The 57,671-nt window shown below is 37.5% G+C and carries 46 protein-coding genes and 4 pseudogenes (1 of these 50 cut by a window edge); 32 read left to right on the forward strand and 18 right to left on the reverse strand.

Annotated features, from left to right (window positions below):
• From F3G69_RS09450 to F3G69_RS03260, 6 genes and pseudogenes are all read left to right on the forward strand, one after another.
• Positions 1 to 530: pseudogene (locus F3G69_RS09450) on the forward strand (LPS-assembly protein LptD); the annotation flags it as partial.
• Complete coding sequence (locus F3G69_RS03235) at positions 531 to 1,229, forward strand: hypothetical protein (protein ID WP_021091548.1); 699 nt, start codon at positions 531 to 533, stop codon at positions 1,227 to 1,229. It abuts the pseudogene before it with no gap.
• Positions 1,219 to 3,417 carry a polyribonucleotide nucleotidyltransferase gene (locus F3G69_RS03240; protein WP_149714398.1) on the forward strand — a complete coding sequence of 733 codons (2,199 nt, stop codon included), beginning with the start codon at positions 1,219 to 1,221 and terminating at the stop codon, positions 3,415 to 3,417. The genes F3G69_RS03235 and F3G69_RS03240 overlap by 11 nt, the downstream gene beginning before the upstream one ends.
• A 17-nt stretch (positions 3,418 to 3,434) precedes the next feature.
• Positions 3,435 to 4,286, forward strand: coding sequence for a universal stress protein (locus F3G69_RS03245; RefSeq protein ID WP_021091781.1), 852 nt, complete (start codon positions 3,435 to 3,437; stop codon positions 4,284 to 4,286).
• Between the two features lie 312 nt (positions 4,287 to 4,598).
• The gene (gene dnaE / locus F3G69_RS03255; RefSeq protein WP_149714399.1) at positions 4,599 to 8,216 is read left to right on the forward strand and encodes a DNA polymerase III subunit alpha; all 3,618 of its coding nucleotides are present in this window, start codon (positions 4,599 to 4,601) and stop codon (positions 8,214 to 8,216) included.
• A gap of 14 nt (positions 8,217 to 8,230) precedes the next feature.
• Entirely contained in the window at positions 8,231 to 8,905 is a 675-nt protein-coding gene (locus F3G69_RS03260) for a DUF6882 domain-containing protein (protein WP_188115329.1), read from the forward strand.
• On the opposite strand, the gene F3G69_RS03265 is transcribed toward F3G69_RS03260, so the two are convergent.
• The 3 genes from F3G69_RS03265 to F3G69_RS03275 are packed head-to-tail and all read right to left on the reverse strand — an operon-like array spanning position 8,902 to position 11,383.
• On the reverse strand, positions 8,902 to 9,564 hold the full coding sequence (locus F3G69_RS03265) for a cysteine hydrolase family protein (protein ID WP_149714401.1): 663 nt from the start codon (positions 9,562 to 9,564) through the stop codon (positions 8,902 to 8,904). The genes F3G69_RS03260 and F3G69_RS03265 overlap by 4 nt on opposite strands.
• Positions 9,561 to 10,550 (reverse strand): sensor histidine kinase, encoded by a 990-nt coding sequence (locus F3G69_RS03270; RefSeq protein ID WP_149714402.1) that lies wholly within the window; start codon positions 10,548 to 10,550, stop codon positions 9,561 to 9,563. The genes F3G69_RS03265 and F3G69_RS03270 overlap by 4 nt, the downstream gene beginning before the upstream one ends.
• The gene (locus F3G69_RS03275) at positions 10,547 to 11,383 is read right to left on the reverse strand and encodes a DUF234 domain-containing protein (protein ID WP_149714403.1); all 837 of its coding nucleotides are present in this window, start codon (positions 11,381 to 11,383) and stop codon (positions 10,547 to 10,549) included. The genes F3G69_RS03270 and F3G69_RS03275 overlap by 4 nt, the downstream gene beginning before the upstream one ends.
• Before the next feature lie 110 nt (positions 11,384 to 11,493).
• Between F3G69_RS03275 and F3G69_RS03280 the strand changes: the two genes are divergently transcribed.
• From F3G69_RS03280 to F3G69_RS03295, 4 genes are all read left to right on the forward strand, one after another.
• Positions 11,494 to 12,825, forward strand: a complete 1,332-nt coding sequence (locus F3G69_RS03280) for an aminotransferase class V-fold PLP-dependent enzyme (protein WP_149714404.1) — start codon at positions 11,494 to 11,496, stop codon at positions 12,823 to 12,825.
• A complete protein-coding gene (locus F3G69_RS03285; protein ID WP_149714405.1) occupies positions 12,822 to 13,568 on the forward strand; it encodes a hydroxymethylpyrimidine/phosphomethylpyrimidine kinase in 747 nt (248 codons plus the stop codon). Before F3G69_RS03280 ends, F3G69_RS03285 begins: the two co-directional genes overlap by 4 nt.
• Entirely contained in the window at positions 13,561 to 14,166 is a 606-nt protein-coding gene (thiE, locus tag F3G69_RS03290; RefSeq protein WP_149714406.1) for a thiamine phosphate synthase, read from the forward strand. Before F3G69_RS03285 ends, thiE begins: the two co-directional genes overlap by 8 nt.
• 68 nt (positions 14,167 to 14,234) lie before the next feature.
• Positions 14,235 to 15,512 (forward strand): aminotransferase class V-fold PLP-dependent enzyme, encoded by a 1,278-nt coding sequence (locus F3G69_RS03295; protein WP_149714407.1) that lies wholly within the window; start codon positions 14,235 to 14,237, stop codon positions 15,510 to 15,512.
• Between the two features lie 36 nt (positions 15,513 to 15,548).
• On the opposite strand, the gene F3G69_RS03300 is transcribed toward F3G69_RS03295, so the two are convergent.
• On the reverse strand, positions 15,549 to 16,655 hold the full coding sequence (locus tag F3G69_RS03300) for an FtsW/RodA/SpoVE family cell cycle protein (RefSeq protein ID WP_103629467.1): 1,107 nt from the start codon (positions 16,653 to 16,655) through the stop codon (positions 15,549 to 15,551).
• Between the two features lie 52 nt (positions 16,656 to 16,707).
• Here F3G69_RS03300 and F3G69_RS03305 point away from each other — a divergent pair, with 52 nt between their 5' ends.
• From F3G69_RS03305 to mnmC, 14 genes are all read left to right on the forward strand, one after another.
• The gene (locus F3G69_RS03305) at positions 16,708 to 17,679 is read left to right on the forward strand and encodes an RluA family pseudouridine synthase (RefSeq protein WP_149714408.1); all 972 of its coding nucleotides are present in this window, start codon (positions 16,708 to 16,710) and stop codon (positions 17,677 to 17,679) included.
• A complete protein-coding gene (locus tag F3G69_RS03310; RefSeq protein ID WP_188115330.1) occupies positions 17,612 to 18,286 on the forward strand; it encodes a fibronectin type III domain-containing protein in 675 nt (224 codons plus the stop codon). Before F3G69_RS03305 ends, F3G69_RS03310 begins: the two co-directional genes overlap by 68 nt.
• A 106-nt stretch (positions 18,287 to 18,392) precedes the next feature.
• Positions 18,393 to 18,818 (forward strand): fibronectin type III domain-containing protein, encoded by a 426-nt coding sequence (locus tag F3G69_RS03315; protein WP_223155868.1) that lies wholly within the window; start codon positions 18,393 to 18,395, stop codon positions 18,816 to 18,818.
• Entirely contained in the window at positions 18,818 to 20,005 is a 1,188-nt protein-coding gene (gene trmB / locus F3G69_RS03320; RefSeq protein WP_149714409.1) for a tRNA (guanosine(46)-N7)-methyltransferase TrmB, read from the forward strand. Before F3G69_RS03315 ends, trmB begins: the two co-directional genes overlap by 1 nt.
• Entirely contained in the window at positions 19,989 to 20,660 is a 672-nt protein-coding gene (locus tag F3G69_RS03325; protein ID WP_021091805.1) for a cell division ATP-binding protein FtsE, read from the forward strand. Before trmB ends, F3G69_RS03325 begins: the two co-directional genes overlap by 17 nt.
• On the forward strand, positions 20,647 to 21,462 hold the full coding sequence (locus F3G69_RS03330) for an FtsX-like permease family protein (protein ID WP_149714410.1): 816 nt from the start codon (positions 20,647 to 20,649) through the stop codon (positions 21,460 to 21,462). The genes F3G69_RS03325 and F3G69_RS03330 overlap by 14 nt, the downstream gene beginning before the upstream one ends.
• Positions 21,459 to 22,676, forward strand: a complete 1,218-nt coding sequence (locus tag F3G69_RS03335; protein ID WP_149714411.1) for a murein hydrolase activator EnvC family protein — start codon at positions 21,459 to 21,461, stop codon at positions 22,674 to 22,676. The genes F3G69_RS03330 and F3G69_RS03335 overlap by 4 nt, the downstream gene beginning before the upstream one ends.
• A 73-nt stretch (positions 22,677 to 22,749) precedes the next feature.
• On the forward strand, positions 22,750 to 23,466 hold the full coding sequence (gene pyrH / locus F3G69_RS03340) for a UMP kinase (protein ID WP_054196984.1): 717 nt from the start codon (positions 22,750 to 22,752) through the stop codon (positions 23,464 to 23,466).
• Positions 23,467 to 23,484: 18 nt separating this feature from the next.
• Positions 23,485 to 23,700 carry a DNA-directed RNA polymerase subunit omega gene (locus tag F3G69_RS03345; protein WP_021091717.1) on the forward strand — a complete coding sequence of 72 codons (216 nt, stop codon included), beginning with the start codon at positions 23,485 to 23,487 and terminating at the stop codon, positions 23,698 to 23,700.
• On the forward strand, positions 23,687 to 25,876 hold the full coding sequence (locus F3G69_RS03350; RefSeq protein WP_149714412.1) for a RelA/SpoT family protein: 2,190 nt from the start codon (positions 23,687 to 23,689) through the stop codon (positions 25,874 to 25,876). Before F3G69_RS03345 ends, F3G69_RS03350 begins: the two co-directional genes overlap by 14 nt.
• Before the next feature lie 10 nt (positions 25,877 to 25,886).
• Complete coding sequence (gene tyrS, locus F3G69_RS03355; protein ID WP_149714413.1) at positions 25,887 to 27,092, forward strand: tyrosine--tRNA ligase; 1,206 nt, start codon at positions 25,887 to 25,889, stop codon at positions 27,090 to 27,092.
• A complete protein-coding gene (locus F3G69_RS03360; protein ID WP_021091713.1) occupies positions 27,093 to 28,184 on the forward strand; it encodes a nitronate monooxygenase in 1,092 nt (363 codons plus the stop codon).
• On the forward strand, positions 28,181 to 29,623 hold the full coding sequence (locus F3G69_RS03365) for an N-acetylmuramoyl-L-alanine amidase family protein (RefSeq protein WP_149714414.1): 1,443 nt from the start codon (positions 28,181 to 28,183) through the stop codon (positions 29,621 to 29,623). Before F3G69_RS03360 ends, F3G69_RS03365 begins: the two co-directional genes overlap by 4 nt.
• The gene (gene mnmC / locus F3G69_RS03370; protein WP_149714415.1) at positions 29,620 to 31,488 is read left to right on the forward strand and encodes a bifunctional tRNA (5-methylaminomethyl-2-thiouridine)(34)-methyltransferase MnmC2/FAD-dependent 5-carboxymethylaminomethyl-2-thiouridine(34) oxidoreductase MnmC1; all 1,869 of its coding nucleotides are present in this window, start codon (positions 29,620 to 29,622) and stop codon (positions 31,486 to 31,488) included. The genes F3G69_RS03365 and mnmC overlap by 4 nt, the downstream gene beginning before the upstream one ends.
• Positions 31,489 to 31,546: 58 nt before the next feature.
• Here mnmC and putP read toward each other — a convergent pair whose 3' ends face one another.
• Positions 31,547 to 33,034 (reverse strand): sodium/proline symporter PutP, encoded by a 1,488-nt coding sequence (gene putP, locus F3G69_RS03375; protein WP_149714416.1) that lies wholly within the window; start codon positions 33,032 to 33,034, stop codon positions 31,547 to 31,549.
• Between the two features lie 150 nt (positions 33,035 to 33,184).
• Between putP and F3G69_RS03380 the strand changes: the two genes are divergently transcribed.
• The 7 genes and pseudogenes from F3G69_RS03380 (at position 33,185) to F3G69_RS03405 (ending at position 41,458) form a co-directional block, all read left to right on the forward strand.
• Positions 33,185 to 33,895, forward strand: coding sequence for an amino acid ABC transporter permease (locus F3G69_RS03380; RefSeq protein ID WP_021091602.1), 711 nt, complete (start codon positions 33,185 to 33,187; stop codon positions 33,893 to 33,895).
• Positions 33,888 to 34,616 (forward strand): amino acid ABC transporter ATP-binding protein, encoded by a 729-nt coding sequence (locus F3G69_RS03385; RefSeq protein WP_072595138.1) that lies wholly within the window; start codon positions 33,888 to 33,890, stop codon positions 34,614 to 34,616. The genes F3G69_RS03380 and F3G69_RS03385 overlap by 8 nt, the downstream gene beginning before the upstream one ends.
• 11 nt (positions 34,617 to 34,627) lie before the next feature.
• A complete protein-coding gene (locus tag F3G69_RS03390; RefSeq protein WP_149714417.1) occupies positions 34,628 to 35,401 on the forward strand; it encodes a transporter substrate-binding domain-containing protein in 774 nt (257 codons plus the stop codon).
• A gap of 554 nt (positions 35,402 to 35,955) precedes the next feature.
• Positions 35,956 to 36,567: pseudogene (locus F3G69_RS09690) on the forward strand (nitrate- and nitrite sensing domain-containing protein); the annotation flags it as partial.
• A 555-nt stretch (positions 36,568 to 37,122) separates the two neighbouring features.
• Positions 37,123 to 37,734, forward strand: a pseudogene (locus F3G69_RS09695) (methyl-accepting chemotaxis protein); the annotation flags it as partial.
• A 194-nt stretch (positions 37,735 to 37,928) separates the two neighbouring features.
• Positions 37,929 to 38,645 carry a transporter substrate-binding domain-containing protein gene (locus F3G69_RS03400; protein WP_149714419.1) on the forward strand — a complete coding sequence of 239 codons (717 nt, stop codon included), beginning with the start codon at positions 37,929 to 37,931 and terminating at the stop codon, positions 38,643 to 38,645.
• Between the two features lie 74 nt (positions 38,646 to 38,719).
• Positions 38,720 to 41,458, forward strand: a complete 2,739-nt coding sequence (locus F3G69_RS03405) for a M16 family metallopeptidase (RefSeq protein ID WP_149714420.1) — start codon at positions 38,720 to 38,722, stop codon at positions 41,456 to 41,458.
• Between the two features lie 188 nt (positions 41,459 to 41,646).
• Here F3G69_RS03405 and F3G69_RS03410 read toward each other — a convergent pair whose 3' ends face one another.
• Genes F3G69_RS03410 through F3G69_RS03420 form a run of 3 tightly spaced genes read right to left on the reverse strand, consistent with a single transcriptional unit; the run spans position 41,647 to position 43,134 of the window.
• Positions 41,647 to 42,534: a Cj0814-related protein gene (locus F3G69_RS03410; RefSeq protein WP_149714421.1), complete on the reverse strand. Its 888-nt coding sequence runs from the start codon at positions 42,532 to 42,534 to the stop codon at positions 41,647 to 41,649.
• Positions 42,535 to 42,585: 51 nt separating this feature from the next.
• On the reverse strand, positions 42,586 to 42,807 hold the full coding sequence (locus F3G69_RS03415; protein ID WP_021091847.1) for a hypothetical protein: 222 nt from the start codon (positions 42,805 to 42,807) through the stop codon (positions 42,586 to 42,588).
• A gap of 33 nt (positions 42,808 to 42,840) precedes the next feature.
• Positions 42,841 to 43,134: a putative quinol monooxygenase gene (locus tag F3G69_RS03420; RefSeq protein WP_149714422.1), complete on the reverse strand. Its 294-nt coding sequence runs from the start codon at positions 43,132 to 43,134 to the stop codon at positions 42,841 to 42,843.
• Positions 43,135 to 43,295: 161 nt separating this feature from the next.
• Here F3G69_RS03420 and F3G69_RS03425 point away from each other — a divergent pair.
• Positions 43,296 to 45,748 (forward strand): annotated as a pseudogene (locus F3G69_RS03425) (molybdopterin-dependent oxidoreductase).
• 48 nt (positions 45,749 to 45,796) lie between these two features.
• Here the strand turns inward: F3G69_RS03425 and F3G69_RS03430 are convergent.
• The 10 genes from F3G69_RS03430 to F3G69_RS03475 all read right to left on the reverse strand — a co-directional run.
• Positions 45,797 to 47,629 carry a dynamin family protein gene (locus F3G69_RS03430; RefSeq protein WP_149714423.1) on the reverse strand — a complete coding sequence of 611 codons (1,833 nt, stop codon included), beginning with the start codon at positions 47,627 to 47,629 and terminating at the stop codon, positions 45,797 to 45,799.
• Positions 47,622 to 49,709 carry a dynamin family protein gene (locus F3G69_RS03435; RefSeq protein ID WP_149714424.1) on the reverse strand — a complete coding sequence of 696 codons (2,088 nt, stop codon included), beginning with the start codon at positions 49,707 to 49,709 and terminating at the stop codon, positions 47,622 to 47,624. Before F3G69_RS03435 ends, F3G69_RS03430 begins: the two co-directional genes overlap by 8 nt.
• Positions 49,710 to 49,804: 95 nt before the next feature.
• A complete protein-coding gene (gene tsaD, locus F3G69_RS03440; protein ID WP_149714425.1) occupies positions 49,805 to 50,812 on the reverse strand; it encodes a tRNA (adenosine(37)-N6)-threonylcarbamoyltransferase complex transferase subunit TsaD in 1,008 nt (335 codons plus the stop codon).
• Positions 50,809 to 52,101: a M99 family carboxypeptidase catalytic domain-containing protein gene (locus tag F3G69_RS03445; protein WP_149714426.1), complete on the reverse strand. Its 1,293-nt coding sequence runs from the start codon at positions 52,099 to 52,101 to the stop codon at positions 50,809 to 50,811. Before F3G69_RS03445 ends, tsaD begins: the two co-directional genes overlap by 4 nt.
• The gene (locus F3G69_RS03450) at positions 52,101 to 53,336 is read right to left on the reverse strand and encodes a uracil-xanthine permease family protein (RefSeq protein ID WP_149714427.1); all 1,236 of its coding nucleotides are present in this window, start codon (positions 53,334 to 53,336) and stop codon (positions 52,101 to 52,103) included. Before F3G69_RS03450 ends, F3G69_RS03445 begins: the two co-directional genes overlap by 1 nt.
• A complete protein-coding gene (gene dxr, locus F3G69_RS03455) occupies positions 53,323 to 54,432 on the reverse strand; it encodes a 1-deoxy-D-xylulose-5-phosphate reductoisomerase (protein WP_149714428.1) in 1,110 nt (369 codons plus the stop codon). Before dxr ends, F3G69_RS03450 begins: the two co-directional genes overlap by 14 nt.
• Positions 54,414 to 55,145, reverse strand: coding sequence for a phosphatidate cytidylyltransferase (locus tag F3G69_RS03460; RefSeq protein WP_084041191.1), 732 nt, complete (start codon positions 55,143 to 55,145; stop codon positions 54,414 to 54,416). The genes dxr and F3G69_RS03460 overlap by 19 nt, the downstream gene beginning before the upstream one ends.
• A gap of 231 nt (positions 55,146 to 55,376) precedes the next feature.
• The gene (locus F3G69_RS03465) at positions 55,377 to 56,276 is read right to left on the reverse strand and encodes a restriction endonuclease (RefSeq protein ID WP_149714429.1); all 900 of its coding nucleotides are present in this window, start codon (positions 56,274 to 56,276) and stop codon (positions 55,377 to 55,379) included.
• Between the two features lie 361 nt (positions 56,277 to 56,637).
• Positions 56,638 to 57,357: a fumarate reductase iron-sulfur subunit gene (locus F3G69_RS03470; protein WP_021091811.1), complete on the reverse strand. Its 720-nt coding sequence runs from the start codon at positions 57,355 to 57,357 to the stop codon at positions 56,638 to 56,640.
• Positions 57,350 to 57,671, reverse strand: partial view of a fumarate reductase flavoprotein subunit gene (locus F3G69_RS03475; RefSeq protein ID WP_072595155.1) — the final stretch only. 1,697 nt of this gene lie beyond the right edge of the window; 322 of the gene's 2,019 nt are visible here — the last part of the coding sequence; its start codon lies beyond the right edge, outside the window — the gene reads right to left on this strand; the stop codon is at positions 57,350 to 57,352. The genes F3G69_RS03470 and F3G69_RS03475 overlap by 8 nt, the downstream gene beginning before the upstream one ends.

Consider the following 57,671-nt stretch of genomic DNA (forward strand, 5'->3'; position numbering starts at 1 on the left):
GTATTTCTCAAGGATATTACACAAAAGAAGATGAATATTCGAATTTAAAAAATGCTATCTATCTATATCCATTTGAAAATTTAAGCCTTTATAATAAGCTTGAGTATTCGCACAAGAGCAAAGAGCTTAAAAAGATACAAAGTGGATTTTCATACACAAATGATCTATTTTGGCTAAATATGCTTCACACCATGAAGAAAAATGATAGCAAAATAAAAAATAGTGCGACAAAAGATAGCTATTTTACAAGTGGTCTTGGAGTAAAATTACCTCATCAGTATAGTCTTATTGGCGGCTGGCAATATGATATCGAGCGAAGCTACACAAAAAGCTGGAGAGTTGGCGTACTTCACCAAAGAAAATGCTGGAATTACGGGATAATTTATCAACAAGATGTCGAGCCAACAACAACAATAAATGGCTCAGCATCAACCAGAAAAAATGGTATTTATTTCACGATAAATTTCTATCCAATGGGCGGTTTGCACTATGACTTTTCGCAAAGCAGCACAAAATCGAGCGCCAACTAAATGATAACGGCTAAATTTAAGGATCAATTAGAAGCAGCTAGCAAGCTAATTGAAATTTTGCCAAAAAAAGAGCTCGTAGATAAAAAGACAATAGTTGTTTGTATGTCGCTTGAGTCAGTTATACTCACAGATGCAGTTTGTAGAAGCTTAAATTTAAGCTACGAGATGCTCTTTAGTGAGCCAATACCTGCGCCAAATAATAGCGAATGCGACGTTGCAATAGTTAGTGAGACAGAAGATATAGTATTAAACGATAAGCTTATAAAAGCTTTTAATATAAGCTATGACTATATTTATGGCGAAGCGCATAGAAAATATGAAGAAAAAATTTTAAAAAACGTTTATAAATACCGAAAAGGAAATTTGATAGGAGAGCTAAAAGATAAAAATATTTTACTAATCGATGAGGGGTGCGAGACTGGTATGACGGCACTTATTTGCATAAAGACGTTGCTTGATGTGAAGGTAAAATCCATCTCATACGCAACACCAGTGATTGCTACTGATGTCTTTACAAATTTAAATGATATGGTTGATGAAATTTACACGATAAATAAGATCGTTGATTTTATCGATGTGGATTCGTATTACGAGAAAAAGATCGAAGCTACGAGTGAGCGTATCATGTCAATATTAGAAGAGAGCCCTTATTATTTGCCGTTACAAAAACAACAAGGAGATAAAAATAATGCAATATAGTATAGAAGTCAATAATCAGGTTGAAATTTTTGACCTTAATAAAGTAGCAAAACAAGCTAGCGGAGCAGTGCTTTTGAGGGTAAAAAATACCGTAGTTTTAGCAACTGTTGCAAGAGAGGACACACAAGTTGAGGAGGATTTTTTACCTCTAACGGTGCAGTACATCGAAAAAGCTTACGCCGCTGGTAAAATTCCAGGTGGATATGTTAAGCGCGAGACAAAGCCAGGCGACTTTGAAACGCTAACAGCTCGCATCATCGATAGATCTCTTAGACCACTTTTTCCAAAAGGTTACGCATATCCAACTCAAATCGTTGTAATGGTGCTTTCAGCTGATCCTGAGGTTGATTTGCAAGTTGTAAGCCTAAATGCAGCCTCAGTTGCACTATATCTTAGCGACATCCCAGTAAATCGCCCAGTTTGTGGAGTGAGAGTTGGTTATATAGATGAAAAATTTGTGATCAACCCAAGCAACTCTGAACTAAAACAAAGTGCGATCGATCTTTATGTAGCTGGCACAAAAGATGAGCTTTTGATGATAGAGATGAGAAGCTTGCCTCAGCAAACTACGCAGCTTATCCCAATGGTTGCGATTGAGCCGATGATAGATCCGAGCTTAAGTGATAGCATGGCTCAAAAACAGCTGATGAATGAATTTAGCGAAGATATGATGGTTGAGGCGATTGATTTTGCTGGTAAGGCGATACTAAGAGCTAGCAGTGCTTACGAAGAAGCTTTCAAAGAGCATAAAAAAGAGGACGCTGCGCTTGAGCTAAAACCTGAGATAGAAAATGAAAATATCGCTATTTACATCGATAAATTTTATAAAGCTGAAGTCAAAAATGCGATCAATCAAATGGCAAAAAGCGAGCGCGCTAGCGAACTTAGCAAGATCGCGAAACAAATTTCAAGTGATGAGGTCGCTCAAAAAGAGGGCTGGGACGAGGCTGTCATCACAAATGTCCTTGGCAAATATAAAAAGAAAATCGTAAGAGAGCAGATCATAAACGAGGGTGTAAGGGCTGATGGACGTGGTCTTGAAGAGGTTAGGCCTATTAGTATCGAAACAAATGTGCTTCCAAATGCACATGGCTCATGCCTCTTTACAAGAGGACAGACACAAGCCCTAGTTGTCACTACTCTTGGCACTGACAGTGACGCTCAAATGTATGACATCCTCACTGAAAAAGTACCTTTTGTAGAGAAATTTATGTTTAACTACAACTTCCCAGGCTTTAGCGTAGGTGAGGCAAGTCCACTAAAAGCTCCTGGTAGACGTGAGCTTGGACATGGAAATTTAGCCAAACGTGCCCTTGCGCCAAGTATCGATCTAGCTTCTCCATACACAATAAGAGTCGTTTCAGAAATTTTAGAGAGCAACGGCTCAAGCTCGATGGCTAGCGTTTGCGGTGGCTCGCTCGCACTTAGAGCAGCTGGCGTAAATACTTTAAAACTTGTCGCAGGTGTCGCTATGGGACTAATATTTGAAGGCGATAAGCATGCAGTGCTAACAGATATCATGGGACTTGAAGATCATGACGGCGATATGGACTTTAAAGTAGCAGGCACAAGTGATGGCATCACAGCGCTTCAGATGGATATTAAGCTTGGTGGCATTAGCTTAGAAGTGCTAAAAGAGGCACTTTATCAAGCAAAACGTGGTAGAGAGCATATCTTATCCTTGATGGCAGAAGCGGATAAAAATATAGAAATAAATGAAGATGTGCTTCCAAAACTTGAATTATTTAGTGTCGATCCAAGCAAGATCGTAGACATCATCGGACAAGCTGGCAAGACTATAAAAGAGATCATTGAGAAATTTGAAGTCTCAATCGATCTTGATAGAGAAAAAGGCGAGGTAAAAATCGCAGGTGGTGCAAAGAAAAATGTTGATGCAGCAAAAGACTACATCATTTCCATCACTTCAAAAGACAATGGACGTTCATTTGGTAAAAAGCCATTTAAGCACGACAAAGAGCGTTCAAAACCAAATTTTAATATCGGTGATGAGTTTTTGGGAACCGTAAAGAGTGTGGTTGATTTTGGTGTGTTTATCGAGCTAAAAGATGGCATTGATGGCTTGCTTCATATCTCGAAGATAAAAGCTCCATTAAATGTAGGTGATCAGGTCAAAGTATGTGTGAGCGAGCAAAAAGGAAATAAAATTTCGCTCTCTTTAGTCGAATAAATTTTAAAGGACAGATGATGAAATACAAAAAGTTGCTTTTTCCAATAGGAGCTGGAGACGATATCGAGCCAAGAATTTATGGTGCCCTAAAGGTTGCTCAGTGGTTTAACACACATATGGAAATTATGACTTGCCAGCTCGACCCAAGCGTAGTTTATAATATGAAAATGACGCTTCGTGGAGGAGTGCTTTTTGAAGAATTTCTAAAATCAGCTAAATCTGAACTAGCTGTCGAGCATGAAGAGAATGAGAAAATTTTCAATAAAATTTGTGCTGAGCTTGGCATAAAAGTAACTAGTGAAATCATTGAAGATGTTTGCACTGCAAATTTTACGATCCATAGCGGCAAAAGAAGCGCGATAGTGGAGCAAGAGAGTAAATTTTGCGACCTAGTTGTGGCTGCTGTGCCACTTGATGGAAAGATCACTGGTACATTTGAGTCAGCTGTTTTAAAAAGTGGTAAAAATGCGATTGTAATCCCTAGAAAAATGCGTGAGTTTAAAGCTGATAATATCCTTGTTAGCTGGACAGGCACTACTCAAAGCTCAAGGGCTTTAACAGGCTCGATAGATCTTTTAAAAAAGGCGAAAAAGGTTCAGTGCATTACCTCAAAAGCAAGCCTTGGCGATAATGCTGAACTAAATCTTAAAAAGCTTGAAGAGTACTTCAAAATTCATGGCATATCAGCCACTTTTGAAGTGATCGCTACCACGATGATACCTGGTGAAGCACTTTTGAAAGCAGCTATTGATAGAAATGCTGATCTAATCGTTGCTAGCAGATATGGTGAAAATGGTCTTATGGAAATGGTGCTTGGTGGCACTTCAAGATTTTTCTTAGAACACACAAATATCCCAGTTTATCTATAATGGATTGCGGCTTAGTCCGCGATCTAATTCTTTTTCACTTTATAGATTTTCAAATTCCATTTACTTATAAGAATTGACTACTAAATTTTGGCTTCACTGACCGCTTAACTCAAATTTTAGAGCCGAAATTATTCGCTCATAAATTTTAAAATTTACAAGACCTTAATAGCATAGTGCGTCAGATGGCAGCGCGCTTCGTTCTTAGCTGCAAACTACAAATTCTATAAATTTTTTAAAGCTCACATTAAGTTTTCATCAAGCACCTTATTAGCCAAAATTTTGTAAAATCCACTCATTAAAAAAGGATAAAAAATGAGTGAAAATTCTAGCTTTACACACCTGCATTTACACACCGAATACTCCCTTCTTGACGGAGCGAACAAGATAAAAGAGCTAGCTCATGTGCTTCATGATAGAGGCGACACAGCAGCAGCGATTACTGATCACGGCAATATGTTTGGAGCGATAGATTTTTACAAGGCGATGAAAAAAGAGGGGATAAAACCGCTAATTGGCATCGAAGCTTACGTTCATAATGGCGAGCAGCTTGATGACAAGAGTACTAAACAGCGCTTTCACCTTATACTAATCGCCAAAAACGAGACTGGCTATAAAAATTTAATGTATCTTAGCTCCATGAGCTACATCGAGGGCTTTTACTACTATCCTCGTATCAATAAAAAAATTTTAAAAGAGCACAGCGAGGGCTTGGTTTGTAGCTCTGCTTGCTTGCAGGGCGAGGTGAGTTGGCATCTAAATTTAAGTGATCGCAATGTGAAATTTGGCGCAAAGGGCTATGAGAGAGCAAAAGAGGTCGCGCTTGAGTATAAAGAAATTTTTGGAGATGACTTTTATCTTGAGATTATGCGTCACGGCATCGGCGATCAAAAACGCATTGATGATGACATTTTACGCATCGCCAAAGAGACTGGCATAAAGGTTATCGCTACAAACGATACTCACTACACTTTTAAAGAGCGAGCCGACGCACATGAGGTTTTTATGTGCATCGCGATGAACAAAACTTTAGATGATCCAAACCGACTTCGCCACAGCGTCCATGAATTTTTTGTAAAAAGCAAAGAGCAGATGAGTGAGCTATTTTTAGATATCCCTGAAGTGATAGAAAATACCCAAGAGATCGTAGATAAGTGCAATCTTGAGATCAAGCTTGGCAACCCAACTCCGCCAAATTTTAAATTTACGCTTGAGTATGCTAAAGAGAGAAATTTAACACTTCCAGAGCCAGAAAATAGATATAGCTTTAAAAATGATGCTTTATTTTTTGAATATGAATGCAGAAAGGGGCTTGAAGAGAGGCTAAAATTTGTCCCTGAAAATTTACATGACGAATACAAAAAGCGCCTTGAGATAGAGATTGGCATCATAAATAAAATGAATTTCCCAGGCTACATGATGATCGTTTGGGACTTCATAAATGAGGCTAAAAGTAGAGGCGTGCCTGTTGGTCCAGGACGTGGTTCTGCGGCTGGTAGCTTGGTCGCTTACTCGCTAAAGATCACTGACCTTGATCCAATCCCATACAACCTACTTTTTGAGAGGTTTCTAAACCCAGAGCGTGTTAGTATGCCAGATATCGACGTGGATTTTTGTCAAAGTAGGCGTGGCGAGATAATTGACTATGTTACGCAAAAATATGGAAAATTTAACGTTGCTGGCGTTATTACATTTGGTAAATTGCTCGCAAAAGGTGTCATTAGGGATGTTGCTAGGGTTTGTGATATGCCTTACGCCGAAGCCGATGCGATGGCAAAGTTAATACCTGATGAACTTGGTATTACGCTAAAAGATGCTTATGAAAAAGAGCCAAAGATAGCTGAGCTAATAAACCAAAATCCAAAGGCAGCTAAAATTTGGAAATTTGCACTTGATCTTGAGGGGCTAAATAGAAACGCTGGTCAGCACGCAGCAGGTGTCGTTATTTCAAATGAGGAGCTTTGGAATAAAACTCCGCTATTTCGTCAGCCAAACAGCCCAGAAGATCGATATGTTACGCAGTATAGCCTTAAATATCTTGAGGATGTTGATTTAATTAAATTTGACTTTCTTGGACTAAAAACACTAACGGTTATCGATAATGCCATAAAACTGGTAAAACAACGAACTGGTAAGGATATCATTTGGGAACAGATCGATAAAAACGATTCTAATGTTTATAAAATGATACAAAGCGGCCAAGCGATAGGAATTTTCCAAATCGAGGGCGAGGGCATGAGAAAGCTAGGAACTAGCTTGCGTCCAGACTGCTTTGAGGATATCGTCGCGATGCTAGCGCTCTACCGCCCAGGACCGATGGAAAGTGGCATGCTTGATGACTTTGTCAAAAGAAAACATGGCGAGGCCGAGATAACCTACTCATTTAAAGAGCTTGAGCCAATCCTTGCGCCAACATACGGTGTCATCGTCTATCAAGAGCAAGTTATGCAAATCGTTCAAGCCATAGGTGGCTTTAGCCTTGGTGGAGCGGATCTTGTGCGCCGTGCGATGGGTAAAAAGATCAAAGAAGAGATGGACAGGCTAAAGGGTGAGTTTGTAAAAGGTGCTGAGGCAAAAGGGCTAAATGGACAAAAAGCAGACGATCTTTTTGAGCTAATTGTAAAATTTGCAGGATATGGTTTTAATAAATCTCACTCCGCAGCTTACGCTTATGTTACCTTTCAAACAGCTTATCTTAAGGCCTATTATCCGGCTGAATTTATGGCGGCACTTCTTACAAGCGAAGAGAGCAACGTCGATAAGATCGTTCGCTATATCGATGAGATAAAACGCATAAATATAGATACTTTGCCGCCATCTATAAATAAATCAACTAAAGAATTTAGCGTCGTTAAAAATGGCGATCATGACGGCATTATCTTTGGGCTTGGTGCGATTAAAGGCGTTGGCGGAGCGGCTATTGAAAACATTATCACTGAGCGTGAAGCAAATGGCGAGTTTAAGAGTATGGACGACTTTGTCTCAAGGATCGATCCATTTAAAGTAAATAAAAAGGTCTTTGAAAGCCTCATAAAAGCTGGTTGCTTTGATGAGTTTGGCTTTAGTCGCAAGATGCTTATGCAAAATGTAGAAAATATCATAGAAGCTTGCAAAAGTGCTGCTCAGATCCGTAAAAATGCAGTTGAGAGCTTGTTTGGCGAAGATGAGAGCATGAACGATGTGAAGATAAATTTTGTCACGATAAATGATGAATTTGACATCAAACAAATTTTAAAATTTGAGCAAGAGAGCGTTGGTATCTACCTCTCAGGCCACCCACTTGATGATTATAAAGACGAGATCAACAAGATAAAATACACTCTAAGCTCAGAATTTGAGAGCTTGCCACAAAGTGCAGAAATTTTAGTCGTTGGGAAGATCGAAGACTTTAGCACAAGGATAACCAAAAGTGGCAAGAAAATGGGCACTATAAACGTGCTTGATTTTCACGGAAATATCGAGATCGCAGTCTTTGAAAGAGAGCTTGGCAACATCGAAGATATAGTAAAAGATGAAGCAAAACGCGACCTGCCTTATGCTTTTAGGATAAATATCACAAAAGATGATCAATTTGTAAGGACAAATTTAAACGAGGTTTATAGCCTAGAAGATGCACAAAATTTAGACTTTAAGACAAGAAAGCTAAAACAAAACTCTAAATTTAGCAAAAATGAAGAGGCGAGCGCCCCTCAAAAAGTAAGAGAGTATGCTGAGCTAGAGGTACTTTTATGCCTTAGTGAGCTTAGCAAAGATAAGATAACTAACCTTTATAATCTTGGCTATAACGAACATATAAAAAGTGGCACGAACAATGATAAGCGTCTTGTTATTAAGATAAAAAATGAAAATACAGCTCAAATTTTTGTCTATAAGACAAAATTTGTTGTAAATGACAGCTTTAAAGAAAAAGCACTTCAAGCAATAGCTTGCTAATGCCCGGAGAAGCGATGTTTTTAGATAAGCTTGGCATAGATAAAAGTAACTGGAGCGAGCTTTTTAGCGCATGTGTTGGCAAAGCGACATTACTTCAAAAACGTGTATTTAAGCTACTTGTTGAAGGTAGCAACTGGCAGGTTGATTTTGATAGTGGCAAAATTTACTTTGATGAGCGTGAGTTTGACATGCAGTTTATCGGCTCTGAAAGCTTCTCGTCAAATACGTGGCTTTGTGGTTATGAAAATATAAATGGCTTTGATGAGCGGTTGCTCAAGCTTGCAAATAAGGCACGTGAGTTTGGCGAGAAATTTGGACTTAGTGCGTTTAGCACGCCACGATTTGAGCTAGATGGAAATTTCAATGGCCATACGATTAGTATGGTTCTTTGCACCGCTTTTGATGAGCAAAATTATTATAGGATAGAGTACGAGGGTGGAGCGGCGTATGTGGCTTTTAGAGCGGATGTGGTCTTTGAAGAGCCAGTGCTAGCAAATGAGCTTTTGAGCGTAGTAAATGAGTGTTTAAGCACTTACGATCTAGATCACAAAATCCTTGTCAAAGGACTTTTGCTAAGCTGTGATATGAAATTTAGCGAAAGTCCTAATGAGATCGTAGCGAATAAAAACGAGCTTAGCTTTAAATTTGACGAGCTAAATAGGCTCATAAATATTTCAAGCAAGCTTTAAAATTTAATACTCTTTACCACATCAGCACCAAGTGCTAGCTTCATATGAAGAGAAAACATCTCGTGGTAAAAATCGCCATTGTGTCCTGGTATGTCATATGTTTGCGTAAGATCAAACGGCACGATAACTCTTACTTTTTTATTATATTCATTGGCTCGTAGTTTAAGATAACTAACGCACTGATAAACGCACATATCAGTGCAATCTCCAGTAACAATAAAAGTGTCAATTTGTGGGTTTTGCTCTAAAAATTTCTCAAATTCTTTATTAAACGCAATGCTTAAAGAGTTTTTATAAAATGTCTTGATCTCTTTAAAAAAGCTTAGATCCTCTATCTCTTTTACAGTTTTTATCTCATTTGTATCAAGTATGGCATGTGGCAGAAAATTCTCAAATTCTTTTGAATCACTGGTGTGTCTATCTTCTATAAGGATAAAATTTCTAAAACCAAAATCTCTCCACGCTCTATCAAAAAGTGTCGCGATCCCTTTTGATAAGTCAGCTACTCTTTGACTAGAGAGCGCGCCACTGCCAGCAAAAGCCTCTATCATATCGATACAGATAAATGCAACGTTTTTTGCTCCATCGTTTGAAATTTCTCTTAAATCAAGCGTTTGAAGAGATTTTTTAAAAGCCTCAAGTTCGTTTTGTATTTTCATTCTTTCTCCTTTATTGGTAAATTTATGCAAAATGTTTTTGGATTTAGTGTGATCTCGATACTGCCTTTGTGAGCCTCTATGATCTGCAAGCAAAGGTGTAGTCCAAGGCCGTTTCCTTTTAGCTTGCTGCTTTTAAATGGCTCAAAAACTATAGCTTTATCTTTGATAGGCTCGCCACTATCATAAATGATAAATTTATGCTCACTCGGTGTTTTTTCATAGCTTAAAATGATCTCTCCTTCATCATCATCGCTCTCTTCGATAGCATCAATGGCGTTAAATAAAATATTTTGAAAGACGATGGCTAGTAGATCAAGATCGCCCGTATATTTGCCATCTGGAAATTCTAGGCTAAATCTAATATCCTTTGAATAGTCGTAAAAATTTATAGCCTCTTCGCACTCTTTTTTAAGTTGTGAAAAGTCAAAAATTTGTGCATTTATGTTAAGGCCTTTTGTGAAAAGTAGAGTGGCTTTGATTATGCGTTCGACTCGCCATGTAGCTTTTTGTATTTGATTTACGATAGGCTTTGTGCGCTCATCAGCTCTTTTAAGTAGAGTTGAAGCTAAAAGCGAGATAGAGCCTACTGGATTTCTGATCTCGTGGGCTAGGTGAGCCGCTACTTGGCCCATAGAGGCAAGCCGCTCGGTGCGTTTTTCTACTGTTATATTTGTTGCAGAGATTATTAGTTTATTGTCTTTAGAGCTTGTTTTAAAAAGATAAATTTGCCCATCTACATTTATCTCGCCCTCTTTTTTTGGTATCTCTTTAAAAATTTTACCAAGTCTTACTGCTTCTGAGTTTTGTAAAAAGATCTCATCATTTTCATCTAACACCCAGATAGCATTTGGCAAAATTTCTACAATATCTTTAATGAAATTTTGCAAGTTTGCGTAAGATGATGTTAAATTTTTATATTCGTTTTCTATCAGATAAGTCTGCTCTATCAGGCTTTTTAAGCCAGCTTGGATATCGTGTTCGTTCATTTTAAAAGTTCCTCAAAATCGCTAATTTTATAAAGCCTTAGCCTTTCATCTTTTAAATTTCTTAGCTCGCTACTAAATCCACTCTTTGAAAAAAGAGCGATAATATCTGGCTTGATATTTAGTTTTTCGCATTTTTTTAATAGTAAATTTAGCACGTTTTTACAAACCTTTCTCTCTTTGTATTTTGCCTCGCCAACTATGATCTTGCCACCTATATTTAATAGCATATCAAGCTCTATATTTCTGCTCCAAAAGCTACTTAAAAATATGCCATTAATCATAAATTTTTTTGCCATTAGCTCACCACATAAAATTTCAAATCCAAGGCTTGCATATTCGTCAAATTCTTTTTTTATAATGGCTAAAATTTCATCATTTTTACCAGCTTTTAGCAAGCTTAAATTTGGCTCTATAAATCTAAACCAAAACCTTGAAAAATGGCTATTAAAATGTATTTTATCCTCAACTTTATAGCCCCTTTCTTCTTTTTTTAGCATTTGGTTTTTTGATCTTTTTGGCAGTACTTCTCTGCTTTTCTCAAGTAGTAAAAAGTTCTTTTCAAAAAGCTTTGCATAGACTTTGCTAGCTAAGCTTTGAGGTAAAATTTTATTTACATTAAATTTTTTTCTATCGCTTCGTGCGAGTTTTATGAGGGCAGATTTTATAGCATCGTTTGTATCGGACTCGAAGTAAAATTTTGGCATCAAGGCTAAGAAGTTGTTTAAAATTTCAGCCTCGATCGCTTCAAAAACATCATAATATGAGTGCTTTAAATCAAACTCATCAAAGACGAGATGAAATTTAATAAGTTCATTTATATCAAGGTGTTTCATTCGCTCAAATGTTGATTTTAAAGCTTTTATATTGGCTCCTTTATTTGGGCATTGTAGTATATTTTAGCTAAAGTAATCTATAATGCTACGCAAAAAACAAGGGTTGTGATTTGGTAAATTTAGAGCACATTAGAGAAAATATAATTTTAAAAAATGGTATTTATTATTTTGACTTTACAGCTTCAGGGCTAGCTTATAAACCTATCGAAGATGAGATAGCAAAAATACTTCAAACTTACGCAAATACGCACTCTATCAGCTCATCAAATGCCTATAAAACCGCTCAAATTTATGAAGATTCAAGACGTGAATTAAAAAGCTTGCTAGGACTTGATGAGAGCTTTTATCTTTTTACTTGTGGCAATGGAGCTACCGGTGCGATAAAGAAATTTCAAGAAATTTTAGGAATTTATGCACCGCCAGCATTAAAAAAAAGATATGCCCTAAAGCCAGATGAAAATTCTCCACTTGTGGTGCTTGGCCCTTATGAGCATCATTCAAATGAGATAAGCTTTAGGCAAGCACTTTGTGAGGTTGAGCGTATCAGGCTTGATAAAAATGGAGGGATCGACTTTAATCATTTGGAGCAAATTTTAAGGATAAATGTCGGTCGTGAGATCATCGCAACTTTTAGTGTGGCTTCAAATGTGACTGGGGTTTTGAGCGACTACCGCAAAATTTACACTCTTATAAAATCTTATGGCGGCATTGTGGCATTTGATGCTGCAAGCTTTAGCGCTTATGGAAATATTGATTGTGACTATTTTGATGCTCTTTTTTTATCGCCACATAAATTACTTGGTGGAGTTGGAAGTTGTGGGCTTCTTGCTATAAAAAAGATACTTGCAAACTCAGATGAGCCGACATTTGCTGGTGGTGGAACGGTAAGTTATGTCAGCAAAAACTACGCTATATTTGTAAAAGATAGTGAGCAGCTAGAAGAGGCTGGCACTCCGCCTATTTTAGGACTTATAAGGGCAAATTTGGCCTATAGGCTAAGAAATGAGATAGGATTTGGGACAATATATGAAAACGAGAGCGAGCTTGGAGAGTATTTGGAAAAAAGACTAGCAGAAATTCCTGAGCTTACGTGCTATCATCCAAATAACATAAAGCGTTTGCCGATATTTTCTTTTAATGTGGCCGGTGTTTCGCCTTATGAACTAGCTAAAGTTTTAAGCAAAGAATATGGCATTCAAACGCGTGCAGGATGTTCTTGCGCTGGGCCATATGGACATGATCTGCTTCATTTAAAAGAAGATGCACTATTTACCCATAAGCCAGGCTGGGTAAGGGCTGGACTCCACTATACGCATACGCTACAAGACGTGGATTATTTAGTAGATGCATTAAAAAATAGCATTAAAAAGTATTCAAGTAGTTGGAAAGTCGATGATCCTTTTAGTGTTGATAAAATTTCAGGTTGCAAGGGAGATAGATGAAAAATATATTAATCATTGCAGGAAGTGATAGTGTTGGTGGTGCTGGCGTGCAGGCTGATATTAAGACATGCGAGGCATTTTCTTGCTACGCGGCGACGGCTATTACGGCTCTTACGGCACAAAACACAAATGGCGTTAGCAATATCTTTGCTACAAATGCTACAAATCTAAATGAGCAGATCAAAATGGTAGACGAAGAGCTAAACATAGATGCCATAAAGGTTGGTATGCTTTTTAATAAAGAGCTTATATCTTGCGTTGGTTCTTGGCTTGAAAAATTTCATAAGCAAGGCATTAAAATAGTAATAGACCCAGTTTGCGTAGCAAAATCAGGCTCAAAGCTTCTTGAAGATGATGCGATAGCAAGCTTAAAAGAGCTTTTTAAATTTGCAGACATTATCACGCCAAATATCGATGAAGCCAAAGTTTTGGAACTTGATAGCAAAAATTTACCTTGCGATATGATCTTAAAGCGAAGCACGGTTGCAGAAATTTGTGAAGATACTCTTTTTAAAAAAAATGGTGACGTGCTTAAATTTAAAGAGCCACTAATAAAACCAGAGATCATGCACGGGGCTGGATGTAGCTTTGCAAGTGCGCTGGCTTGCTTGCTCGCAAATGGATACACCAAAGAAGAGGCCATAAAACTAGCCAAAAAATACATTTTAAATGCTATTAAAAATGCAATTACGACAAAATTTGGCAAACGTCTACTAAATCATAAAGTTGGCATAAGTGATTGAAATTTATGCGATTAGCGACGATGTGTTGATGCCTGAAAATTTAGCCTTGCAATACACTAAAGAAATTTTAGAGTGTGGGGTGAAATTTTTTCAATTTCGCTCTAAAAAAATACCCAAAGATGAGAGGCTAGCTAGTGAAATTTTCAACTTATGCGAAAAATTTGGGGCTAGATTTATCGTAAATGATGATATTTTATTTGCTGCTAATATCGGGGCAAAGTCCGTGCATTTGGGAAAAGATGATGCGAGCATAAAAGAAGCGTTTGAAATTTTAGGAGATGATGCTTACGTGGGAGTTAGCTGCTATGATAGCTTGGAGCTTGCCATTAGGGCAAAACAAAATAGTGCTAGCTATGTGGCTTTTGGAGCGATGTTTAAAAGTCCAACAAAACCAAATGCGCCGCTTTGCAAGGCACAAACCATATCACAAGCAAAAGAAATGGGAATGAATGTATGTGTCATAGGAGGCATAAATGCTAGCAATATTGCAAGCGTCGCTAGAGTAAAGCCAGACATGGTCGCCTTAATATCTGCTATCTATAAAGATGGCACAATAAAGAAAAATATAGAAAATTTACAAAGAAATTTATTGCTTTAAAAGATGCTTGTTTTGCAAGATTTTTTATGAAAATTTAATTATAATCCCTGCTTTAAAAAAGGAAAACATTGCTAAATATCGATGAAGTAAGAAAAAATATCATTTTAAAAGAAGGCCTTTACTATTTTGACTACACGGCTTCAGGTCTTGCTTATAAGCCCATTGAAGATGAAATTTTAAAATTTTTAAAAACCTACGCAAACACTCACTCAGATAGTAGTTCAAGCGCAGTACTAACGCAAAAATACTACGAAAATGCAAGAGCTGAGCTAAAAAGCTTATTAGGTCTTGATGATAGTTTTTATCTTATCGCGACTGGTCAAGGAGCGACGGCTGCAATAAAGAAATTTCAGGAGATAGTGGGAATTTATATCTCACCAGCTACAAGAGCTTTGATCGGCGAAGCAAATTTAAGAAATTTAAACTTGCCACTAGCGATCATTGGCCCTTATGAGCATCACTCTGTTGAAGTTAGCTTAAGAGAAGGGCTTTGTGATATAAAACGTATAGAGCTTGATGAAAGCAATGAGATAGACTATGCGATGCTTGAGAATACATTAAAGCAAAATGCAAAAAGAAAGATAATAGCTAGCTTTAGTGCCGCCTCAAACGTCACTGGCGTTAAAACTAATTATAAAAAAATTTACTCGCTGATTAAAAAATATAATGGCATTTTGGCTCTTGATGCAGCCACTCTTAGTGCTTATGAAAATATTGATTGCAGATATTTTGACGCACTGTTTCTCTCGCCTCACAAGCTACTTGGAGGAGTTGGGAGTTGTGGGCTTTTGGCTATCAAAAAAGATCTTTGTAAAAATTTGCCTACATTTGCAGCAGGAGGCACAGTCAAGTACGTAAGCAGGACATCACATATTTTTACTAATGAAGTTGAAAATTTAGAAGAGGGTGGCACGCCACCGATAATGCAGCTAATGCGTGCAAATTTAGCCTACAAACTAAGAAACGAAATCGGGCTTAATAATATAAAAGTAGCTGAATGTGAACTAGGTGAGATGTTTTGTAAAGAGCTAGAAAAGATAGATGAGGTGATAAATTATTGCCCTGAAAATTTAGACAGATTGCCTATTTTTGCATTTAATGTAAAAGGCATTTCGCCTTATGATTTTGCTGCTAGTTTAAGTAGTGATTTTGGTATACAAACGCGTGCAGGCTGTGATTGCGCTGGGCCGTATGGACATGATCTGCTTAATTTAAAAGATAATACCATTTTTGAAGCAAAACCTGGCTGGGTACGTGTTAGCATTCACTATACGCATACAAAAGAGGATATAAAATATCTTATAAATGCCATAAAATCTTGCATCAAAAAATACAAAGTAGGGTAGGACAAAACTATATATTTGATACTTGTGGAGAAATTTTTAGAATCGAATTTTTATAAAGCTATAAGTTCTATCAAATCTAAAAGTTAGCAAATTTTGCAAAATTCCAAAAAGTACCATAAACGTAACAAAGCTGCTTCCGCCGTAACTAAAAAATGGTAGCGGCACACCTACAACTGGTGCAAAACCGATCGTCATCGAGACATTTACACCCACATAAACGAAAATAAGTGCAGCAATCCCCGTGGTGGTAACTTGCGTAAAATAGTCGTTTTTTAGACCGTAATTTAAACTTAAAAGATGTGTTATAAGTGCTCCATAAAGCCCAAGTAGAAATAATCCACCATAAAAGCCAAAACGCTCGATATTGTAGGCAAAGATGAAGTCACTAGTGGCGATTGGCAAAAATTTAAAGTGCGTCTGCGTCGCTTCGTCCTTTGGCTTGCCTTTGAGTCCGCCGCTACCTATGGCGATGATACTTTGTTTGACGTGATAGCTTGGCTCTTCAGCGATGAAATCGTGAATCCTCTTTTTTTGATAGTCATGTAAATTTTCATACAAAACCGGCGCCAAAAAGCCTATCGCAAGGATGATAGTGATCCAAATTTTCTTATTTACGCCGATGACAAAAAGAATAGTGTAGCCAACTATCAAAAGTATGAGCGCAGTGCCAAGATCAGGCTCTTTCATGATGAGCACAAATGGTAAAAGTATATAAAAACTAAGTCTTAAAAAATCTTTTACTCCGTATCCATTAGCCTCTGGAGGACGCTGTTTGATGAGATAGGCTAACATCAGCAAAAAGGCTGGCTTCATCAGTTCTGATGGCTGAAGCGTGAAGTGAACAAAGGGAATTTCTAGCCAGCGCCTAGCGCCTAGTTTGCTAACGCCAAAGAGATCAACGCTTAAAAGCAGCACGATGCAGACCCAGTAAAACATCGGAATGATCCAGTCGATACGCCTAATGGGCAGTAAAAATGCTACGCAAAATGATGCAAAACCTATGCCAAAATATATAAGCTGTTTGTTTGCTAAGATATCGTTTGCTTCGGAAACTAGGATATATGAAATTATGATAATTGGGATTATTAAAAACGGCTGAATAAAATCAAAATGTGTTAAAATACGCCGATCTAGTTTTATCAAGAAGCAAACCTTAATTTTTGGGCTAGATTATATCACAAACAAGGCTTTGATTTTGGTTAAATTTAATGTTTTAAATAGCTCAAGACTCGACGTAGCAGTAGCCAAAGAGCTTCAAATTTCACGCAATCAAGCTTTAAATTTGATAAAAGACTCCCTTGTAAGTGTAAATTTAAAACCAATCTTAAAACCAAGCTTTTTGTTAAGTGAAAACGATGAAATTTGCGTAAATTTTGCCCCAAAAAAAGAGGTGCAAAACGAATACGAAGTAAATTTTGACATCCCTATCATCTACGAAGATGACGATCTAATAGTGCTAAACAAGCCCCCACAAATCGTCGTCCATCAAGCTCCAAGTGTAAAAGAGGCGACACTTGTTGAATGGCTAAATAAAAAGGGCTTTATGCTCTCAAATTTAAATGGCGACGTAAGAGCTGGCATCGTCCACCGACTAGATAAAGGTACGAGCGGTGCTATCGTCGTTGCTAAAAACAACTTCACCCACGCAAAACTAAGCGAGCAGCTAAGCGATAAGAGCATGGGGCGAATTTATCTAGCACTCACCGACTTACCGCTAAAAGAGGATGTCATCATCGAAAAGCCAATCGGTAGAAATCCAAATAACCGCCTAAAAAAGGCGATCGTCACAGATGCTAAATTTGCAAAAAGTGCCTTTGTAAATTTGCTAAGCGAAGGCGGAGTAAATTTGATAGCAGCAAAACTTTTTACAGGCAGGACTCATCAGATAAGAGTGCACCTGTCTAGCATAAACCGCCACATTTTAGGCGATGATTTATACGGATTTAAGAGCCAAGGCGATAAAATAAGCAGGGTTATGCTTCACGCTTATATGCTCTATTTTATCCATCCCAGAACTGGCAAAAGGGTAGAATTTACCGCAAAAACGTATGATGACTTTAACCAGATAATTTACAAAAAAATTCCCAAGGAGATTTTTGATGAAAAAATTTGCCCTACGCATATTGACACCATTTTTAGCAGTTTTCTTAGCGGGATGCGGCTCTAGCGTACCGACTCAGCAAAGTATGTCACTGCCTACGATTACAAGTTTAAAAACTATTTCAGATATGACAGAAGTTGGCTTCGAGTGGAATCCAGTGACCGATGAGAGCGTCGTTGGCTACTATCTTTACCGCTCAAATCCAAATGATGCAAACTCAAAAATGCAACTAGTTGCAAACATAAAAGACCGCTTTGCTACGCACTATGTGGATCGTGATCTAGCTCCAGAGACAACTTACTCATACCAAATGAGAACCTACTCAAGTAACGCCATCTCTCAACCGGGCACGATCGCAACAGCAACTACAAAGCCACTGCTTGACTCAGTACCGTTTTCGCAAGCTATTACAGGGCTTCCAGGACGTGTAAAAGTTATCTGGAGACCACATCCTGATAGCACCGTGGCAAGCTATATTATTCAAAGAAGTGATGCAGGAGCTAATAAATTTAGCCAAATCGCAGAGGTAAATGGCAGACTAAATGCCGAATATATCGATACTGAGGTAAAGCCTGGTAAGTCTTATGAATATAGAATTTTAGTTAAAACTTCTTCAGGTGTTGTCTCAAAACCAAGCCAAAATATCAGTGCAACGACAAAGGAGTTACCCTAAATCAGTAACAAACCTTCAGGCAACAAAAAATGCACCAAAAAAGATAATTTTAACTTGGGATTACGCGCCAGCTGAGGATTTTGCTTATTTTAAGGTTTATAGGACAGTGAGTAAAATTTTACCTTACACATATCTGGCAAAAACGACTAGCAACACCTATGAAGATCTCATAAACACAAATGCAGCTACGAGGTATTACAGGGTTACAGCAGTCGATAAAGACGGCCTTGAGAGTTTAAAACAAGAAGAGCCGATTGTGGGCATAACGCTTGGTGCGCCAAAGGCTCCAAATATTAGCGCTAGCTACGATGGTAGCGGCGTAAGTGTAAACTGGAACGCAGTTGATAGAGCCAGTTCGTACACGGTTTATAGAAGTGGTGCAAGTGAGAAAATTTTTAGTGGCATAGATGGTACTGGACTTAGAGATGATAGCGTGCAAAAAGGAGCTAGCTATTCTTACAGCGTCGTAGCTATCGATGAGTACGGCATCGCCTCTGACAAGTCATCAAAAGCAGAAGTTAGCATAAAATAATGCCAAATTTCATCGCTTCGTCTTTAAAAGAGCTCTCATTTCCATTTGGTAATGACAAAGTCAAATTTCTTTGGCAGGCAAATGGGCGAAACGAGAGGCTCATCTACACAAAAAATGAAGAAGAGAGCTTTTTTCTAGTTGTAAAGCCCGGTAAAAATGGCGTTGTTGTAAAGGGAGAGAAGCTTACAAAGCCAGCTAAAGTTGGTCTTTTGCAAGAGGCACTGGAGCTTTTTAAAGAGCAAAATTGCAATGGTGTAATCAGTCAAGCATTTGCTGTAAAAAAGACAAATTTGACTAAAAAAGTGAGTGAAATTTTAAGCCTTGAAGAATTTGTGCCAGCATTTTGCGAGCTAAAAGATAAATTTAAAGAGATTTTTATCGAGATCGGCTTTGGTTCTGGCAGGCACTTGCTTTATCAAGCTAAAAACAATCCAAATGCCCTAGTTATCGGAATAGAAGTCTATAAGCCAAGCATCGAGCAAGTAGCAAAGCTAGCTAGGGCAAATGCCCTAGAAAACGTGCGTCTAATCAATACTGACGCCAGACTTTTACTCTCTCTCGTTGGCTCAAATTTAGTTGATAAAGTCTTTTTACACTTTCCAGTGCCGTGGGATAAAGCAGAGCATAGACGTGTGGTCTCATCGGCATTTGCACTTGAATGTGAAAGGATACTAAAGCTTGGCGGTAAATTTGAGTTAAGGACTGATAGTAAGGAGTATTGCGACTTTAGTTTGAGTAAATTTTTAGAGCCTACAAACTCAAAGATAGAAGCTTTTAAAAATAGAAATTTAGAAGTAACTAGTAAGTACGAAGACCGCTGGAGACGTCAAGATAAGGATATTTATGACGTCATTTATACTTGTGAGGTTGAAAGTGGCGAGAGTGTTTTAGTTGGGGATTTTAGCTTCAAAGAAAAGACAAACGTAAAAAATATCATTAAAAATTTTAAAAATTTCATCATTAAAAGAGAGGATTATTTTTTACATTTTGAAGAAATTTACACCATAAACGAGGGTGAAATTTTGCTAAAAGTTGCTTTTGGAGCATTTAATAAACCTGAGCAATGTTTTATCAAAATAAGCGATGAAAAAAGCGAATATTTTATAAAAAAACCGATCTTAATTCGTGAGAATTTGGCTGCACACGAGCTTTTGAAGGAGTATTTGGCTGATGCAAGAGATAATTAGTGCAAGAAATTTGAGCCTAGCTTATGAACGCGATGAAATCGTAATTAATAGCGTCAATTTAGATATTTATGCAAATGATTTTGTCTTTATCACAGGCAAGAGCGGAAGTGGAAAAAGCACGCTTTTAAAATCATTTTATGGAGAAATTTCACCTCTTGCTGGAGAGCTAAATGTCTGCATGACACAAATGGATGATATCGATGACAAAAGACTTTGTGAGCTTAGGCAGCGAGTTGGCATTATATTTCAAAATTATCGCTTGATAAATGAATGGAATGTGGAAAGAAACGTCATGCTGCCCCTCATCATCAAAGGCATCAATCAAAATGTGAGCAAAAAGCAAGTGGCTAAACTTTTAAAACATGTAAATATGCTTCATAAAGCCGATAAATACCCTCGTGAGCTAAGCGGTGGCGAGCAGCAAAGAGTGGCGATGGCAAGGGCTCTAGCGCACAATCCAAATTTGCTCTTATGCGACGAGCCAACTGGAAATTTAGACGAATACTCAAGCGACGTCATCTGGTCGCTTTTAAAATCAGCTAGGGAATTTTTAGGCACAAGCGTCGTTGTGGTGACTCATCACATTCCCTCAACGCTTCGTATCCCGTACCGTCACTTCGTCATAGAAAATGGAGGCGTGCATGAGATCGCTTAAAAATCATCTTGGATTCATCCTGCCGCTAATCGCACTTTTGTTTTCCGTGCAGTTTAGTCTAACTGCCGATAAGATTGTGAGAGATTATGAAAGACTCATGGGAAATGACTACAACATCGTCATAGTTTCAAGTAAAGAGCTTAGTGATGCTATTTTAAAGCCTGTGGTTAGCAATCTATCTAGCATCGAGCCACTAAGCCCGCAAAAGATCATCGACCGCCTCTCAAATGATATCTCTGCTAAAAATTTGTCCATACTGCAAAATGCGCTACCTAAATTTTACTCACTAAAACTTAGCGAATTTCCGACACCGCAGTACATGGATGAGTTAAAGCAAAAACTTTTAAAATTTGATGGCATCACAAAGGTCGAGACATTTTCAAAGACTCATGACAAAGTCTTTAAAATGCTAAATTTGGCAAAAAGCATATCGTATGCTTTTATGGCGATACTTTGTGTGGTTGGGCTTATGCTTATGCTAAAGCAGGCTAAAATTTGGCTATTTGAGCATAGGGAGCGCATCGAGATTATGACACTTTTTGGAGCACCTTTTTGGCTAAAATCGGCCATGCTTTATAAATCAGCTATGGTTGATAGTCTAGTTGCGACCACTGCAGTCGGTGCATTTTTCTTTTTCTTGCCCAGCATTGAAATTTTTAGAGAAAATGCCGCAAGCATCGATGTAGTTTTGCCTAGCCTTGATCCTTCAAGGGATATTTTTATTTTATTTGGCGTGGCTATGTTTTTAAGCATTTTTGCCGTTAGTTTAGTGATGAGTAAGGCTAGAAAAAGCACGATATGAGAAAAGGAATTTTTACACTTTTGCTAGCTTTTAGCTTAGCTTTTGCATCAAATACCAAAGAGAAGATCAAAGACTCCAAAAACTCGCTAAGATCGAGTCAGGCGATGAGTGAGCAGCTTAGTAAAAAGCTAGATGATTTGGCTGGTGATATCGTAAATGGCGAGAAAAAACTTCGTGGCATAAGTGGTGATATCACAAATTTAAAGGGTCAAATTTCAGTCCTTGAGACAAATGCTTCAAAAGCACTTATTGAGCTTGATGATCTAACTAAGCAAAACAAAGAGCTAGAACGCACACAAAAAGAGCTTGAGCAAAATATGATAAGGATCATCGCAGAAGATCTTTCGTTTGATCTTTTGATGTCTGCAACTGAGGGCAAGCAAAGCGAGGAGAGCATCATCTCGTCTCAAATTTTAACCAAGCTAAATGCCATCACAAAAGAGGATTTTAAAAGACTTAGCCAAAATTATGAAGATACGATTGAGAAGATAAAAAATAAATCAAACAAAATAAGCGAGATAAACTCGAGCATCAAAAACTATAGACGCAAGCAAAGTGACTTGCAAAATTTAGAAAGTGCGCAAAAAAATACTATAAACGGACTAAAACGCGATAAGGAAATTTACAGCAAAAAGCTAGCCAAGCTTCAAGCCCAACAAGATGAGCTAAGAAAGACACTGGAGCAGCTCGCTATCATGCAAAAACAAGAGGACGAAGCCGCACGTGCCGCTAGAGAAAAACAAGAAAAAGTAGCCAGCAAGAGTGGCAAAAAAGACGAAAAAAGCCAGCCAATGGGCGGAGGCTATCAAACAAGCTCGGTCAAAAAATATTCAGGTGCAAAGACAATCGCTCCTCTTGATAGCTACACTGTAAAGCAAAAATTTGGAAATTACGTAGATCCAATATATAACATCAAAATTTTTAACGAGTCAGTCACGCTTCGCTCAACCACGCCAGATGCCAAGGTCAAAAGCGTGCTAAATGGCAAAGTGGTCTTTGCGAAAGCAACTCCAATGCTTGAAAATGTAGTCATTATAGAAAACGAAAATGGCATCCACACGATCTACGCTCACCTAAGTCAAATCGCACCAACGGTCAAAGTCGGCTCAGTTGTGCAAAAAGGCTACGTTATAGGCCGAGTTAGAAACGATCTAACCTTTGAAGTGACGCAAAGAAATTACCACATCGATCCACTTGAGATGATCTCAAAATAGCCGCTTTGCAAGTGCTATTAACTAAATTTAAAGCCTTTTTGGCTAGAATGCGTGAATTTTAAGGAGCAAGACAATGAGTAAAAGAAAACGCGTATTGGTTAAATTTTCAGGCGAAGCTTTAGCGGGAGAAAATGGTTTTGGCATAGATACGGCGGTGCTTAAATTTATAGCAAATGAGATAAAAGAGCTTGTTGAAAATGGTATCGAGGTTGGCATCGTTATCGGTGGTGGCAACATTATACGCGGTGTGAGTGCCGCAAAAGATGGCATTATTAAACGAACGAGCGGCGATCACATGGGCATGCTTGCAACTGTTATCAACTCAATAGCGATGCGTGAGGCGTTAGAGCGAAGCGGGCTAGAGGTAAGAGTGCAAAGTGCTATAAAAATGGAAGCGATCTGTGAGACTTTCATCGTTGGACGTGCACAGCGCCATTTGGAAAAAGGGAGAGTCGTTATATTTGCTGCAGGTACTGGCAATCCTTTCTTTACAACTGATACAGCAGCAACTTTAAGAGCTATTGAGATCGGCTCAGATATGATCATAAAAGCTACAAAGGTTGATGGCGTTTATGACAAAGACCCTAAAAAATTCAAAGATGCAAAACTATTAAAATCACTAAACTATGAAAAGGCAATGAGCGATGATATCAAGGTTATGGACGATACTGCCATAGCTTTAGCAAAAGATAACTCACTGCCGATTTTGGTTTGTAATATGTTTAAGGCTGGAAATTTATTAAAAATAATAAATGAAGAAGAAGCAGCCCTATATTCAGTAGTAAAATAAATTTTAAAAAGGATAAATATGAGAACAGAACAAATAACAGCAAGAGCGTTAAAACAAGTTGGTGATGATAGATATAAACTTTCACTTATCGTAGCAAAGCGTGCAGAAGCACTAGCAAATGGAGCAGTAGTACTTGTAGAAGCCGATACTTCAAAGATGAAATTTGCTGACATTGCGCTACTTGAAGTAGCTGAGGGCAAAATAGGCTTAGAGGCAATAGTTGAAGGAAAATAGTCTTTTTTTAGAGCAGCTAATAGAACAAATTTTACCTTGTAAAAATGTTTCAGAAGCTATAACGCTGCTCTTTTCTCTTTGTGAACGAAGCGAGAAATTAGATAAAGCTATAGATAGCTGTGTCACATCTCATGCTGGTCAATATCGCAAAAGTGGCGAGCCATACGCAATCCATCCTATCTTAGTAGCATCAATAGTAGCAAATATGGGTGGAGATGAGAGTATGGTCATAGCTGCACTACTTCACGATGTAGTTGAAGATACTGAAGTTACACTTAGCGAAGTTCAGGCTGAATTTGGCGATGAAGTGGCAAAGCTGGTTGAGGGGCTTACAAAGATAGTTGCTATAAGAGAAAACAAGCTTGCAAGCTCAAGTAGTAACGAAAAACTAGCAAGTTCGGCGCTAACTTTTAGAAAAATGCTTTTAATCTCCATTGAGGATGTTAGAGTTCTTGTGGTTAAGCTTTGTGACAGACTTCATAATATGCTAACCCTTGATGCATTAAAAGTAGAAAAACAAAAACGAATTGCTGAAGAGACGCTTATGGTCTATGCTCCGATCGCTCATAGGCTTGGAATTTCATCGATTAAAAACATACTTGAGGATCTAAGCTTTAAATATGCGATGCCAGAAGAATACGCCAAGATCGATAGCTTTTTAAATAAAAATAAGCAGCAACTTAGCCTTAAGCTAAATGCTTTTTACGAAAAAGTAAATCAAATTTTGCTTGAAAATGGCTTTATTGAGGGTACTTTTGAGATACAAAAACGCATAAAACATTACTATTCGATTTATTTAAAAATGCAAAGAAAAGGTATTTCGATTGAAGAGGTGCTTGATTTGCTTGCTATTAGAATTCTTGTGCAAAAGCCGCTTGATTGCTATCTTGCGCTTGGAAATTTGCATATAAATTTTAATCCTCTTATTTCGAGATTTAAGGATTATATTGCGCTTCCAAAGCAAAATGGTTATCAAACGATACATACAACTATTTTTGATAATAAGAGTATTTTTGAGGCGCAAGTTCGTACTTACGATATGCACAAAACCGCCGAATACGGTGTCGCGGCTCACTGGAAATACAAAAACGGCGAGGGCAGTTTACTAAATCCAAAACTTGACTGGCTAAACGACATTGGTATGCAAAATAATGAAGCCGAAAGTAACGTCGAAGAGCTTTATGAATATGCAAAAGATAGTCTTTATATAGAAGATATTGCGGTCTATTCGCCAAAAGGCGAGGTTTTTACGCTTCCGCGCGGAGCCACTGCACTTGATTATGCTTATGAGATTCACACAGAGATCGGACTTTACGCAAAAGAAGCTTATATAAATCGCGTCAGGATGCCACTTTTAACAGAGCTAAAAAACGGCGATATTGTAAGGATCGTAACTGGCGAGGAGGCAAAATTTCGCTGTTCGTGGATAAATAGTGTTCGAACTGGTAAAGCAAGGGCTACGATAAGAACATACTGCAAGCAAAAGATAAAAGATATAAATTATAAAATCGCAGTTGATATTTTAAAGTCGGTTTTTGGCGTTTCAAAAGATAGAATTTTAGACTGGATAGAGCATGAAAATTTAGGCAAAAAAGTTTTTCGTGCTGCAACTGAAAGCGAATTTTTGCAAGAGGTTGTAAATATGCTTAAAAAGTATATAAAAAAAGAGCGTCCTTTTATGATCTCTTTGGGCGACAAATATCAGGTTAAAAAGCAGAAATTTGAAAATATCGTAATCTACTCAAATCATAAAATTTCAAATGTCGAGTTTGACTATTGTTGTAATCCAAAAAGAGGCGATAGTATAGTTGGCTTTAAAAATGGGCACAATGTGACAGTGCACCACAAACTTTGTGAGCGTGCTGGGAAGCTTATGGATAAGGGCAATGAGATCATCTTTGTCAAATGGACTAGAAATGCCCCACATAGATATAAAATTTTATTAAATCTAGAGAACCGAAAAGGTGCGTTGGCTGAATTTTTAACATATCTTGCTAGACTAGATGTAAATTTGGCTACAATCTCGCTAAACGAAGCAAATGACCTTAGCGGTGATACATTTGAAATAAGTGTTGAGATAGCCGAAAATATCGATGCAAACGAGCTAAGAGAGAAGATCAAAGATAGATATAAGATTATAGATTTCGTTTCGCAAAGCGATCCATACCATAACTAGGAGAAAGATAATGCAAGATATAGCTGAAATTTTACAAGAGATAAAACGCGGTGTTGCCGAGATTATTGACTTTGAAAGAGTTGAGAATTTAATAAAAAACTATTATGAAAAAGGTGAAAATTTCTATGTAAAGGCTGGCTTTGATCCAACTGCTCCAGACCTTCATTTAGGACACACAGTCGTTTTAAACAAGATGGCACTTCTTCAAAAACATGGTGCAATCGTGCAGTTTTTAATAGGCGACTTCACTGCTCAAATAGGCGATCCAACCGGTAAATCAGTAACTAGAAAAAAGCTAGATCAAGAGACAGTTTTAAAAAATGCCAAAACTTATGAAGAGCAAGTTTTTAAAATTTTAGATCCAAAAAAGACCGTGATAATGTTTAACTCAAAATGGTCAAATGAGCTTGGAGCTGCTGGAATGATAGAGCTAACTAGCACATTTTCAGTCGCTAGAATGCTAGAGCGCGATGATTTTGAAAAAAGGATAAAATCTGGTAGTCCAATTTCAATTTGTGAATTTATGTATCCACTTCTTCAAGGTTATGATAGCGTTGCTATGAAGTGCGATATCGAGATGGGCGGTACGGATCAGAAATTTAACCTTCTAATGGGTAGAACCTTACAGCGAACATATAATGTCGGCAAAGAGCAAGCTGTCATCATGATGCCACTTCTTGAGGGGCTTGATGGTGTAAATAAGATGAGTAAAAGTCTTGGAAACTATATCGGTGTAACCGAAAATGCAAATGATATGTTTGCAAAAACGCTTAGTATAAGCGATGAGCTAATGTGGCGTTGGTACGAGCTTTTAAGTACAAAAAGTCTTGGTGAGATAGAAAATTTAATGAACGATGTAAAAAACGGCAAGTATCATCCAAAAAAAGCAAAAGAGGACCTTGCGTACGAGATAACAGCGAGGTATCACGGCGAGGAGGCTGCAAAGGCTGCGATGGCTGAGTTTAATAGCGTGCACTCTCAAAATCAGCTCCCAACTGATATCAAAGAATTTAGCCTAAAAGCACCAGTTTGGATCGTGGAAGCTTTATCGCAGTGTGAGCTAAGTGAGTCAAATTCTCAAGCAAGACGCGACATAAAGGCAAATGCGGTTAGCATTAATCAAGAAAAGATTAGCGATGAGCAGTTAAAATTAGAGGCAGGTGAATATATCTTGCAAGTTGGAAAGCGTAAATTTGCAAAAGTAAAGGTTGAATAGATGGAGTTAAAGCCATTAAAAATAGGAAAATATGAGATAAAGTATCCGATATTTCAAGGTGGTATGGGGCTTGGTATCAGCTGGGACAAACTAGCTGGCAATGTCAGCCTAGAAGGCGGTCTTGGAATAATCAGCTCAGTTGGCACAGGATATTATGAAAATCGTAAATTTATAAACAAAGAGCTAAATGCAAAGCCATTTGGAAGTGAAAATTTCTACTCTACAAGAGGTCTTAGAGCAATTATTGAGAATGCACGAAAAATTTGTGGCGACCTGCCACTTGGTGTGAATATAATGTATGCTGCAAATGACTACGCAAGAGTGGTAAAAGACGCTTGTGAAGCCGGTATAAATATCATCGTGTCAGGTGCTGGGCTACCTACGAATTTGCCAGAATTTACACAAAATTTTAAAGAAGTCGCGCTAGTTCCTATTATCTCAAGTGCAAAAGCACTAAAAATCATCTGCAAACGTTGGCTACAAAGATATGATCGCTTGCCAGACGCGGTTGTGCTTGAAGGACCACTAAGCGGTGGGCATCAGGGTTTTACTTACGAGCAGTGCCTTGATCCTGAGTTTTCGCTATTTAATCTAATCCCACAAGTAAAGGCCGAGATAAAAGAGTGGGGCGACTTTCCGCTCATCGCAGCCGGTGGAATTTGGGATAAAAATGATATCGAAAAAGCAATATCGCTAGGCGCAGACGGCGTTCAAATGGGTACACGCTTCATCGGAACTCATGAGTGTGACGCAGATATTGGCTTTAAAGAAGTGATACTAGCAGCCGAGGAAAAGGACATAGAGCTTATAAAAAGTCCAGTTGGCTATCCGGCTCGTGGGATTAGAACAAATTTGATAAATTTGGTAGAAAAAAGGATGGGACCAAAGATCCAGTGTATAAGCAACTGCGTGAGCCCTTGTCAAAGGGGCAAAGGGGCTAAAGAGGTTGGATATTGCATTGCTGATAGGCTGTTTGACTCATTTAGTGGCAAAAAAGAGACTGGGTTATTTTTCACTGGAGCAAATGGATATAAACTAAAAGAGCTAATAAGCGTAAAAGAGTTAATGCACAAGCTGGTACATGGTGAATGAAACGAGCGATAATCCTCTTTTTTATTGTTTGTAATTTTCTTTTTGCTGCGACAAATTCTGAGATATTTGCAAAATTTGATAAAAATTTTGCCAGCTCAAGCAGAAGCGCAAAGATTAAATTTCACAACGATATAAAAGATATTTATGTCGACGCGATCATCAAAAACGATAAAAATATAAAAAAACAAGCACTCACAAGACTCATAACCAGCTCGAAATCGCTTGGTTTTAATTCAAGTGGGTATATAAAAGATCTAAATGCACTAAATGGCGTAAAGAGCGCTAGTACGCCTAGCGCTACTACTTTGACGCTACTTAGTGCAACCAAGGTAAATGACACTTTAGTGCTTAAATTTAATACAAAAATCGATACTGCAAAACTAAAAACATCCTTTTTAAAGCAGCAAAATACATATAAAAACATTATGGACATTGATGGTAGATTAAATGGCAATTCGCTAACTTATAAAAATTTTATATCTGATTATATTCATATCTCGCAGTATGATAAAAACACTGTTAGAGTTATTTTTTCTGATAAAGTCCAAAAGACTATAAAAGCAAATGCAACAGGTGATCTGCTTGTAATCAGTGCTCAAAATTTTATCTCAAACGAAAATGTAAAAACGCCACTTCATAAAACTAAAAACAAAAATGAAGAAGTGCCACACAAAGAGCCTGAGCCAAATTTAAAGCCGCAGCCTGCACAAAGTGAGCCAGTGGCTGCACCTTTGCCACCAGTTGCGACTGGTAAATTTTCACGCAACAAAACGATCGTCATCGATCCGGGTCATGGTGGCACTGATCCAGGTGCAGTAAATGGCAAACTGCAAGAAAAAACAGCCGTTTTAGGCGTAGCCAAAAAGCTTGGCGACATACTAAAAGCGCGTGGCTACAAGGTCTATTTTACTAGATCAACCGATGTCTTTATAAATTTAAGAACAAGAACAAAATTTGCAAATGACAAGATGGCTGATCTATTTGTTTCCATTCACGCAAATGCCGCTCCAAATGCCACAAAGGCAAAGAGCATGCACGGTATTGAGACATTTTTCTTATCGCCTGCAAGAAGTGAACGTAGTAAAAATGCGGCTGCGCTTGAGAACAAATCAGATATCGAAGAGATGAACTACTTTTCGCAGCAGACATTTCTAAACGTGCTAAACCGTGAGAAGATCATCGCCTCAAACAAGCTTGGCATTGATATCCAAAAAGAAATTTTAGCAAGTGCTAGAAAGGTCTATGCTGCAAGTGATGGCAGTGTGAGAGAGGCGCCGTTTTGGGTACTTGTTGGTGCTCTTATGCCAGCAGTTCTTGTTGAGATCGGCTATATAACGCATCCAGTTGAGGGCGAAAAGCTCTTTAATGATGCATATCAAAGCGCCCTTGCAAACGGCATAGCAAACGGCATAGATGGATATTTCGCAAAAAATAGATGAAAAATGCAAATTTAAGCTTTAAAGGGCAAATTCCATTTAACGAAGAGTTTGGCGACATCTACTTTAATACCGAAAAACCTTGGCTTGAGAGCGAATTTGTCTTTGCAAGCGCACTTGATGAAATTTGGCAGAGCAAAGATAGCTTTATAGTCGCCGAGACTGGCTTTGGTGCTGGGCTAAATTTTTTTACACTTTGTAAGAAATTTAAAAATAGCTCTAAAAAACTTCACTTTGTTAGTATCGAAAAAAATCCTATTAAAAAAGATGATCTTTTAGAAATTTATGAAAATTTAGGTATTTTTAAAGCTTATGCCAAAAAGCTGGTTTCGCTCTACCCACCGCTTATTGAGGGCATACACCGTATAAATTTTGCTCCAAACATCACCCTTGATCTTTGTTATGGTGAGGCTAAAGAAATTTTATCTGAGCTTGATTTTAGCGCTGACATCTGGTTTCTAGACGGCTTTGCTCCAAGTAAAAATGGCTCAATCTGGAGCGAAGAAATTTTTAGAGAGATCGCAAGACTAAGCAGGGTTGGTACTATTGCTAGAACCTACTCATGCGCAAAAATGGTAAAAGACGGACTAAAGGGTGCTGGCTTTCTACTAAGCCTAAAAGAGGGCTATACTAAAAAACGCCAGATGAGCAGCGCCGTACTAGAAAAAACGGATGAAAATTTAAAGGATGCTTGGTTTGCGAGATGCGAACCACTAACTAAGCCAAAAGGCAAAACAGCACTTATCATAGGAACTGGCGTGGCTGGACTTGCAACAGCTGGCGAACTAGCCAAAAATGGCTTTAAAGTGGTGATCGCTGAGGCAAAAGGCGAAGTGGCTACAAATGGCTCAGGCAATCACTGTGGCGCTTTGATGCCGCTAGTTACCAAGCCTGGTGTAAATTTAGGTCGCATGCACTTAAACGCATTTTTGCAAGCAGTGAGATTTTACAAGGCAACTTTGCCAAAAAGCCTTATTAAATTTAACGGCTGCATCGACTACGCATTTGATGAAGAACTCATTAAAAGATATGGTTCGTGGCAGGATCAAGCTGCTAGCGATATTTTTAAATTTGATGAGAGTCTAAAGCCATATCCTGGCATATTTATAAAAGATGGTGCATACGCTAGACCAAGAGAAATTTGTAAATTTTTATCAGGCGGTTTTGAAATTTTATTAAATCACGAGTATGAGAGCAGGGTGCATCTACAAAATGGTAAAATCAGCGTTAAATTTAAAAACGGTAAAAATTTAGAGACTGATATTTTGGTCTTTTGCACTGGCAGTAAGAGTAGTGAAATTTTTAATGGCTACGACATGCAAATAAGCAGTGTCCGTGGTCAAGTCACCCACCTAAAACCAATACTTAAAAATACTATGCCACTAAGTGCAAAAGGCTACATCTGCCCAGTCATTAAAGGTATGCAAGTTATAGGGGCAACTTACGCCAGAAATGAAATTTGTGACATACCAAAAGAAGAAGATAATACTAAAAATTTAAACGACGTAAGTGAGTTTTTTGATATCAAAAAAGCAACCATTATCGGTGCAAAAGTAGGCTACCGAAGTTATAGTGGAGACAGGTTTCCAATAATTGGTGCCTTGTACGACGAAGAATTTTACAAGCAAAACTACAAAGGGCTATTTTGGAGTAAAAATAAAGATAACAATCCAAAAGCAAGCTATGAAAAAAATATCTTTGTAAATTTTGCTCACGGCTCGCGAGGTCTTGGCACAGCGATACTTGGAGCAAATTTGGTAGCCGATCTTGTGCTTGATCGTCCGCTTTGTATAGAAAGGTCGCTATTTCACGAGCTTCATCCAGCTAGATTTTTGATAAGAAAACTAAAAAAGGGATTAAAACTTTAAGAGGCAATTAGCAGAAATTCCTAGCACAAGATACTAGGAATTTCTTGTAAGTTTAGGCTTAAAGCCTTGTTTTCATCTTTTCAAATTCATCTTTTATGACTTGCTCGTGAGGTTCGCTCGTCATTTTATTTATCGCATCGCCCCAGATACTTACGCTAATGATCGCTATACAAGACGCTATGATGCCAGGTAAAATTTCATAAACGTAAGTGTTTAGCCCTGAAGTGATCCAAAATATTACTGTCGCACCTCCAGCTATCATGCCAGCGAGTGCTCCAAGTGCACTCATGCGCTTCCAGTAGAGGCTAAAAAGTAGCACTGGTCCAAAGCTCGCACCAAATCCAGCCCAAGCGTTGCCAACGACGTTTAGGACATTGTCTGTCGAGATAAAGGCAAGTATAGTAGCAACTATGGCCACTACTACAACAGCATAGCGACTGATCGCTGTTTGTGTATTTTGACTAATCTCTTTTTTATAGAATGCAAAGATAAAGTCCTTTGTTACTGAGCTAGACGTAACTAAAAGCTGACTTGAGATAGTACTCATGATCGCTGAAAGCACAGCTGAGATGATAATACCTATAAAAAATGGTGGGAAAAGTAACTCGCCAAGCTTTAAAAATACAGTCTCAGGATCGCTAAGTCCGCCTCTTTGACTAAAGTAGACAAAGCCGATAAGTCCACTCATAATCGCACCAAGCAACCCAATGCTCATCCAACCAATGCCGATCCTTCTTGCTTTAGCAAGCTCTTTTGAGTCGCGTATCGCCATAAATCTAACGATGATATGTGGCTGTCCAAAGTAGCCAAATCCCCAAGCCATAAGTCCTAAAATTCCCCAAAAAGTTTGATCTCTAAATGGATTTAGGTGATTTGCATCAAGCTTGCTTATCTCTTTTAGTAAATTTGTATCGCTTGGCAAGTCTAAATTTAGATATGCCACGACTGGGATCGAGACTAGGACACAAAACATCAAAAGCCCCTGAAATGCGTCAGTTATACTAACTGCTTTAAATCCACCAAAAAATGTGTAAAAGACCACGATAACAAGCGTAAAGACCGCTCCATAGGCAAATTTTAAACCAAAAAAGCTCTCAAATGTCTTTCCTCCAGCGATGATGCCGCTACTTACATAAAGTGTGAAAAATATCAAAATGATAAGACCAGAGATGATTCTTAAAATTTTAGTCCTATCTTTAAAGCGATTTTCTAAAAAGTCTGGTATTGTGATGCTATCACTCGCAACCTCAGTATAAATTCTAAGCCTCTTTGCTAAAAATAGATAGTTGCAGTAAGCTCCAATGATAAGACCGATTATCATCCACACATTTGCTATGCCAGTTGCGTATAAGGCTCCGGGCACGCCAAGTAGCATCCAACCACTCATATCAGAAGCACCAGCACTAAGTGCAGTAACTACTGGACCCATTCGACGATTATCTAGCAGATATTCGTTCATGCTTGCGTTTTTATCGTAGAAATATCGTCCGATAAAGAGCAAAAAGCCAAAATAGATGGCGATGGCTAAATAAGACCCAAAGCTCATAAATTTCCTTTCAAATTAAGATAAATGGCTTATGTTAATATAAATTTTTTTAAATTACAACATTCAGTGCCGATCCTTAAACGCTTTTAAGCAAAATGATATAAATTTTTTCGTATTATTTAAAGCCATATTTTAAAGAAAAGGACGAAGTTGAAGGCTCAAAATTTAGCTAAATTTCTATTTTTTATAATAATCGTCTCACTTGGAGCATATTTTTTCTATCCAAGAGATCTTAGTGAGGCTCAAGAGATCGCTTATATCAAAAGTTACGGAGTGACTTTAGGACTTACGATAGGTGGTATTGCCATAGGCATAACGCTTGGATTTACCTTGGCGTTTATTAAATTTTTAAATATTAAAGTCTTAAACTTTATAATTGATGAGTATATCGATATCTTACGTGGAACACCTGTAATACTTCAACTTCTTATTTTTTCAGTTGTCATTTTTGCAACATGGAGTGACAATTTTTATGTAGCTCTCATCGCACTTGGACTAAATAGCTCTGCTTACGTGGCCGAGATCGTGCGAAGTGGCATAAATAGCGTTGATAAAGGACAAATGGAAGCAGCTCGTGCGATGGGCCTAAATTACTATGTTTCGATGCGCGAGATAGTTTTTCCACAAGCTACAAAAAACATCTTGCCAGCTCTTGCAAATGAGTTTATCTCACTTTTTAAAGAGACATCAGTCGTGGGCTATATAAGCGTCGTTGATATCACGATGCAAAGTAAGAGCTTGCAAGCGGTCTTTTATAGTCCAGAGCCAGTCATTTTTACAGGTATTGTCTATTATGTGAGTGTTAAATTTTTTACACTTTTGACAAAACTACTCGAGAGGAGATTAAACCGCCATGATTGAGATTAAAAATTTAAACAAAAGTTATGGCGATTTGCGAGTTTTAAATGATATTAGCGTAGATATAAAAAAAGGTGAAGTTATAGCGATAATTGGTCCAAGTGGTGGCGGTAAAAGCACATTTTTACGCTGCATAAACCGCCTTGAAGAGCCAGATAGCGGGCACATAAAGATAAATGGCGAAGATATTTTAGATAAAAAATCAGACATAAATAAAATTCGCCAAAAAGTGAGCATGGTTTTTCAGCACTTTAATCTTTTTGCAAATAAAAACGTCTTACAAAATTTAACTCTAGCTCCGATAAAAGCGGGAATTTTAGATAAAGCAAGTGCAGAAAAAAGAGCTGATGAGTTGCTAAAAAGTGTTGGGCTAAGTGATAAGAAATTTGCCTATCCGCACAAGCTTTCAGGCGGACAGAAGCAACGTATCGCGATCGCTAGAAGCCTAGCGATGGAGCCAGAAGTGATACTTTTTGATGAGCCGACAAGTGCGCTTGATCCTGAGATGATCGGAGAGGTGCTTGATATCATGAAAGATGTTGCTGCAAGGGGTATAACGATGCTTGTTGTGACCCATGAAATGGGCTTTGCAAGAAATGTGGCAAATAGAATTTTCTTTATGGATAAAGGCAAAATCGCAGTTGATGACACACCAAAAAATGTCTTTACAAATCCGCAACATGAGCGTTTAAAAGAGTTTTTAGGCAAAATTTTAAATCATTAAAGGAGTAGAAAATGAGTAAAATTTTAAAATTTTTGATGGCAAGTTTGGTTTTATTTTTACTAGGTTGTGGTGATGACGCTAATAAAAAAAATACAGCAAATAATGCCGAAGAAGCTAGTAAAAATGTAGTTTATAAAGTTGGCTCAAGTGCTGATTATCCACCTTTTGAATATCTTGATGAAAACAATAAAATTGTTGGCTTTGAGATAGATTTATTAGATGAGATCACCAAAAAAACTGGAATAAAATTTGATGTTGCAAATATGAGCTTTGATGGACTGATATCAGCATTAAAAACCGGTAAAATTGATATTGCCATAAGCGGAATGAGTGCAACTGATGAGAGAAGGAAATCGGTTGATTTCACCAAGCCATATTATTTTTCAGAAAATTTATTTATCCGCAAAAAAGGCTCAGATGTAAATAAAGACAACCTTAAAGATAAGAAAATTTCAGCTCAAGTTGGAACATTGCAAGAAGAAGCAGCCAAAAGCATAACCACTAAGTCGATACCTGCTGAAAATGTAGCAGCTGCTATCATGTCACTAAACGCTGGCAAAATCGACGTTGTGCTAACTGATAGTCCGATAGGGGTTGAATATTTAAAACAAAATCCAGATTTGGAAGAATTTTTAAGAGTTCCTGATGGCACGGAAGGATTTGCAATGGCGTTTGATAAAGGCAAACACACTGAGCTTATCAAGAAGATAGATGCAGCAATCGATGAGCTACAAAAATCTGGCGAATTTGACAAAATGCTAGATAAATATGGATTAAAGAAATAAATCTAAATACAAAATTTGCAGAGAAGCAGGAATTCTCTGCAAAAACTCACTTTTTTCTAATTTTTAAAATTTAACATCTTTTAAAAGTAAAATTAATAAAATGACTTAATTATTTTCAAGGAGAAAAAATGAAGCTTCTCAGGATGAGAACGGCATTTATTTTAAATGTGCTATTTTCTATTTGCATGTATCACAATTTTGTTAAAAAATTCCTACTATTTAATAAAGCTAAATATAAATTAAAATTTTACATAAATGCGTTAATTGATATTTTTTATAAAAATAACCCAAAGTATTTTTTGGTTGATAAATTTTAAGTATTAAAGTCGTATGGCTTTATTTTTTGAAGCAGATATTAAGAAAAACTAAAAGGAGAGAAAATGAATAATCTAGGTATTAAATCTAAGATTATGGCGATAGTCATCGTCAGTCTTATTGGCCTTGGTATCATGAGCGCATACATGCTAAATGGTATCTTAAAAACTCGCTCAAAAGCAGAATTTAGCGAGAAAATCGTGGATACAATAATCAATCAAAATAATTTTATCCATGAGATGCAAAAAGAACGCGGATTTAGCTCAGGTGTGCTAGCAGGAGGGGATAATAAAAATTTATTAGAGCAGCGTAAAAAAGTAGACGCTATGATTGATAAACTTGAAGAGAAAAATGAAATAGTTTCAGAGATAAATAGTATCCGCTCAAATGTAGATCAAAAAAGTGGCAATGATCTAATTAGCCGTATAACAAAAATTTTAAGAAAAGAGGTTATTGCTATAAATGGATATAGTGATAAGCTCGAGCCTAGCTTGGTAGATGACCTAAAGCGTATCATTATTGTCGGTGAGATAAAAGAGTCTTTTGGTATTTTGCGTGCTACTTTAAATGGGGTTTTTACTAAAAAGAGCATAAGCAAAGAGGACTACAATAAAGTAGTTGCACTAAATAGCGTTATAAATAAATTTATGCAGGATTTTGACGATTACAACCCAAAAGAATTTAGCGATGAATTTGACGCTATCGCTAGAAAAAAGGCTGATTTTATAGATGCGATGAATATTATTAAAAATGTAGTTGCCACTGAAGATGTATCTTATGATGCAGCAAGTTGGTTTTCAAAGATAAGCATTACAATAGATGCGATGAGAGAGCTTGAGCTTAAACTACTTGATAATATGCAAAAAGATGCAATACGCATTAAGGGCGATGCAAATACCGAACTTATTATAAGTTCTATTGTGATTGCGATTTGTATTTTGCTTATGTTGCTAGTATCTACATTAATAGGTAAAAACCTGATCTCTGGTATAGATCAGACTAAAAATGGCTTAGTTAGATTTTTTGACTTCTTAAATTATAAATCTAATAAAGCTGAATTTTTAGATCGTAGTGGTAGTGACGAGATCGGACAGATGAGTGCACTGATAAATGAGAATATCAAACAAATCGAGGCAAATTTATCTGAGCAAAATAATTTCATTAAAGAAGCAAATACTTTTGTAAATCAAATCGGTAAAGGTAACTACGTAGCTCAGCTTAATGCAGATACTTCAAATCCTGCACTTAGCCAGCTAAAACAAACTTTCAAAGACTTACAAATCGCACTAAAACATGCTATTGCGGAAAATGGCGATGACGTGTTAAATCTACTAGAAAGCTTTAAAAAACAAGACTTTACTAAAAGGCTTGAAGATGATGGCAAAATGGCGGTTGGTATAAATGCTCTTGGTGAAGAGATAGCCAAGATGTTAAGGGCAAATTTAGATCAAGCCCACGTACTAGAAGAAAAGGCTGAGTCTTTAAGCCAGTCAATGAAAGAACTAACTCAAGGCGCAAATGTACAAGCAAGCTCACTTCAAGAGTCTGCTGCCGCAGTAGAGCAAATGTCAAGCTCAATGAATGCAATATCTCAAAAAACATCTGATGTTATTAGACAAAGCGATGAGATTAAAAACATCATAACTATTATTAGAGATATAGCTGATCAAACAAATTTACTAGCTCTTAATGCCGCAATCGAGGCAGCACGCGCAGGAGAGCATGGTAGAGGCTTTGCTGTTGTTGCAGATGAGGTTAGAAAACTAGCAGAGAGAACTCAAAAATCTCTAACAGAGATCGAAGCAAATACAAATGTACTAGCTCAATCAATCAATGAAATGAGTGAGTCTATAAAAGAGCAAAGTGAAGGAATTAATATGATAAATCAATCAGTTGCTCAAATAGACACACTTACAAAAGAAAATGTAGTAATTGTCAATAAAGCAAATGAAGTAACATCTGATGTTGATGACATGGCTAAGGCGATAGTAAACGAAGTTAGGAAAAATAAATTTTAATCTTTGACTTACTCTTAGAGCTCCTACTATTCTATCCCTTAAAATAATTAAGGGATAGAACCTATCTATAAAAATTTATATGCTACTTTGCTATACGATTATTTATAGCATTTTTCTTTTATTGTAAATTTAAACAATTTTTAATAGAGAAATACTGATAATTAAGCCACTAAATCACCTTAAAGGACACTATTATGAAAAAGATCTTTGCTCTTTTACTCACAGCTTTTGTTGCTCTTTGTGCAAACGAGCTAAAATTTGGCACAGCGGCGAACTACCCGCCATTTGAATATATCGATGAAAATAACAAAATAACAGGCTTTGATATCGAGTTAATTGATAAAATTTCAAAGCGTGCAGGCTTTTCATATAAGATTATAAATATGAGTTTTGATGGCCTTATCCCAGCGCTTAAAGCTGGCAAAATAAATGGCATTATAAGTGCGATGAGTGCGACTTCAGATAGATTAAAATCGATTGATTTTACAAAGCCATACTATTTAACTGAAAATCTTTATCTAAAGAAAAAAGGCAATGACGCACTAAAGGCTAAAGAAGAGCTAGCTGGCAAAAGAGTTGGCGTGCAACAAGGCACCGTCCAAGAGCTAGCAGCAAATGCTATAAATGGCGTAAAAGTAGTGCCTTCAGAAGATACTGTGCCACTCATCATGGGATTAAAAGTTGGCAAATTTGACGCAGTCATTCTTGATAGCTCTATCGGATATGGCTTTATCAAGAAAAATCCAGAACTTGAAGCGTTTTTCAAAGAAGTTGATGGTAGCGAAGGCTTTTCAATAGCATTTGATAAAGGAAAAGAGAGCGCGTTAATAGAGAAAATAAATCAAATTTTAGATGATATGAAAAAAGACGGAAGCTACGAAGCTTTACTTAAAAAATACGATCTAAAATAATCTTCTAGCCTGCAAATTTGCAGGCTTATGCTAAATTCTACTTTGTCTATCAATTAAAATTAAAAAGGAAAATAATGAGAAAAATTTTGTTGCTTTTTTGTCTAGTAATGGGTCTTTTTGCGCTTCAAAACGATAAAGATATGTTAAATGGAGAGCTAAAAAACGGGCTAAAATACTATATCAAAGAGAATAAATTTCCACAAAAAACAGCTATTTTTTATCTTGTTATAAATTCTGGTTCAACTGATGAAAAAGATGGCGAGCAAGGTCTTGCTCACTTTTTGGAGCATATGGCGTTTAATGGCAGTCGCGACTTTAGCAAAAATGAGCTCATTAAGCAGCTCGAGAGCCTTGGTGTGAAATTTGGAGCCGATCTAAACGCGCAGACGAGCTACGATCAGACGAGCTATGTCTTAACGATTAATGTAAATGAGAAAAATTTACAAGATACATTTAAGGTCTTTTCGAATTGGATAGATGGCGTTAAAATCGATCCTAAGGAGCTTGATAAAGAGCGTGGCGTCATAATGGAAGAAGAGCGCCAGAGAAATACGCCAGGATATAGGCTTTATTTGGCTCAAACAAAAGATATTTTTGAGGACAGTATCTATCTAAAAAGAGTGCCAATAGGCGATATAAACGTCATCAAAAGCGTAGATGCTAAGCATATGCAAGAATTTTACGAGAGGCTTTATCAGCCAAGATTTATGAGCTTTGTCGCTGTTGGCGACTTTGATAAAAATGAGATAAAAAGCTTAATCGAAAAAAACTTTAGCCAAGCAAAAAATACAAATTCTTACATTCATCCAGAAAAAAATATCAGCTTTAAAAGTGGTTTAAATATTTTTAACTACGACTCAAATGAAACTGGAATGGAGATAGTTAGGCTTAGCTATTTTGATAAATTTAGTCCAGTTTTAAATGAAGCTGATGCAAAGAGGAATCTAGAAGATGCACTTATCGCAAGCCTGATAAATATGCTTTATGAGCAAAAAAATGCAAATAATTCATCAAATTTAAGCACTGATTTTATAGCTCAAACACTTCAAGCAAAGCAGAAAATTTATAGTTTTGAAACAAACGTACTTGGAGGCGATTTTAACGCAAGCCTTAAAGATATGCTTGGCGTTATAAAAGGCATTAAAGAGTTTGGCTTTAATAAAGATGATTTTGAAGATGTGAAAAAGGCGTTTGCGGCAAATGCGGATGCAAAATTTAAACGCTCAAAGACTAAAAAATCAAGCGTTTACGCTGGACAAATTTTAAACATGATAGAAAATGGTGGCTTTGTGTTAAGCGACGAAGACGACAAAGAGCTTAGTTTAAAGCTATTAAACGAGATCACGTTAGAAGACGTTAATGCTAGATTTAGACAAATTTTGGCCATTTCTGATGAGCGTGTAAGAATTTTTAGCAAAGATGGTTATAAGCTTAGCAAAGATGAGTTTTTAAAGCTTTTTGCCAAAGCGCCTGTTTATAACACAAACCTATCTGCTAATAACAACGATAAGAGTCTAGGCAATGAAAATTTAGAGCCAAAAGAGATAAGCTCAAGAAGCTTTGATGAAAAAAATGGAATTTATACCTACAAAATATCAAATGGCTCGCAAGTTATCTTTAAGCCACTAGCTACTAAAAAAGATAGTATTTTGTTTACGGCCATCAGCAAAGGAGGCACATCAAATTTGGCTGATCCAAAGCTTGGTAGCTTTGCAGTTGCGCTCACAAATGAAAGCGGCGTTGGTAAATTTAACAACTATGAACTCTCAAAGGCACTAAATGGAAAGATAGTAAGCTATGAAAAGGGTATAGAAGCACTCACTCAAGGCATTTATGGCTCATCAAGCACCAGCGATCTTAGCTCGCTGCTAGCTGTTATAAATTTAGAATTTAACGCTCCAAGAGCCGATGCAAACGTGCTTGAGAGGATAAAACAAAGAGCAAAGGATGAGCTAAGCAAAGAGCAAAATTTGCCTGAATATAAATTTAGTACCGAATTTAGCAAGTTTTTTTATGAAAACAATAAACGTGTCGCGCCGCTTGAGATGGCTCAGATCGACGCGCTAAAGCTAAATGAGCTAAAAGAGATCATCAAAGATAAATTTACAAATGCAGCCTCATATACTTTTGTAATCATCGGCGACACCGACGAAGAGAGGCTTTTGCCACTTGTTAAAAAGTATATCGCCACTTTACCAAAGCTTGGCGAGGCTGAAGAGTTTAAAGACGATGGCGTGCGAAGTATCAAGGGGCAGCACACCTTTAAAAGAGAGTATCAGACCTCAAAAAGAAGCGATGTTGGCATAAATATCATAAATTCTGATGCGAAATATAGCTTTGAAGGAGCGATTAGGCTAAGGGCATTAAGTGAAATTTTAAAAACATCGCTTCGAGAAAAGATCAGAGAAGATAAGGGCCAAACATACGGTTTTAGCTTAAATGCCAAGCTCTCGCGCTATCCTTTTGAGCATTCAGATATGCTAATTAGCTTTACTTGCGATCCTGCAAACACGGACAAGATCATCGCTGAGATAAAGGAGATAATAGCTGGCATCAAGAGTAGTGGTGCGATTTTGCCAAAGCATTTGGAGGATTTTAAAGCGCAGAGTGAAATTTCTATAAAAAAGGATTACGAAAAACCTGAGTTTTGGCAAAAGCTCATCATCTCAAATAAAATTTTTAACACTCCACTTTATACGGCTGATGAGTACATAAGTGCGGTAAAAGCCATCACAAATGAGGACATCAAAGAGGCAGCTAAGCTATATCTTGATGATAAAAATATGGTGATAAGCATAAATAATCCGAAGTAGAAATTTAGTGAGTCAAGCTGGCTTCAAGAAATTTAAATATAAATAGAATTTTAAAGAGCAAAGCTAACTCTTTAAAAATTTAAGACTAAGCAGAAATTTGAGAAGTCAAGTTAGCTCTTTAAATTTAAACCTAAGTAGAAATTTAAAGAGCTAAGCCAGCCTCTAAAAATTTAAACCTAAAGCCAAAGCTATGCGAGAATATCCTTTGGCTTTAGCTTATTTAGCTTTTGCACCAGATCATCAAAGCTCGCTCCATTTTCGACCTCGCGCCTGATAAATTCCTCAAAAAACTCACGTTTTATATCTTTATCCGTGTAAGTTACGCTCTTTTTGGTAACTTGCATAGGCTTAAATTTCTCTTCTTCCATCTCTTCACCGCCATTTTCTCTAACTGGCGTAAGAGCGATATTTTGAAGCACATCAGCGATGCTCTCGCCCTTTTCATAACTTGTTTTTAGAAATTTTAAAAACTCATCTTTGCTGTTTTTATCAGCGTAGCTCACACGGTGCAACATAGGCTGACCCAAGAATTCTATACGTTTTTTATCCGAGCTTTGCTCGTAATGTAAAGCTCCGTCTTTAAAAGAAATTTTTACATTTGCATGCTCGCCAAGTATCCTTTCGGCGGTAAATTCCAGCCATTTATCTTTAAACTCATCGATACTTAGATCAGAGTCTAGCAAATTTGTAGCCTCACGGCTTAGATAAAGAGCACCAAAAGCATTATTGATTATTTTATTGTTTATGCTCATTTTGTGATTTTTGATGAACTCATCTACGCTAAAGCCGTTTTTCTCGCTAGTTAGAATGTAGCTTGCTCGCCAAAGCTTCGTGCTATCAATGAAATTTTTAAGGCTAGAGATTTCATCTTTGCTCGTCCCGCTATCAAGGCCATTTATCTTGCCCCAGATAGAAATTTTATCATTTGATGAGTAGCCAGAGAGCGGTAGATGCTTGATATCTGCAGTTTTGGTGGGAATTTCTACTTTGTCTAATTTTGCGTTTGTGGCTTGGCGCTTACTAAAAGCGTCTTGGTAGTTAAAGCTTTGATTAAATCCATTTAGTGCGTTTATCATGTCAAAATCCTTTAACACAATATCGGCAAGCAGATTTAAATTTTAAGTGGATTATTTTTTATTGCGGTATTTTTCAAAAATGGCGATCATTTGGTATGAGTTTTGGGCGATTTTAAATTTATTTGGATTTTTGCCAAGTAGCTCTTCTCTTAAAGAGTCAATAAATTCTCTATCTTTTTTGCAAGCCTCAAAGCTCACTCGTCCCCTAAGTACGGCCATAAATATAATATCAGCAGTCGCATTTATCATCTCAAGCATTTTTTCTTCGCTCATTTTTTGTGGATTTTGCCCTTTTTAAAGCAAATATTATTCCTTTACGCTTACAAAATTTACTATTTTTACCTCTTGGCTCTCTTTGCAAGCCTCCAGCGCAGCTGCGTTTTTCACCATATGAACGCTTTTCATATGCTCTTTTTGGCTTGCAAGATCTTCCCAAATTTCCATAAAGCAGTATTCATTTTTACCGCCCACAACCATGCCGCACTCGTAGCTTATGCAGCCTTTATCTTTCCTTGAAGCTGCCACGATCTCTTTTAAAATTTCTTCAAATTTCGCATCACACCCAGCTTTTAACTTTACATTTACATAAAATCCAATCATCTGCCCATCCTTTAAAAATTTTTGGCTAAAATAGCGCAATTTAGACGCAAGTTTGCGTATTACATTACAAGGCCTTTAAACGATGAAATGATACAAAACCCTAAATTTATAATTTCTAAAACCAACTAAAAACAATAAATTTAACCAAAATCGGAGAGAAAATGAAAAGACGAGACTTTTTAAGATTGAGCGCATTAGGCGCGGCTAGCCTTCAAGCAAAAGAGCTTGGAAGCGCAGAGCAAGCGTTATTTGACAAGAAAAGCGGACTAAGCGCAAATAAATTTGGCCCATTTTATGTAAAAACTATCGCGGGGCGTGTGGTTGAGACCGTGCCATTTGAGGGCGATGCTTATCCAAACGAGCTAAATAACGCAGTCATTGACTACATCCAAAACGAGAGCAGGGTAAAATATCCATTTGTTAGAAAGAGCTTTTTAGCTAATCCAAACAACCCAAAACCAGAGCTTCGCGGTAAAGAAGAATTTGTGCGTGTGAGCTGGGACGAGGCTATAAAGCTAAGTGCAAAAATTTTAAAAGAAAATTTTGATAAATACGGCGCTGAAGCGATCTACGGACAGGTTTATCAGTGGGGTAGCCTTGGCAAAGTTGGCCACAGCCAAAAGACCGCAAAAAGGCTACTTAACGTGCTTGGTGGCTACGTAAATGAGCTAGGTGGCTACTCATACGGCGCAGCGACTGTCATCATGCCTCACGTCACTGGCTTTGTCGATCCTGCGCTAGCGCCAACAAAGTGGGAGGCGATCTTAAAAAACGCCAAAACGATCGTATTTTGGGGCACAAACCCAGTAGTTTCAAATAAGATCGCCATTGGCGTACCGCTTCACAACTCATATAAATACTATGATGAGATCAGAAAAAAAGGCGCGAGTGGCGAGATGAAAATTTATATCGTCGATGTTTATCACAACGATAGCGCAAAGTACTTTGACTCAAAATACCTTGAAGTCGTGCCTTGCACCGATACAGCTATGATGATAGGTATATGTAACTACCTTTATGAAAAGGGCTTTACAGCAAAGAATTTATAGAAAAATACACAGTTGGCTTTGATAAATTTAAAGAGTACATGCTTGGCAAAACTGACGGGGTCAATAAAAATTTAGCTTGGGCAAGCAAAATTTGTGGTGTGAGTGAGCAAGATCTTGCTAAATTTAGCGAGGATCTAGCTAAAAATGACTCAGTGATAATTAGTGGCTATGCCATTCAAAGACAAGATCACGGCGAGATGGCATACTGGGCGCTTGTGACGCTAAATGCGATGCTTGGGCACATCGGCAAAGAGGGTTGTGGCTTTGTCACAAATGACGGCATGCACAAAAATGCTGATGAGAGCTTCATAGCGCCTAAACTAGCAGCTTTTGAGACGAAGGTACCTCAAAAATTTATTGATAGCGGGCTGGTGCCAAAGACAAAGGGCTACGAAATGCCAAACTCAAGGTTAATAGACGCACTTCTAAGCCCAGGCAAGGATATAACAAGAAATGGCAAGAGCTATAAACTGCCAAAGATCAGAGTGATGTTTAACGCAAATGGCTCAACTTTCACAAGGCATCCTGACGCAAATAGAGCTGTAAAAGCTATGCGAAACGTTAATGCTATCATCACTTGCGAGCCGTTTTGGACAAGTACAGCTAAATTTAGCGACATCGTCTTGCCAGCTGCGCTTGAGTACGAGCGAACTGACATCGAAATGGCAAACTCTACAAGCGAGTATCTATTTGCGATGAAGCCACTAGTTAAGCCATTTGGCGAGAGTAAGAGCGATTACGAGATCGCAAGACTGATTGCCAAAGAGTGGGGCAGGGAAGAGGCATTTAGCGAGGGTAAAAGCGAGCTAGAGTGGGTCAAGACAATATATGAAGATGCCATTAAAAAGGCTGCTGAGCTTGGGTATGAGAGCATGCCTAGCTTTGAGGAATTTTGGGAGAAGGGATATTTTAGATTTGACAAGATCGATGAGAAAAAACGCTACTTTACAAACTATAAGAAATTCCGCGACGATCCAGTGGCAAATCCGCTAAAAACGCCATCTGGCAAGATAGAAATTTACTCTGAGACGGTTGCTGGCTTTGGCTATGATGACTGCCCACCGCATGCAGCTTGGCTTGAGCCATTTGAGTGGCTGGGCGCAAAAAATAAAAAATACCCTATCGCGATTAGCGGCGCGCACTCTAAATTTAGGCTTCACTCGCAGCTAAATAACTCTGTGCTTCGCAACTTTAACGAGATCGCAGAGCGTGAGCCAGTGCTTATAAATCCAAAAACAGCCGAGGCTAGAGGAATAAAGATGGGCGATGTGGTGCGTGTATTTAATGATAGAGGTGAAATTTTGTGCGGTGCCTTTGTTACCGAGGATGTGCCACAAAATGTCGTAATAGTAAGCGAAGGTGCGTGGTATGACCCTGAAAAACCGGGCGAAAAGAGCCTTTGCTTGCACGGAAACTTAAACGTGCTAACAAAAGATGTACCATCAAGCAAGATGAGCCAGAGCAACACCGCTCACACAAGCCTTGTGAATGTCGAGAAATTTAAAGGCGTGCCAAAGCGTGTAACTGCATTTGACGCACCAAAGATCGGCGTAATGCACGCATAAAATAAAAGCTATCCTTAAATGGATAGCTTTAAGCTTTAAAAAATTTATTTATCTTAATAGCAATGAATTTTCACAAAGCTCTTCGATCTTTGAAATTTGCTCTTTAACTCTTGCTTTTAAGTCATCAAGCATTGCTATTTTTAAAGTATAAATTTCATTAAAATCGCTTTTTATATCAAGCAAAATTTTATTTAAAAACGAGCTGTTTGAGCACATTAAAGCTTCAAACTCATAAAGGCTAAACGCATCAAGCATACGCTCATAGACATCTTTTGCACTTGGGATATAAAGTGGTGTATTCATCTGCAGGTGCGACTCTAGCGTCTTTTCTATCTTTTGTTTTATAAAATAAACCGCAAGTTTGAGCGCGTTTTCATAGTTTGAGGCTAGTTTTATATCAAGCTTTTCAAAGAACAAAGAGACCTTTTGTATAGCCTTAAATTTAGCCGTTTCATACTCTCTTAAAAAATTTTCATATGTCCGTCCGGCATAGGTATTTATGGATTTTGTTTCGTAAGCCAAGGCTTGATCATCAAAGCTAGCGTAATTTTCATAGCGAGATTTGTATATTAAAAATTTATCCTCTAAATTTTTATAAAGCTCATTAAATGCTGAGGTTATTGCATTTTCTAGCTCTTTTAAATCTTTTTTGTAGCGTTTAAAAAATTTATTAAAAATCACATCTTCGTAGATAAGTTTTGAAAAGACTTCGTCGCTATCAAGGCTTATTACCTCAAAATTTTCACGCTTGTAAATTTCTTTATTTAAAAGCGTCTTTGAAGCGTTAAATTTCGTCTTTGAAAATGGTTTAAGTAGCTTAAATACCTCATCGGCAGCAAGTTTTATAACTTCACTCATTTGACTATAACTTAAAGCGATCTTTGGTTTAAACTCCTCTTTTATCGCCTCTAGTCTCTCATCTAATGAGCCACTAAATTCATCTAAAATAAACCGCGCATTATCATAAATTTCTAGATGTTTTTCTTGCTCGTTAGTTAGGAGTTTTACGATCTTTTTTGCCCTTGCTTTTATGAAATTTTCTTTAAAGCTCTTGTCTAAAAAGTATTCTTTAATAGCCTTTAGAGCTTCGTTAAAATTTGAAGCTTCAAGTAGGCTTTTGTCATTATTTGTTATATCAAGAAGAGCTTGCTTTGACGAGATAGCAATGATATCCTCAAAAAGCTCGCCATAAGTTTGCCTAGCGTGCTTTAGCAAACTTTCAAGCTCCTCCTCGCTTAGCTTGTCTTTTTGGTTGATTAGGCAGATCGCTTTTAGATCATTTGCTTTTAAAATTTCTTTGATACTTTCAAGCTCGCTTGCCTTTGCGGCGTTGTTTGCAAGGCTTAGCCATATTGCGCCGCTAACCTTTTTTAGCGTATTTTTTGTCTCTTTTGTGTCAGCATCTCTTAGCGAGTTTAGGCCAGGAGTGTCGATGAAATTTATCTCTTTTAAAATTTCACTTGGTGCATAAAGCGTCATACTAGAAACTTGATCGCCTAGCTTATTTAGCTCGGCTAGATCGCTACTTGCTAGCAGGCTTTCGCTACCATTTATAAATTTCACGCTTAGAAGTGGCATCTTTGCAAATTTTAGCCTCACAGCCTTTGCGGTGACTGGAGTTAGTCCTGATGGCAAGATATCTTGACTAAGAAGTGCGTTTAAAAACGTTGATTTCCCACTTGAAAATTGACCGATAACAGCTATTAGTGGTGGCTCATTTAGAGTATCTATTAGTAAATTTAAGCTCTCTTTTATCTGCTCGCTTATATGCAAACTAGGATCGTTTAGATCATTTACGAGCCTAGCTAGCTCGCCCTTAAAATCATTTGTAAAGACCTTAAAGTATCTCGCTTTGTAGGCATTTATAAACTCATTAAACATTTTTAATATCCTCTAAAAGTGAGTAAATTTCATCTTGTAAGGAGGTCTTTTGTTTAAGCTTTGAAATTGAGCTTTGATTTTGTAAATTTAGCTCATTAAGTTTTTCATTGAGCACTAAAAGCCTTTTATTTAAAGCCTCTTTTTGGCTCATCTCATAAGCCTTTACTCGCTCTTTTAGCAGCTTTTTTTCATGTTCTGCTAGCGTCTCACAAAACTGCGATATGCTTTTATTGTTAAGTAAATTTTGTCTTAAACTTAAAAGTGCCTCATCTGGCTCATTTTTACTTAAAATTTTAGCTTCAAGCTCATCTAAAAGCTCGCTAAAATCAAGCTCTACGCCCATTTGCTTTAAAAAGTCATTTATACTAAAAACTTTATTTTCACTCACCTTAAAGCCATCAAAGCTTAAAGCGATATTTTGCTCGCACGACTTTGTCTGCACCAAAGTTTCATTTCTGGCCTCTCTCATAAGTGCCGCAACTCCGTCACAAAGTGTAGTTTTTGCTATTTGTGTAAGACGTTTTAGATTTAAATTTTCTCTTTTACTTTTGCAGTAAGCGATCTCACTCTTAAGCCTTTCATTTAGATTTTGTAGTAACGCTTCAAGCCCCATTTTATAGATATTTTTTGCATTTTTATCATCGAGTTTTTTTAGCTCGCTTTCTAAAAGCCTTTCAAGTTTTGTGAAATTTTCATTAAGAGAATTTTTGATATTTGCTTGCTCGTTTTGCAAAGCTTCTAGCTCTAAACCAAATGCTTTAAGCTCTAAAATTTCAGCCTTTGTGGCTTCGAGTTTCGTTTTTAAAATATTTTGCAATTCTTTTTGATATGAGCTTAAAATGAGAGCTGATTTTTTAGAGTCTTTGCCAAAGAGCACCTCGTAAAGATAGTCCTTAAACTCCTCTACGCCGCTATTTAAAGCGCCATCAAGATAAGCTTTTGCACTAATGGCAAAATAGTCTATCTTAATATCATTTATCTGCTCGCCAATCGCCTTTTTTACGTAGTTAAGCGTTTCATTAATATCCTTTGGATTTAACTCGTCAGCGTGAGTTAGTACGATAGCAACTCTTACGATGTGCGAGTTTTCAAGGCATTTTTTCAAAAATAGTGCGTCTTTTTGCGTTGCACTTTGCGAAGCATTCATGAGATGAGCCAAAAGGTCGCACTCTTTCATAAAATTTGTAGTTATTTGCTCTCTTAATACGATCGCATCATCTATGCCAGGAGTGTCTATAATGCAGACATTATCTCTTAAAAGCTCTAAGTCATCATAAAGCTCAACGCTTTTTACGAGATTTGCTGTTTTTGAGCTTGAAGATGTATAGTTTTTGATCTCATCTAGGCTGATCTCTACGCTACTAGCTGGTAGATTTTTGCTTGAAAGTCCAAGCTTTTCTAGCTCATCTGGACTATAAAAATTTACCTTTGCATGGCTATTTGATGCGTACTTTAAGATGGTTAAATTTATGGTCTCAGGCACATTTGAAGTGCCAAGGACGGATTTGTTTAAAAGTGCATTTAAAAGGGTTGATTTGCCAGAGTTTATGATGCCGCTTACTGCGATGTTAAAAAGCGTTTCGTTTGATCTTTTTTTGGCGTTTTTTAAAGCTAGTAAAAATTCTTTATCTTCATCAAGCATGCTTGCTTTTTCATTTATCTCATTTAGAAAATCCAAGCTCTTGTGAAAATGATCTTTTGGCTTCGCATTAGAAATTTCTGCTTTATTTTGATTTGAGTTTTTGCTTATAAATTTTATTAAAAAATCAAATTTTTCATGGCTAATTATCTTTTCGTCACGTAGCTTTTGTAAGCGGGTTACAAGTTCATCGCTTGAAATTTTTGCCTCATTTAGTACTTTTAGCGTGGCTAGCTGAGCACTTTGTATGCTAAAGATATCAAGTCCAACGCCTAGCTTTTTTAAGATAGTTCTAAACTCAGCAAGAGCCATAAACTCATCCAAATTTTTCTCATCACAAGATAAAAGAAGTGCCAGTAGATCTGGGCAAAAAGGCACGCTCGCATCGGTATTGGCGTAAATTTTATTTAAATGCCAAGCGTGATTTAAAAACTCGTCCATTAAAGATTCTTTTTTTAAAATTTTTTAGATTTTATTACGTTTTTACTTACGAAGCTATCAAGATTTAGAAGCAAAATTTATGTTTTTTAAAAAGTTTAATTTAACTCAAGCTTTTTAAAGCTAACTCTTGGATTTATATTTAGCTCGCTATGGCTTACAAACTCGCTTTTTAGGTACTTCTCACGTCCCGCTCTTGCTATCATTAAGGCGTTATCAGAGCAAAACTCAAGCGGAGCTAGCAAAAGCTCGCACTCATTTTTTTGGCAAAGCGTTTCAAGCCTTTTTCGTAAATTTAGATTTGCGCTTGCGCCGCCAACTACGCCAAAACGCTTAAAATTTCTTAAACAAAAGACCTTTTCAAGCTTGTTTAAAATGTGTTCACAGGCTGTATTTTCAAAGGCGTAGCAAATATCTGCGATATCTTTTTGTGTGATAGTTTCAAGCTTTGAAATTTCAACTCTGACTTGGTTTTTTAGCCCTGAAAAACTATATTCAAGACGTTTATCGTGAAGAAGTGGAATGGTAAAATGAAACCTCTCTTTGTCTTTGCAAAGTAGGGCATTTTGCTGAACTACGGCACCGCCTGGATAGCCAAGATCGAGCATTTTAGCAACCTTATCAAAGCTCTCGCCAAAGCTATCATCGCTAGTGCTTGCAAGCTCCAAAATTTCACCATTTTCGTAAATCTCTAAGATCATCGTATGCCCGCCACTAACTAGCAAAACGCCAAGCGGGAAGGTGGCTTCGCGATCTAAAAATAGTGAGTAGATGTGGCCAACTAAATGATTTACGGCAATTAGCGGGATATTAAGAGCCACGCTTAGCGCTTTTGCCATGCTGACGCCACCTATTAGGCTCACACTTAACCCTGGCTCATTTGTCACAGCGATTGCTTTTATATCTTTAAAATTTGGCAAGATATCCTCTAAAAGTGCTGGCAGTGCCTTTGTATGAAGCCTAGCTGCAAGCTCAGGAACCACGCCACCAAAGATAGCGTGCTCCTCTTCTTGAGAAATTTTTTTATAATAAATCTTATCTAAGGTACGTTCATCTATGAGTGCGGCCGAGCTATCGTCACAGCTACTTTCGATGCCAAGTATCATCTAAACTCCGCTAAGATCATGCCAGCAAATTTCTCTTTGCCATCTTCATTTTTATAAAACTCGACTCGGTAAATTTTTCCGTCTTTGTCGATGCTGTAGCTTTTATTTAGGCTATTTTTAGTCACTTCTTGCTCGCTCTCATCTATACTTTTTGTGCCGTATCCTATGACATTTACGCGCACATTTTTGAGTGCTTTTATCTTAAAGCTCTTTTTCACGCTAAATTTATCTCCACTTTTTAATATAAGCTCGCTACTGTCGCTTATTAGTGAAATTTCATCAAGCGGTTTTGCAAACTCAAAATATTGTGGTTTTAATCTAGTAACAAAGCGGTTGCCATACTGCACTTTGAAGCTACCATTTTCTTTTATAACAGCTATTAGCGGATTTGGTGAGCTGTAATTTAACTCGCCTTTTTTAAGCGGGACAAAATTTATTAAAGGTTTTAGATTTTTAAGACTTATCGCGTATGAATTTTCAAGCTCAAGTCTGATCTCTTTTTCGATCGCCTTTTTTACGTTTTTAACATCAAGGTTAAACGGCCTAGTAAAGCTAATGCCAGCCTTTTTCATATATTCTTCAATGGCGATTAGATGGTAATAAGTCCTTTGCTCGGCATTTAAATTTTTACTAGCTTCGTTTGCAAAGGCTGATTTGTTTTGCGTGATAGCATAGTAAGTTAGGCTTTTTAGCATCTCTTTATCACCCATCGCAGTGTGTGTATTTTTGATGTGATACTGATGTTTTTGATCTATTAGATGCTTGTTTAGCACGTCTTTTACGCTTGAAGCAATGTTTTCAAGCTCTGGATATTTTGAGCCAGGAAGCGTGCTTTGATCAATGATGCAAGTATTGCCCCATTTATCTGGATTTTCGTCTTTGTTTATAAATTTATCTCTGTAATATCCGCTTCCATCGTGTAAATTTAAGATGAGCGTGACGTTTTTATCGGTGATGACATCTTTTATCTTCATTACTGAGTTGTAATCAGGATCGTTTTTATCAACATGGGCAAATTTTCTATTCATATCGCCTTTTGTGCCACGACTTCGCTCGATTATGCTTGGGAAATTTAAATTTGGCACGACCCAAAGCGAGCCTTTTGTGATGTTATAGTCAGTTGCCACGATAGAGGCTGCCAAAAATCCACCCGGCTCATCGCCTTGAATACCGCCGATTAACAACATCGTGTTTTCGCTTGGCTCACCTTTTTTGATGAGCGCATAGTCTAAAGTATTGGCTAAACTAGCAGTGGTAAAGGTTAGTAAAAAAAGTAAAAATTTACGCATTAATATCCTTCATAATGCTTTGTCTTTGGTAAAAGCAAATTTAAAACTATACCAGTAACCGCACCAAGCCCTATACCTGAAAATTTAACTGCTCCAAGGTCAAGCACCATGCCGCCGATGGCAAAGATGAAGATGAGGGCTACGATTATCATATTTCTAGGATCTGCAAGATCGACTTTGTTTTTTATAAGTGTCTCCATGCCAACGCTTGCGATGATGCCAAAAAGTAGCAGCATGATACCGCCGATGACTGGAGCTGGAATGGTTGAAAGCGCAGCTCCTAGCTTGCCAACGAAGGCTAGCACGATAGCAGTGATCGCTGCAAAGGTCATGATCGCTGGATTATAAGCTTTTGTAAGGCTAACCGCACCTGTGACCTCTGAGTATGTAGTGTTTGGCGGGCCACCAAAAAAAGCAGCAAGCGAAGTGGCAAGTCCATCTCCAAGGAGCGTATTTTTAAGGCCTGGATTTTTTAGAAAATCCTCTTTTGTGACATTTGAGATAGCAAGCATATCGCCTATGTGCTCGATTGCTGGAGCGATGGCGATAGGTATCATATAAATGATCGCTTCAAACTCAAATTTTGGTGTAGTGAAATTTGGCATTCTAAACCAAGATGCATTAAAGATAGGTGTAAAATCAACCATGCCAAAGCAGTAAGCTACGATGTATCCGGTGATAATACCAAGCAAAATAGGTATAAGCCTAAACATGCCACGTCCAAGCATCATCACTAAAATAGTAGCCACTAGCGAAATGCCAGCGACGATCATCGCCTCATTTTGTGTATAAATTTCAGTGGCTGATGTTGCCATTTTGACGGCATTTGGAGCAAGGATAAGGCCTATTGTCATGATGACAGGTCCAACGACAACTGGAGGCAAAATTTTATGCAAAATTTTCTCTCCGCCAAATCGGACCACGAGGCTTAAAACAACGTAGAAAAATCCAGCAAATATAACGCCCCCCATCGTCACGGCTATGCCCCATTTTTCGATACCGTACTGAAGTGGCGCGATAAAAGCAAAGGAGCTTGCTAAAAAAATAGGCGGAACATTTTTTCTAGTGATTAGCTGAAAAAGTAGCGTGCCAAGACCGGCTGTAAAGAGAGCTACATTTGCATCTAGTCCCGTAAGTATCGGCACTAATACCAGTGCACCAAAGGCGACAAATAAAAACTGAACGCCGATTAAGCTTTGCTTGGGATCAAATTTATAACCCTCATACCTTTGCATTTAGCATCCTTTTTGCGTAATTTCTAACTTCTTTATCAGCTTCAAAAATTTCATCAATATTTGAAATTTTAATATTTCTAAAATTTTTAACAGAGCTTAAAACGAGCCTTGAGATATCCAAAAACGAGCATTTTTTCTCTAAAAAGCTAAACACTCCAACCTCATTTGCAGCATTTATCACTACACCTAGATCAGGGTTTGCTAGGACCTCATCTTTTAGCGAAAAAATGGGATATTTTTTAAGGCTGATTTTATGAAATTTTATATTTTTTAGATCAAGTAAATTTGCGTGTGAGACAATATTTTCATTGATATTTTCAAACATAGCATGAGCGATAGCTAGTTTCATGTTAGGTCGCGAGAGGTGCATCGTGCTTGAGCCGTCTATAAACTCTACTACGGCGTGTATCGCAGAAGTTGGCTCTATCACAGCCTCGATCTCCTTGATGCCATAAAGCCAGTAAGCCTCCATCACCTCAAAAAGCTTATTTGCCATCGTCGCACTATCAATCGTGATCTTTGCACCCATATCCCAGTTTGGGTGTTTTAGTGCGTCACTTGGCGTGGCATCTTTTAGAAATTTGATCGGCTTTTTATAAAATGCGCCGCCACTTGCTGTGATGATGAGTCTTTTTGGTGCAGTTTTATTTTCAAGTAGAAATTTAAGTCCAAAATGCTCGCTGTCTATTGGTAAAATTTCTCTAGTCTTTAGAAATTTGCCGCCAACAACAAGACTCTCTTTGTTTGCAAGGGCAAGCCTTTTGCCAAGAGTTTGCGTCTTTAAACTAGGAGCAAGGCCAGCAAAGCCAACAAGGGCGTTTATTACCTTTTTTGAGCTTGAAATTTCTAGCATTTGTAGCAGTCCAGCCTCGCCAAAAAAGATATTTTTAGCTTCTACATTTTTTACATTTTTAACTAGCTTTTCATCGCCTACGCAGACAAATTTTGGCTTAAAATTTAAGATTTGCTCATTTAGTAAATCTACATTTTTAGCGCAGCTTAATACCTCAACCTCTACGCCAAATTTTTCGCAAAGGTTAAGGGCGTTTTTGCCGATTGAGCCAGTTGAGCCAAGTATTACCACGAGAGCGACCAAAGTAGGGCGACTACGCCAAATAAATAACCATCTATCCTATCAAGCATGCCTCCGTGTCCTGGGAAGAGTGAACCACTATCTTTGACGCCGCAAAGTCTTTTTAGGTAACTTTCAAACAAATCTCCCCAAACCGCAAAGACGCAGACTAAAAAGCTTGAGAATAAAATTTGAAAAAATCCTTCAGTTACAAAATTTCCAACAATGCAGCCAATTACAGTGCCTATCGCCACACCGCCTGCTGCACCTTCGATTGTTTTATTTGGTGAGCTTGGGCTAAATGGATGTTTGCCAAACATTTTGCCAACAAAAAATGCACCACTATCGCTTGCAACTACGCTTAAAATAAGCCATACAAGATAGCCTACGCCATACTCTGAGTAAAGCATCCACATCATAAAGATCGGCGTGGTCGGATAGACAAAAGGTGCGACTAGCTTTAAATTTTCACTTTTTATGTGAGCTAGGATCGAAGCAACTAGCATGATAGCAAGGATCGCTATGAATATTGGATTTGTAAAATATGTAAGCACGTAAAAAGCAAGTGCGGCAAAAACTAGCTGTTTGTGATCGATATTATAAAGCTTGAGCGACTCATTAAATGCAAAATAAAGCACAGCGCCGAGCAAGATAAAATTTAAAATATAATTATCAATAAAAAAAACTACTAAAATAGCAACAAACATCAAAACGCCAGTGATTATGCGAGATTGCATATCCTCTCCTTAAAATCGTTATTTCGCTGTAATTATAACACTTAAATTTTAGACGGCGTTTATAAGAATAAAATTTGATCTAAAAAGCATTTTAAGCTGGTAAATTTAGACTATTTTGGCGTTAGTAAAGATTTAAATTTGTTTTTAAGCAAATAAATAAAGCAAGACCAAAATGATCCCAAGTAGCAACTTGCAATAAATATACGCAGTAGTGCTTTATGGCTTAAAATTTTAAAAATTATTTTCCTCAAAAAAGTCGGTGTCGATTTTACAAATTTCATATATTTGGCTTGTTTGAACGCCGACTTTGTATTTTATCATTAGCTCTGCAAGCTTGTCGCCATCTATCAAAACCACACTAAAATTTTGATTATCTTTGGCGAAATTTTCAGCTTCTTTAGTAAATTTTGCCGTAGTGATAAAGACACCTTTTTTAGTATTTTTATTTGAGATGGCGCCGATAAACTGCTGAATTTCTGGCCTACGGATATTACTGCCGTCTTTGTATCTTTTTGCTTGGATATAAATTTTAGAAAGCCCAAGTTCATCTTCATCTATGATGCCATCTATTCCGCCGTCTGGACCTTTGTTCGTAAGATTTCCAGCTCCATAATTCATCTTTTCAAGTAGCTTTGTTACAAGGTATTCAAAAAATCTTGGCTCTTTTTCTAAAATGCTAGATAAAATTTCACTTTTTAGCTCCTCTTTTATTTTGCAAAGCGCTTCATCTATATTGTCATCTGGGGTGTTTTCCGTGGCTTCTTTTTTCTCTTGCCTTATCTCTTGTTTGTAAATTTCATCGTACCAAGTGAGAAATTTGCTCTTTTTGTCCTTGCTACTTACTAGCTCTTTGCCAAAATTTGTTATGGCAAATAGGCTTCTACCAACTTTTTCAAGAGGTATCATTTTTGGTTTTGACCTAACTTGTGTGGTTGTAGCTAGATAAAATAGAGCCCAACTTGTTCTACTTATATAGGTCGGTGTCCCATTTTTTATTTTTTGCAAAAGATCTTCGTCTTTTAACTTAAAATGCTTAATTATAAATTTAGAAATTTCAGCTCTATTTGCCTCTTTCTTTTGTGCGACAAATTCTAAAATAGGCAGCATCATATCTTTATAACTTGGTAACATTTTATATCCTTAAATGAAGCAAATTTTGAAATTATATAAATTTTTTGGCTTAAAAGCTATAATCAAAACATGAGATGTCTTGGTCTAACAAATTTTCTTTTAGAAAATATTAGCTTATTTGTAAACACCTTTGCTACGATATTTGCACTAATTTTTTGTTTTGTTTCTGGTGTCGGAATCGTCTTTATATTTATCGCATTTCCACTTGGTTATATAATGGGCGCACTCTTATCAATCCCATTTTTGATATTTTTATTTTTCTTATTTGTATCTATTGATATCTTTTTATGCCTTTTGGCATCTATTTGCAGTCTTTTTTAATAAATTTAGAAGTAAATTTGGGGCTTTTACAGCCCCTTGGCTACTTTATGGCAGCCATTTTTCTACGCATATAAGCTATTCGGCTTTGAAGTGGGAGGTGTTTAGGGCAGTTGTCTTCACAGCCTAGCAAAGTCATACAGCCAAATACGCCGTCATCGTCGCCGATAAGCTCGTAAAAGTCCTCATCGGTTCGTTTATCAAGCGCGTCGATTTTAAACCTAGCTACGCGGTTAAGTCCGACCGCGCCGATGAAATCAGGCCTCATGATAGCCGTACCGCATGCAGCCACGCAGATACCGCACTCGATGCAGCGATCAAGCTCAAATACCTCTTGAGCCACTTCAGGTTCAACCTTTTCCTCAAGCTTAGAGATATCTGTCTCGTGATCTGTGTGTATCCAGCTCTCCACACGCCTACTCATCGCATTCATCCAGTTGCCGGTGTCTACGCTTAAGTCTTTTAGTAACTTAAATACTGGCAAAGGCATAAGCTCAATTACTCCGCTTTCAAAATCCTTAGTAAGAGTTCTACAAGCTAATCTTGGCTTACCATTTACGAGCATACCGCAGCTTCCGCAGATGCCGGCGCGGCAAACGAAGTCAAAGCTAAGATCTGGGTCAAATTTCTCACGAATCATATTTAACGCGATAAATAATGTCATACCATCAGTCTCTTCCAACTCGTAGGTCGCGAAATGTGGTTTTGAAATTTTGCTTAACGGATTATATTTAAATGCTTTTATGGTTATTTTTCTACTCATATCCTATTCCTGCTCTTTCGTTTGGTGCTTTATATTTTGGTTGAAGATCATAGTGCATTAAAGCCTCTTGAATTTCTTGTCTGCTCTTACCTTCAGCTTGCATTTTCTCACGAATTTCATCAACCTCTTTTTGGCGGATGGCACTATCTGGATGCTCAATAATATTACCTTTCGCACCATAGCCTCTAAATGCTGGTGGCATTTCCATTTTCATAATATCAAGTGGCTCATATACGATAGTCGGTAGCGTATCGCCCTCTTTCCAGCTAGTTAGAGTTCTGTTTAGCCAGTTTAGGTCGTCGCGTTTCGGATAG

The sequence above is a fragment of the Campylobacter concisus genome, assembly GCF_902460625.1.
GTDB classification, from domain to species: Bacteria; Campylobacterota; Campylobacteria; order Campylobacterales; family Campylobacteraceae; genus Campylobacter_A; species Campylobacter_A concisus_AD.

Coding starts and splice junctions, on each gene's coding strand:
- F3G69_RS03235 (WP_021091548.1), top strand. CDS start 531: ATGATAACGGCTAAATTTAAGGATCAATTAGAAGCAGCTAGCAAGCTA.
- F3G69_RS03240 (WP_149714398.1), top strand. CDS start 1,219: ATGCAATATAGTATAGAAGTCAATAATCAGGTTGAAATTTTTGACCTT.
- F3G69_RS03245 (WP_021091781.1), top strand. CDS start 3,435: ATGAAATACAAAAAGTTGCTTTTTCCAATAGGAGCTGGAGACGATATC.
- dnaE (WP_149714399.1), top strand. CDS start 4,599: ATGAGTGAAAATTCTAGCTTTACACACCTGCATTTACACACCGAATAC.
- F3G69_RS03260 (WP_188115329.1), top strand. CDS start 8,231: ATGTTTTTAGATAAGCTTGGCATAGATAAAAGTAACTGGAGCGAGCTT.
- F3G69_RS03265 (WP_149714401.1), bottom strand. CDS start 9,564: ATGAAAATACAAAACGAACTTGAGGCTTTTAAAAAATCTCTTCAAACG.
- F3G69_RS03270 (WP_149714402.1), bottom strand. CDS start 10,550: ATGAACGAACACGATATCCAAGCTGGCTTAAAAAGCCTGATAGAGCAG.
- F3G69_RS03275 (WP_149714403.1), bottom strand. CDS start 11,383: ATGAAACACCTTGATATAAATGAACTTATTAAATTTCATCTCGTCTTT.
- F3G69_RS03285 (WP_149714405.1), top strand. CDS start 12,822: ATGAAAAATATATTAATCATTGCAGGAAGTGATAGTGTTGGTGGTGCT.
- F3G69_RS03310 (WP_188115330.1), top strand. CDS start 17,612: ATGAAAAAATTTGCCCTACGCATATTGACACCATTTTTAGCAGTTTTC.
- trmB (WP_149714409.1), top strand. CDS start 18,818: ATGCCAAATTTCATCGCTTCGTCTTTAAAAGAGCTCTCATTTCCATTT.
- F3G69_RS03325 (WP_021091805.1), top strand. CDS start 19,989: ATGCAAGAGATAATTAGTGCAAGAAATTTGAGCCTAGCTTATGAACGC.
- F3G69_RS03330 (WP_149714410.1), top strand. CDS start 20,647: ATGAGATCGCTTAAAAATCATCTTGGATTCATCCTGCCGCTAATCGCA.
- F3G69_RS03335 (WP_149714411.1), top strand. CDS start 21,459: ATGAGAAAAGGAATTTTTACACTTTTGCTAGCTTTTAGCTTAGCTTTT.
- pyrH (WP_054196984.1), top strand. CDS start 22,750: ATGAGTAAAAGAAAACGCGTATTGGTTAAATTTTCAGGCGAAGCTTTA.
- F3G69_RS03345 (WP_021091717.1), top strand. CDS start 23,485: ATGAGAACAGAACAAATAACAGCAAGAGCGTTAAAACAAGTTGGTGAT.
- tyrS (WP_149714413.1), top strand. CDS start 25,887: ATGCAAGATATAGCTGAAATTTTACAAGAGATAAAACGCGGTGTTGCC.
- F3G69_RS03360 (WP_021091713.1), top strand. CDS start 27,093: ATGGAGTTAAAGCCATTAAAAATAGGAAAATATGAGATAAAGTATCCG.
- F3G69_RS03365 (WP_149714414.1), top strand. CDS start 28,181: ATGAAACGAGCGATAATCCTCTTTTTTATTGTTTGTAATTTTCTTTTT.
- mnmC (WP_149714415.1), top strand. CDS start 29,620: ATGAAAAATGCAAATTTAAGCTTTAAAGGGCAAATTCCATTTAACGAA.
- putP (WP_149714416.1), bottom strand. CDS start 33,034: ATGAGCTTTGGGTCTTATTTAGCCATCGCCATCTATTTTGGCTTTTTG.
- F3G69_RS03385 (WP_072595138.1), top strand. CDS start 33,888: ATGATTGAGATTAAAAATTTAAACAAAAGTTATGGCGATTTGCGAGTT.
- F3G69_RS03390 (WP_149714417.1), top strand. CDS start 34,628: ATGAGTAAAATTTTAAAATTTTTGATGGCAAGTTTGGTTTTATTTTTA.
- F3G69_RS03400 (WP_149714419.1), top strand. CDS start 37,929: ATGAAAAAGATCTTTGCTCTTTTACTCACAGCTTTTGTTGCTCTTTGT.
- F3G69_RS03405 (WP_149714420.1), top strand. CDS start 38,720: ATGAGAAAAATTTTGTTGCTTTTTTGTCTAGTAATGGGTCTTTTTGCG.
- F3G69_RS03410 (WP_149714421.1), bottom strand. CDS start 42,534: ATGATAAACGCACTAAATGGATTTAATCAAAGCTTTAACTACCAAGAC.
- F3G69_RS03415 (WP_021091847.1), bottom strand. CDS start 42,807: ATGAGCGAAGAAAAAATGCTTGAGATGATAAATGCGACTGCTGATATT.
- F3G69_RS03420 (WP_149714422.1), bottom strand. CDS start 43,134: ATGATTGGATTTTATGTAAATGTAAAGTTAAAAGCTGGGTGTGATGCG.
- F3G69_RS03430 (WP_149714423.1), bottom strand. CDS start 47,629: ATGTTTAATGAGTTTATAAATGCCTACAAAGCGAGATACTTTAAGGTC.
- F3G69_RS03435 (WP_149714424.1), bottom strand. CDS start 49,709: ATGGACGAGTTTTTAAATCACGCTTGGCATTTAAATAAAATTTACGCC.
- tsaD (WP_149714425.1), bottom strand. CDS start 50,812: ATGATACTTGGCATCGAAAGTAGCTGTGACGATAGCTCGGCCGCACTC.
- F3G69_RS03445 (WP_149714426.1), bottom strand. CDS start 52,101: ATGCGTAAATTTTTACTTTTTTTACTAACCTTTACCACTGCTAGTTTA.
- F3G69_RS03450 (WP_149714427.1), bottom strand. CDS start 53,336: ATGCAAAGGTATGAGGGTTATAAATTTGATCCCAAGCAAAGCTTAATC.
- F3G69_RS03460 (WP_084041191.1), bottom strand. CDS start 55,145: ATGCAATCTCGCATAATCACTGGCGTTTTGATGTTTGTTGCTATTTTA.
- F3G69_RS03465 (WP_149714429.1), bottom strand. CDS start 56,276: ATGTTACCAAGTTATAAAGATATGATGCTGCCTATTTTAGAATTTGTC.
- F3G69_RS03470 (WP_021091811.1), bottom strand. CDS start 57,357: ATGAGTAGAAAAATAACCATAAAAGCATTTAAATATAATCCGTTAAGC.